At 72.1% G+C, this 55,263-nt stretch carries 54 protein-coding genes, 1 pseudogene and 1 riboswitch (1 of these 56 only partly in view); of the genes and pseudogenes, 29 read left to right on the forward strand and 26 right to left on the reverse strand.

Annotation, left to right across the window (positions count from 1 at the left end; translation table 11 throughout):
* Positions 1 to 95: pseudogene (locus tag ACZ6WH_RS33540) on the forward strand (ectoine/hydroxyectoine ABC transporter ATP-binding protein EhuA); the annotation flags it as partial.
* A 21-nt stretch (positions 96 to 116) separates the two neighbouring features.
* Here ACZ6WH_RS33540 and ACZ6WH_RS33545 read toward each other — a convergent pair.
* Positions 117 to 878: a class I SAM-dependent methyltransferase gene (locus ACZ6WH_RS33545; protein WP_469733246.1), complete on the reverse strand. Its 762-nt coding sequence runs from the start codon at positions 876 to 878 to the stop codon at positions 117 to 119.
* Between the two features lie 90 nt (positions 879 to 968).
* Between ACZ6WH_RS33545 and ACZ6WH_RS33550 the strand changes: the two genes are divergently transcribed.
* Positions 969 to 1,559 (forward strand): CGNR zinc finger domain-containing protein, encoded by a 591-nt coding sequence (locus ACZ6WH_RS33550; protein ID WP_469733248.1) that lies wholly within the window; start codon positions 969 to 971, stop codon positions 1,557 to 1,559.
* A 79-nt stretch (positions 1,560 to 1,638) separates the two neighbouring features.
* Here ACZ6WH_RS33550 and sodX read toward each other — a convergent pair whose 3' ends face one another.
* Positions 1,639 to 2,097 carry a nickel-type superoxide dismutase maturation protease gene (sodX, locus tag ACZ6WH_RS33555; RefSeq protein ID WP_432858709.1) on the reverse strand — a complete coding sequence of 153 codons (459 nt, stop codon included), beginning with the start codon at positions 2,095 to 2,097 and terminating at the stop codon, positions 1,639 to 1,641.
* A 141-nt stretch (positions 2,098 to 2,238) separates the two neighbouring features.
* Between sodX and sodN the strand changes: the two genes are divergently transcribed.
* Both sodN and ACZ6WH_RS33565 read left to right on the forward strand, forming a co-directional pair.
* Positions 2,239 to 2,634, forward strand: a complete 396-nt coding sequence (sodN, locus tag ACZ6WH_RS33560; RefSeq protein ID WP_363258116.1) for a superoxide dismutase, Ni — start codon at positions 2,239 to 2,241, stop codon at positions 2,632 to 2,634.
* A 257-nt stretch (positions 2,635 to 2,891) separates the two neighbouring features.
* Positions 2,892 to 3,632, forward strand: a complete 741-nt coding sequence (locus tag ACZ6WH_RS33565) for a GAF and ANTAR domain-containing protein (protein WP_469733250.1) — start codon at positions 2,892 to 2,894, stop codon at positions 3,630 to 3,632.
* Positions 3,633 to 3,654: 22 nt separating this feature from the next.
* Here ACZ6WH_RS33565 and ACZ6WH_RS33570 read toward each other — a convergent pair whose 3' ends face one another.
* Both ACZ6WH_RS33570 and ACZ6WH_RS33575 read right to left on the reverse strand, forming a co-directional pair.
* Positions 3,655 to 4,398 (reverse strand): GAF and ANTAR domain-containing protein, encoded by a 744-nt coding sequence (locus ACZ6WH_RS33570; RefSeq protein ID WP_469733252.1) that lies wholly within the window; start codon positions 4,396 to 4,398, stop codon positions 3,655 to 3,657.
* The gene (locus ACZ6WH_RS33575; RefSeq protein ID WP_469733254.1) at positions 4,398 to 5,135 is read right to left on the reverse strand and encodes a GAF and ANTAR domain-containing protein; all 738 of its coding nucleotides are present in this window, start codon (positions 5,133 to 5,135) and stop codon (positions 4,398 to 4,400) included. The genes ACZ6WH_RS33570 and ACZ6WH_RS33575 overlap by 1 nt, the downstream gene beginning before the upstream one ends.
* 386 nt (positions 5,136 to 5,521) lie before the next feature.
* Here ACZ6WH_RS33575 and ACZ6WH_RS33580 point away from each other — a divergent pair, with 386 nt between their 5' ends.
* Positions 5,522 to 5,953 carry a hypothetical protein gene (locus ACZ6WH_RS33580; protein WP_469733465.1) on the forward strand — a complete coding sequence of 144 codons (432 nt, stop codon included), beginning with the start codon at positions 5,522 to 5,524 and terminating at the stop codon, positions 5,951 to 5,953.
* A 20-nt stretch (positions 5,954 to 5,973) separates the two neighbouring features.
* Here ACZ6WH_RS33580 and ACZ6WH_RS33585 read toward each other — a convergent pair whose 3' ends face one another.
* From ACZ6WH_RS33585 to ACZ6WH_RS33595, 3 genes are all read right to left on the reverse strand, one after another.
* On the reverse strand, positions 5,974 to 7,227 hold the full coding sequence (locus ACZ6WH_RS33585; protein WP_469733256.1) for an RNA polymerase sigma factor: 1,254 nt from the start codon (positions 7,225 to 7,227) through the stop codon (positions 5,974 to 5,976).
* Positions 7,228 to 7,240: 13 nt separating this feature from the next.
* A complete protein-coding gene (locus ACZ6WH_RS33590) occupies positions 7,241 to 7,645 on the reverse strand; it encodes a YciI family protein (RefSeq protein WP_432864692.1) in 405 nt (134 codons plus the stop codon).
* 233 nt (positions 7,646 to 7,878) lie between these two features.
* Positions 7,879 to 8,826 (reverse strand): LysR family transcriptional regulator, encoded by a 948-nt coding sequence (locus ACZ6WH_RS33595; RefSeq protein ID WP_469733258.1) that lies wholly within the window; start codon positions 8,824 to 8,826, stop codon positions 7,879 to 7,881.
* Between the two features lie 227 nt (positions 8,827 to 9,053).
* Between ACZ6WH_RS33595 and snpA the strand changes: the two genes are divergently transcribed.
* The 4 genes from snpA (at position 9,054) to ACZ6WH_RS33615 (ending at position 13,202) form a co-directional block, all read left to right on the forward strand.
* On the forward strand, positions 9,054 to 9,710 hold the full coding sequence (snpA, locus tag ACZ6WH_RS33600; protein ID WP_469733259.1) for a snapalysin: 657 nt from the start codon (positions 9,054 to 9,056) through the stop codon (positions 9,708 to 9,710).
* Positions 9,711 to 10,085: 375 nt separating this feature from the next.
* Positions 10,086 to 10,778, forward strand: coding sequence for a FadR/GntR family transcriptional regulator (locus ACZ6WH_RS33605; protein ID WP_469733261.1), 693 nt, complete (start codon positions 10,086 to 10,088; stop codon positions 10,776 to 10,778).
* On the forward strand, positions 10,775 to 12,046 hold the full coding sequence (locus ACZ6WH_RS33610) for a CynX/NimT family MFS transporter (protein WP_469733262.1): 1,272 nt from the start codon (positions 10,775 to 10,777) through the stop codon (positions 12,044 to 12,046). The genes ACZ6WH_RS33605 and ACZ6WH_RS33610 overlap by 4 nt, the downstream gene beginning before the upstream one ends.
* A 67-nt stretch (positions 12,047 to 12,113) precedes the next feature.
* Positions 12,114 to 13,202 (forward strand): magnesium and cobalt transport protein CorA, encoded by a 1,089-nt coding sequence (locus tag ACZ6WH_RS33615; protein ID WP_469733466.1) that lies wholly within the window; start codon positions 12,114 to 12,116, stop codon positions 13,200 to 13,202.
* Positions 13,203 to 13,263: 61 nt separating this feature from the next.
* Here ACZ6WH_RS33615 and ACZ6WH_RS33620 read toward each other — a convergent pair whose 3' ends face one another.
* A complete protein-coding gene (locus tag ACZ6WH_RS33620) occupies positions 13,264 to 14,274 on the reverse strand; it encodes an NAD-dependent epimerase/dehydratase family protein (RefSeq protein ID WP_469733264.1) in 1,011 nt (336 codons plus the stop codon).
* A 189-nt stretch (positions 14,275 to 14,463) separates the two neighbouring features.
* Here ACZ6WH_RS33620 and ACZ6WH_RS33625 point away from each other — a divergent pair, with 189 nt between their 5' ends.
* Positions 14,464 to 15,402, forward strand: a complete 939-nt coding sequence (locus ACZ6WH_RS33625; RefSeq protein WP_432858690.1) for a beta-ketoacyl-ACP synthase III — start codon at positions 14,464 to 14,466, stop codon at positions 15,400 to 15,402.
* Between the two features lie 93 nt (positions 15,403 to 15,495).
* Positions 15,496 to 15,939 (forward strand): VOC family protein, encoded by a 444-nt coding sequence (locus ACZ6WH_RS33630; protein ID WP_469733266.1) that lies wholly within the window; start codon positions 15,496 to 15,498, stop codon positions 15,937 to 15,939.
* A 41-nt stretch (positions 15,940 to 15,980) separates the two neighbouring features.
* Here ACZ6WH_RS33630 and ACZ6WH_RS33635 read toward each other — a convergent pair whose 3' ends face one another.
* Complete coding sequence (locus ACZ6WH_RS33635; RefSeq protein ID WP_361564027.1) at positions 15,981 to 16,892, reverse strand: glutaminase; 912 nt, start codon at positions 16,890 to 16,892, stop codon at positions 15,981 to 15,983.
* Positions 16,893 to 16,902: 10 nt separating this feature from the next.
* Complete coding sequence (locus ACZ6WH_RS33640; protein ID WP_432858686.1) at positions 16,903 to 17,598, reverse strand: helix-turn-helix transcriptional regulator; 696 nt, start codon at positions 17,596 to 17,598, stop codon at positions 16,903 to 16,905.
* Positions 17,599 to 17,723: 125 nt separating this feature from the next.
* Here ACZ6WH_RS33640 and ACZ6WH_RS33645 point away from each other — a divergent pair, with 125 nt between their 5' ends.
* The 3 genes from ACZ6WH_RS33645 (at position 17,724) to ACZ6WH_RS33655 (ending at position 19,887) form a co-directional block, all read left to right on the forward strand.
* Positions 17,724 to 17,957 carry a hypothetical protein gene (locus tag ACZ6WH_RS33645; RefSeq protein WP_361564022.1) on the forward strand — a complete coding sequence of 78 codons (234 nt, stop codon included), beginning with the start codon at positions 17,724 to 17,726 and terminating at the stop codon, positions 17,955 to 17,957.
* A 242-nt stretch (positions 17,958 to 18,199) separates the two neighbouring features.
* The gene (locus ACZ6WH_RS33650) at positions 18,200 to 18,790 is read left to right on the forward strand and encodes an N-acetylmuramoyl-L-alanine amidase (RefSeq protein ID WP_469733269.1); all 591 of its coding nucleotides are present in this window, start codon (positions 18,200 to 18,202) and stop codon (positions 18,788 to 18,790) included.
* 179 nt (positions 18,791 to 18,969) lie between these two features.
* On the forward strand, positions 18,970 to 19,887 hold the full coding sequence (locus ACZ6WH_RS33655) for a 1-aminocyclopropane-1-carboxylate deaminase/D-cysteine desulfhydrase (protein WP_469733271.1): 918 nt from the start codon (positions 18,970 to 18,972) through the stop codon (positions 19,885 to 19,887).
* A gap of 41 nt (positions 19,888 to 19,928) precedes the next feature.
* On the opposite strand, the gene ACZ6WH_RS33660 is transcribed toward ACZ6WH_RS33655, so the two are convergent.
* The gene (locus ACZ6WH_RS33660) at positions 19,929 to 21,536 is read right to left on the reverse strand and encodes a Na+/H+ antiporter (RefSeq protein ID WP_469733273.1); all 1,608 of its coding nucleotides are present in this window, start codon (positions 21,534 to 21,536) and stop codon (positions 19,929 to 19,931) included.
* Positions 21,537 to 21,576: 40 nt separating this feature from the next.
* Here ACZ6WH_RS33660 and ACZ6WH_RS33665 point away from each other — a divergent pair, with 40 nt between their 5' ends.
* From ACZ6WH_RS33665 to ACZ6WH_RS33680, 4 genes are all read left to right on the forward strand, one after another.
* Positions 21,577 to 21,837 (forward strand): UBP-type zinc finger domain-containing protein, encoded by a 261-nt coding sequence (locus ACZ6WH_RS33665; RefSeq protein ID WP_361564015.1) that lies wholly within the window; start codon positions 21,577 to 21,579, stop codon positions 21,835 to 21,837.
* Between the two features lie 49 nt (positions 21,838 to 21,886).
* Complete coding sequence (locus ACZ6WH_RS33670; protein ID WP_432858675.1) at positions 21,887 to 22,375, forward strand: GNAT family N-acetyltransferase; 489 nt, start codon at positions 21,887 to 21,889, stop codon at positions 22,373 to 22,375.
* A 266-nt stretch (positions 22,376 to 22,641) separates the two neighbouring features.
* On the forward strand, positions 22,642 to 23,055 hold the full coding sequence (locus tag ACZ6WH_RS33675) for an ATP-binding protein (protein ID WP_361564011.1): 414 nt from the start codon (positions 22,642 to 22,644) through the stop codon (positions 23,053 to 23,055).
* 43 nt (positions 23,056 to 23,098) lie between these two features.
* Complete coding sequence (locus ACZ6WH_RS33680) at positions 23,099 to 24,031, forward strand: RNA polymerase sigma factor SigF (RefSeq protein ID WP_052867834.1); 933 nt, start codon at positions 23,099 to 23,101, stop codon at positions 24,029 to 24,031.
* A 368-nt stretch (positions 24,032 to 24,399) separates the two neighbouring features.
* On the opposite strand, the gene ACZ6WH_RS33685 is transcribed toward ACZ6WH_RS33680, so the two are convergent.
* On the reverse strand, positions 24,400 to 24,855 hold the full coding sequence (locus ACZ6WH_RS33685; RefSeq protein WP_469733276.1) for a hypothetical protein: 456 nt from the start codon (positions 24,853 to 24,855) through the stop codon (positions 24,400 to 24,402).
* Between the two features lie 82 nt (positions 24,856 to 24,937).
* On the opposite strand from ACZ6WH_RS33685, the gene ACZ6WH_RS33690 reads away from it, so the two are divergent.
* Both ACZ6WH_RS33690 and ACZ6WH_RS33695 read left to right on the forward strand, forming a co-directional pair.
* On the forward strand, positions 24,938 to 25,921 hold the full coding sequence (locus ACZ6WH_RS33690) for a diacylglycerol/lipid kinase family protein (protein WP_432858671.1): 984 nt from the start codon (positions 24,938 to 24,940) through the stop codon (positions 25,919 to 25,921).
* 318 nt (positions 25,922 to 26,239) lie between these two features.
* Positions 26,240 to 26,497, forward strand: coding sequence for a WhiB family transcriptional regulator (locus tag ACZ6WH_RS33695; RefSeq protein WP_003983230.1), 258 nt, complete (start codon positions 26,240 to 26,242; stop codon positions 26,495 to 26,497).
* A gap of 273 nt (positions 26,498 to 26,770) precedes the next feature.
* Here the strand turns inward: ACZ6WH_RS33695 and ACZ6WH_RS33700 are convergent, their stop codons facing one another.
* The 6 genes from ACZ6WH_RS33700 to ACZ6WH_RS33725 all read right to left on the reverse strand — a co-directional run bounded on the left by ACZ6WH_RS33700 (position 26,771) and on the right by ACZ6WH_RS33725 (position 34,820).
* Complete coding sequence (locus tag ACZ6WH_RS33700) at positions 26,771 to 28,240, reverse strand: sensor histidine kinase (protein ID WP_432858668.1); 1,470 nt, start codon at positions 28,238 to 28,240, stop codon at positions 26,771 to 26,773.
* 504 nt (positions 28,241 to 28,744) lie between these two features.
* Positions 28,745 to 29,815 carry an SIS domain-containing protein gene (locus ACZ6WH_RS33705; protein ID WP_432858666.1) on the reverse strand — a complete coding sequence of 357 codons (1,071 nt, stop codon included), beginning with the start codon at positions 29,813 to 29,815 and terminating at the stop codon, positions 28,745 to 28,747.
* Positions 29,816 to 29,865: 50 nt separating this feature from the next.
* Positions 29,866 to 31,461: a glycoside hydrolase family 3 protein gene (locus ACZ6WH_RS33710; protein ID WP_469733279.1), complete on the reverse strand. Its 1,596-nt coding sequence runs from the start codon at positions 31,459 to 31,461 to the stop codon at positions 29,866 to 29,868.
* Positions 31,462 to 31,678: 217 nt separating this feature from the next.
* A complete protein-coding gene (locus tag ACZ6WH_RS33715) occupies positions 31,679 to 32,509 on the reverse strand; it encodes a carbohydrate ABC transporter permease (RefSeq protein WP_432858662.1) in 831 nt (276 codons plus the stop codon).
* Positions 32,506 to 33,492, reverse strand: a complete 987-nt coding sequence (locus ACZ6WH_RS33720) for a carbohydrate ABC transporter permease (protein WP_469733282.1) — start codon at positions 33,490 to 33,492, stop codon at positions 32,506 to 32,508. Before ACZ6WH_RS33720 ends, ACZ6WH_RS33715 begins: the two co-directional genes overlap by 4 nt.
* A 74-nt stretch (positions 33,493 to 33,566) precedes the next feature.
* Positions 33,567 to 34,820 (reverse strand): extracellular solute-binding protein, encoded by a 1,254-nt coding sequence (locus ACZ6WH_RS33725; protein WP_432858658.1) that lies wholly within the window; start codon positions 34,818 to 34,820, stop codon positions 33,567 to 33,569.
* A gap of 242 nt (positions 34,821 to 35,062) precedes the next feature.
* Between ACZ6WH_RS33725 and ACZ6WH_RS33730 the strand changes: the two genes are divergently transcribed.
* The 9 genes from ACZ6WH_RS33730 (at position 35,063) to ACZ6WH_RS33770 (ending at position 47,473) form a co-directional block, all read left to right on the forward strand.
* Positions 35,063 to 35,824: a GntR family transcriptional regulator gene (locus ACZ6WH_RS33730; RefSeq protein WP_469733467.1), complete on the forward strand. Its 762-nt coding sequence runs from the start codon at positions 35,063 to 35,065 to the stop codon at positions 35,822 to 35,824.
* A 191-nt stretch (positions 35,825 to 36,015) separates the two neighbouring features.
* A complete protein-coding gene (locus ACZ6WH_RS33735; protein ID WP_469733284.1) occupies positions 36,016 to 38,202 on the forward strand; it encodes a carbon starvation CstA family protein in 2,187 nt (728 codons plus the stop codon).
* Between the two features lie 116 nt (positions 38,203 to 38,318).
* Positions 38,319 to 38,564, forward strand: a complete 246-nt coding sequence (locus tag ACZ6WH_RS33740) for a YbdD/YjiX family protein (RefSeq protein WP_469733286.1) — start codon at positions 38,319 to 38,321, stop codon at positions 38,562 to 38,564.
* Between the two features lie 296 nt (positions 38,565 to 38,860).
* On the forward strand, positions 38,861 to 39,121 hold the full coding sequence (locus ACZ6WH_RS33745) for a DUF3311 domain-containing protein (RefSeq protein ID WP_432858652.1): 261 nt from the start codon (positions 38,861 to 38,863) through the stop codon (positions 39,119 to 39,121).
* A 113-nt stretch (positions 39,122 to 39,234) separates the two neighbouring features.
* Positions 39,235 to 40,851, forward strand: coding sequence for a monocarboxylate uptake permease MctP (gene mctP, locus ACZ6WH_RS33750; protein ID WP_469733468.1), 1,617 nt, complete (start codon positions 39,235 to 39,237; stop codon positions 40,849 to 40,851).
* A gap of 81 nt (positions 40,852 to 40,932) precedes the next feature.
* Positions 40,933 to 41,445: a GNAT family N-acetyltransferase gene (locus ACZ6WH_RS33755; RefSeq protein ID WP_469733288.1), complete on the forward strand. Its 513-nt coding sequence runs from the start codon at positions 40,933 to 40,935 to the stop codon at positions 41,443 to 41,445.
* A gap of 164 nt (positions 41,446 to 41,609) precedes the next feature.
* Positions 41,610 to 41,742, forward strand: a riboswitch (cobalamin riboswitch).
* Positions 41,743 to 41,895: 153 nt separating this feature from the next.
* Positions 41,896 to 44,316, forward strand: coding sequence for a ribonucleoside-diphosphate reductase subunit alpha (locus ACZ6WH_RS33760; protein ID WP_469733290.1), 2,421 nt, complete (start codon positions 41,896 to 41,898; stop codon positions 44,314 to 44,316).
* Between the two features lie 89 nt (positions 44,317 to 44,405).
* Entirely contained in the window at positions 44,406 to 45,362 is a 957-nt protein-coding gene (locus ACZ6WH_RS33765) for a ribonucleotide-diphosphate reductase subunit beta (RefSeq protein WP_469733469.1), read from the forward strand.
* Between the two features lie 185 nt (positions 45,363 to 45,547).
* Positions 45,548 to 47,473 (forward strand): transglycosylase domain-containing protein, encoded by a 1,926-nt coding sequence (locus ACZ6WH_RS33770; RefSeq protein ID WP_469733292.1) that lies wholly within the window; start codon positions 45,548 to 45,550, stop codon positions 47,471 to 47,473.
* A 39-nt stretch (positions 47,474 to 47,512) separates the two neighbouring features.
* Here ACZ6WH_RS33770 and def read toward each other — a convergent pair whose 3' ends face one another.
* The 8 genes from def to ACZ6WH_RS33810 form a co-directional block, all read right to left on the reverse strand.
* Positions 47,513 to 48,157, reverse strand: a complete 645-nt coding sequence (gene def, locus ACZ6WH_RS33775) for a peptide deformylase (RefSeq protein ID WP_469733294.1) — start codon at positions 48,155 to 48,157, stop codon at positions 47,513 to 47,515.
* Between the two features lie 95 nt (positions 48,158 to 48,252).
* Entirely contained in the window at positions 48,253 to 49,239 is a 987-nt protein-coding gene (locus ACZ6WH_RS33780) for a tetratricopeptide repeat protein (protein ID WP_361563971.1), read from the reverse strand.
* 287 nt (positions 49,240 to 49,526) lie between these two features.
* The gene (locus tag ACZ6WH_RS33785; RefSeq protein ID WP_469733471.1) at positions 49,527 to 50,747 is read right to left on the reverse strand and encodes an HD-GYP domain-containing protein; all 1,221 of its coding nucleotides are present in this window, start codon (positions 50,745 to 50,747) and stop codon (positions 49,527 to 49,529) included.
* 110 nt (positions 50,748 to 50,857) lie between these two features.
* Positions 50,858 to 52,324 carry an HD-GYP domain-containing protein gene (locus tag ACZ6WH_RS33790; protein ID WP_469733296.1) on the reverse strand — a complete coding sequence of 489 codons (1,467 nt, stop codon included), beginning with the start codon at positions 52,322 to 52,324 and terminating at the stop codon, positions 50,858 to 50,860.
* A gap of 126 nt (positions 52,325 to 52,450) precedes the next feature.
* Positions 52,451 to 52,831, reverse strand: coding sequence for a mycothiol system anti-sigma-R factor (gene rsrA / locus ACZ6WH_RS33795; protein ID WP_469733298.1), 381 nt, complete (start codon positions 52,829 to 52,831; stop codon positions 52,451 to 52,453).
* Positions 52,828 to 53,547 (reverse strand): sigma-70 family RNA polymerase sigma factor, encoded by a 720-nt coding sequence (locus tag ACZ6WH_RS33800; protein WP_361564091.1) that lies wholly within the window; start codon positions 53,545 to 53,547, stop codon positions 52,828 to 52,830. The genes rsrA and ACZ6WH_RS33800 overlap by 4 nt, the downstream gene beginning before the upstream one ends.
* Positions 53,548 to 53,827: 280 nt before the next feature.
* Positions 53,828 to 54,463 (reverse strand): alpha/beta hydrolase family protein, encoded by a 636-nt coding sequence (locus ACZ6WH_RS33805; protein ID WP_432858636.1) that lies wholly within the window; start codon positions 54,461 to 54,463, stop codon positions 53,828 to 53,830.
* A 45-nt stretch (positions 54,464 to 54,508) separates the two neighbouring features.
* Positions 54,509 to 55,263, reverse strand: the 3' portion of a protein-coding gene (locus ACZ6WH_RS33810) for an SOS response-associated peptidase (protein WP_469733301.1). It continues 64 nt past the right edge of the window; 755 of the gene's 819 nt are visible here — the last part of the coding sequence; the start codon falls outside the window, past its right edge; its stop codon occupies positions 54,509 to 54,511.

Genomic DNA, 55,263 nt, shown 5'->3' on the forward strand with positions numbered 1-55,263 from the left:
TCCAGCGCTTCAACCTCTTCCCGCACCTGACCGCCGCGGAGAACATCATGGAGGCGCCGGTCCAGGTCAAGGGCGAGTCCAAGGCCTCGGCCCGCACCGCCCCCTCGTCGTTCCGGCTACTTCAGCCCCAGCACCATCGCGTCCGACGGCGAGGCCCAGACCGTACGGGCCTCGCCGAAGCCCGCCTCCCGGAGGGTGCGCGCGTGCCACTCGGGCGAGGGCGTGTCACCGTCCGCGTGCTCGCCGTAGATCTCGAACCGCTCGGCGGTCGGTCCGGCCAGCACCGGGTCGGCGGCGGCCAGCTGCCACCACTCCTTCCAGTCCACCGCGCCGTTCGCCTTCGCCGCGTCCATCCGCGCGTGCCGCTGGGCGCGGTCGGCGGCGTTCAGCCGGGGCGTCGCCGGGTCCGGCATGTGGTCGGCGTTGAGGAAGACCCCGCCCTCCCGGACCAGGCCGGCCAGCTGCCCGTACAGCACGGCCAAATCGTCGCTGTGCAGCCAGTGCAGGGCGGTGGCGGTCAGCACGGCGTCGTAGGAGTCGTACGGCAGCTTCGCCGTCCACCGCGGGTCCTTGAGGTCGGCGCGGACGAACCGCACCCGGTCCTCCCCCGCGAAGTACCCTTCGGCGATGGCGAGCAGCGCCGGGTCGAGGTCGACGCCCGTACTCACGGCCCCCGGCAGCCGCTTGAGCAGCCGGTCCGTGATGCTGCCCGTGCCGCAGGCCAGGTCCAGGACGCGCGGCTCGGGGCCCGCCACCGCCTCGACCATGTCCACCATCACCCGGAACCGCTCCTCGCGGTCCGGCAGGTACCACTCCTGCTGCCGGTCCCAACTCTCCTGCCACGCCTGCCAGTCCGCCTGAGCAATGGCCTCGGCCACCGGAACCCCTCCCACTGTAATACCCTCGAACAGACAACGCCCATTACGGGCTCTGCACGCAGACTAGCCCGCGCCCGGTAAGGACTACAAGTGGAACTGGCCTATTACTCGGACTACGCCGTGCGACTGGTCAACAGCGAGCAGCCGGAGCGCGGCGGCGACACCCTCACCTCGGTCGAGGCCGTACGCGCGCTCTTCGGCGTGGCCCAGCAGAGCGCGCGCCGGGCCACCGACGCCGACGTGACGCGCCTGCGCGCCGTACGGGGCCGGCTGCGCGCCGTCTTCGAGGCGGCCGACTCCGGGGACGAGACGCTCGCCGTCGACCTGCTCAACGCCCTGCTGATGGAGTTCCCGGTCAGCCCCCAGATCTCCGGGCACGAGACCCGGGACGCCGACGGCCGCCCCGACTGGCACCTGCACATCGCCGACCACGCCGCCAACGCCACCGCCGGCTACACGGCCACCGCCTGCATGGGACTGGCCGTCCACCTCACCGAACTGGGCGTGGACCGGCTCGGCATCTGCCGGGCGGCCCCGTGCCGCAACGCCTACCTCGACACCTCCACCAACCGCTCCCGGCGCTACTGCTCCGACCGCTGCGCCACCCGCGCCAACGTCGCGGCCTACCGCGCACGCAAGCGCCAGGAGGCCGCCGGCGGACCGGAGCAGGCGGAGAGCTAGACCCGCCCTGCCGGGGCCCGACCCGTGCATCGGGCCCCGGCGCCGGGTGCCGCGTGCCGGGCCGGCGCCGGGTGCCGGGCTAGCGCCGGGTGCCGCGTGCCGGGCGCAGGGGCCGGACCGGCCGGACCGCCGACAGCGCCCAGGACAGCACCCCGGGGACCGAACGCCGTACCTCCCGCGGCGGGCGCACCCGCAGCCATGCCCTGGCCACTACCAGCTCGTCGGGCACGGTGCCGAACTCGCGGCTGTCGTTCGCCACGTAGGGGTTGTCCCCCTGGACCCACCAGCCTCCGTCGCGCCGCTCCACCGCCCGTTTGACGATGAGCAGATCCTGCCGGAAGGGGTGCTTCAGCACGATCACGTCCCCGGGCCGCACCACCGCGCCGTACTTGACGACCAGCTGGTCGCCGGGGTGCAAGGTGGGCACCATCGAGGGGTTGTACACCTCGGCCAGGCCGATCGTCCGGAGCGGCCCCCTGCCCTCCCGGCCCTGCCCCTGCCCCTGATCGGGCCAGCGCTCATGCACCTGCTCCGGCATCCGGCACCTCCCGGTCCGTTCCTCCACCAGTCCCAGCCTGACACTGGACTTTTGCCCTAAGACCCCCGGGGCACCCGAGAAAAGGCTTCCCGTACCGAGTAATCTCGCACCTGAGAAGACGATCACGAGGAAGGACTGAACATGCTTTCCCGCCTGTTCGCCCCCAAGGTGAAGGTCAGCGCCCACTGCGACCTGCCCTGCGGTGTCTACGACCCGGCCCAGGCCCGCATCGAGGCCGAGTCGGTCAAGGCCGTCCAGGAGAAGTACCAGGCCAACGAGGATGCGGACTTCCGCACCCGCGCTGTCGCCATCAAGGAGCAGCGCGCGGAGCTGGCCAAGCACCACGTTTCGGTGCTGTGGAGCGACTACTTCAAGCCCCCGCACTTCGAGAAGTACCCGGAGCTGCACCAGCTGGTCAACGACACCCTGAAGGCCCTCTCGGCCGCCAAGGGCTCGAACGACCCGGCCACCGGCCAGAAGGCGCTGGACTACATCGCCCAGATCGACAAGATCTTCTGGGAGACCAAGAAGGCCTGACCCGGGCCCCGGCCTCCGGTCCGCGCTCGCGCAGCCGGTGGCCGACTCGACCGCACCCGGTCCGCAGACCGCCGCACGCGGTGGTCATGGCGGGCCGGGTGCGGTCGTTGCACGAGGGGGAACACGGCCACCGCACCCCCGGCAGACGCGTGGCGTCACCGGGGTTTGCCCTGGTCTCCGCTGGGTTACTCGTCGGGGTACGCCGTTCATACGCCGTTCATACGCCGTCCACGCGGACCAACGAGGCAAGTGATCGCATGAGAGAGCCGCCCACCGCGGCGGAGCAGGTACTGACCGCTGCCACCGAAGCGGACCCGCGCGAACTCCCGGAGGTGCTCTGCGCCACCCTGTGCCGGTCCTTGAAGGTGGACGGGGTGACTCTCTCCCTGCTCACCGACACGCCCGACCGGCAGCTCCTGCACGCGAGCGGGACGGCGGCACTGCGGCTGGAACAGGTGCAGTTCGAGATGGGCGAGGGGCCGTGCGTGACGGCCGCGGCGACCGGCAATCCGGTGATCGTGGCCGATCTGCACGGCCGGCTGACGCAGTGGCCGCTCTTCGGCCCGGCGGCCCGCGAGCGGCTGCCGGAGATCGGTGCGGTCTACGCCTTCCCGATGACCGACGGCGACGGCGGACATCCCGTCGGCTCGGTGGACCTGCTGCGGCTGGAGCCGTGGGACCCGGACGAGGCGACCCTGCGGGAATGGGCCGCTGCGACGCGCGCCGTGGGGCTGGCGCTGCTGACGTCGCCGGCCGTCCTGCCGTGGGACCCGACGCCGACGATGGAGGCCCACTGGGGCCGCACGCACCGCGCGGCCGGCGTGCTCTCCCAGCGGATGGGCGTACCCGTCGACGAGGCGCTCGCCCGGCTCCGCGCCGACGCCTTCGGCAGCGGGCGGCCGCTGCCCGACATCGCCGAGGAGACGCTGGCCCGGCTGCTCGGCGGGGCCGGGGACGGGGCAGCCGGGGACGGGCACGGCCCGCGGGGCTCCGCCTGAGGCGGTCCGCCCGCCGGGAGCGTCAGGACCGGCCGGCCGGGCGGAGGGCCGCCGGGTCGAGCGTGCCGTCGAGGACCTTGCGGGCCAGGCCGGCGAGGCGCTCGTGGTGCGTCCTGGCGTAACCGCGGAGCGCGTCGAACGCCTCGTCCACGCCGGTCCCCCAGTGTTCGGCCAGGACCCCCTTGGCCTGCTCGATGACGGTACGGCTGACGAGGGCCGCCTGCACCTGCGCCCGCTCGACGTTGCCCCGCTCCGCGGTGTGCTGCTGGAGGATGGCGATGGTCGCCACGTCCGCGAGCGTCTGGCCCAGGCGTACGTCCGAGGGGCCGAGCGTGTGCGGCCCCGTGTGCAGCAGCCCGATCGCCCCGATGGGCCGCTGCCGCAGTCGCAGCGGCAGCGCGTGGGCGGTGGTGTACCCGGCCTGCCGGGCGCGTTCGGCGAAGGCCGGGGGCAGGCCGGTGCCGGCGCCCGCCGCGAGGCCGACGTTCACCCGGGGCTCGCCGGAGCGGTGGCTCTCCGCGCACGGGCCGCCGTGGGCCTGCAGCGCGAACAGCTCCAGCAGCCGGGTGTGTTCCTCGGAGACGGCGAGCACCTGGAGGTCGTCGTGCGGATCGGCGAGCATGATGCCGACCGCGGTGACGTCGAGGAGTTCGACGCCCCGCGCGCACAGCCGGTGCAGGGCGTCGATCAGGTCGAAGTCGTCGATCAACGTGCCGACCGCTTCGCCGAACGCCTGCAGCACCCTTTCCTGCGGAGCCACCGCCATCATCTCCTCTTCCGACCGGACTCGTCCGGCTCGGGTCCATCATTTCGGAAGTCCAGGCGCCTGGCGACCACGTCCTCCGCGACCTCCAGAATGGGCCGCCCGTACCGGTAGGCGTAAGCGCGCAGCCGGAGCAGCGCCTGGGACAGCGGGATCTCCGCCTGCACACTGATCATGCCGGTCGCCTGGTGGACGGCCGCACGGTAGAGGTCGGACGGGCGTTCGGCGGCCATGAGCGCGTCGCTCGCGGCGCCGCCGTCCAGGAGCACGGCGGTCAGCGCTCCGGTCAGTATGAGCGCGTCGTCCATGCCGGCGTCGGACAGCGGTCCCGCCTCCTGCCGCTGGAGGGTCAGCACGCCCAGGCAGACGCGGCCGACCAGCAGCGGGAAACAGAACACCGCGCCGACCCGGAGCGACGCCAGTTCGGGCAGCAGCAGGGGCCAGCGGTCGGCGGGCAGCCGGGCCAGGTCCGGTTCGAGCACCACGGCGCCGCGCGCCACCGCGTCGACGCCCGGTCCCTCGCCCAGCGTGAACTGGAGGTCCTCCAGCGGGCCGCTCACGCCGTTCTGCGAGACCCAGACCAGCTCGGACGCCTGGTCGCTGCTCAGCAGGGACAGGGCCACCCCGTCCACGCCGAGCGCACGGGCACAGATCTCCGGGTCACTGCCGATCAGCCCCCGGTCGCCGCGGACGGGGTGCAAGGTCTGCAGCACGGCGGCCATCCGTGCGCTCGTGCCCACCGGCGTTCACCCGCTCTCCCGTACTCGCCGTGACGGCGGCTCCTGCCCATTCGCAGCGGGCCCTCTCCCAGCCTATCCGCTGGTTCCGTACGCGCAGCGACGTGCGGCCGACCCCACCGGAATCTCCCCCTCCGCACCGCGCACGGACGCTGTCGGAGGGCCGCGGGCGGGGTGCGGACCGGAGCGGGTTCCGGGCTGATTTCCCGGTGCATTCCGCCCAGGAATTGTTTTGGGTGCGTATCGCGGACGGGCGTAACGCGGCAGGGGCACCCGGCGCAGACGGAGATGCGGATGCCGAGCGCAGCCGCGGAATTCCCCGGCCGGCGGCGCGCACCGCCGGCCGTGACCGTTTTCCTGTCGCCGAGGCGTGCCGCGCCGGATTGGACATTCCCGTGAACCGTCCCCACGACTCCGTGCCGGCGCCCGGCCCGCACCCCCCGCAGGGCCCCTACGACGCCGGGTACGCCCCGTACGACCGGGGACAGCCGCAGCCCGCCCACGACGACCGTCCCCGCGAGCGCTACCGGCGCCCCCGCGACGGCGCGGGCACTGCCCGGACGGCACTCATCGTCCACACGATCGCCGACATCGCCGCGGCGTTCCTCGTGCTGTGGATCGCGCTGTACCTGCTCGGCGCGAACCGGGCGAACGTCTTCGTCGACTTCGTGGAGAGCGTCGCGGGCGGGCTCGCGTGGTGGTCGCAGGACATCTTCACCATGGACACCGAGGGCCTCCGGGTGGTGCTCAACCACGGCCTGCCGGCCGTCATCTACCTCCTCGTCGGGCACGGCATCGCCGCGCGGATACGCCGGCTCTGACCGCGGTTCACCCGTCGCGGTCAGCCGGCCGCCTCCCGCAGCCGCGCCGCCCGGGTCTGCAGGTAGCGCTTCTCCGGCAGGCTGAGGGCCCGCTCGGCGGCGCGTGCGTACGCAGCGCGGGCCTCCGCGGTCTCCCCGGCCCGTTCCAGCAGGTGCGCACGGACCACTTCGAGGCGGTGGTGGCCCGCCAGGTGCGGGTCGCCGGAGAGGGTCGCGAGGAGGTCCAGGCCGGCTCGCGGGCCGCTGACCATGGCGAGCGCGACCGCCTCGTTGAGGGTGACCATCGGGCTCGGGGCGATCCGGGCCAGCAGCCGGTACAGGCCGAGGATCTCCCGCCAGTCGGTGTCCTCGGGGCTCGCGGCCTCGTCGTGCACGGCGGCGATCGCGGCCTGGAGCTGGTACGGCCCGAGCGCCGTGCGGCGGAGCGCGTCGCTGACCAGGGCCACGCCCTCGGTGATCGCCGCCCGGTCCCAGGCGCCGCGGTCCTGTTCGGCGAGCGGGACGAGCGATCCGTCGGGCGCCGTGCGCGCGGCGCGCCGGGCGTCGGTCAGCAGCATCAGGGCGAGCAGCCCGGCGACCTCGCCGTCCTCCGGGAGCAGCGCGTGCAGCGCCCGGGTGAGCCGGATCGCCTCGTGGGCCAGCTCGACGCGTTGCAGGCGGCTGCCGGAGGTCGCGGCGTACCCCTCGTTGAAGATCAGGTAGAGGATCTGCAGGACCGCGGCGAGCCGGGCCGCGCGCTCCTCGGGGGCCGGCTGCCGGAAGTGCCCGCCGGCGTCCCTGACCCGCCGCTTGGCGCGGCTGACGCGCTGCGCCATCGTGGCCTCGGGCACGAAATAGGCGCGGGCGATCTCGGGGGTGGTCAGGCCGCCGACCGCGCGCAGTGTCAGCGCGGTCTGGGCGGCCGGGGTCAGCGCGGGGTGGCAGCACAGGAAGAGCAGTGTGAGGGTGTCGTCCTCGTCGGGGGCGCGGCTCTCGCCGGGTGCCGGGGCGTGGAACTCGTCGCGCGGCGTCAGCGCGTACGCCGTCTCCTCCCGCCGCCGGCGCGCCTCCTCACTGCGCAGCAGGTCGGTCAGCCGGCGCGCGCCGACCCTGATCAGCCAGCCACGCGGGTTGTCCGGACGGCCGTCGGCGGGCCACTGGACGGCGGCGGCCAGCAGCGCTTCCTGGACGGCGTCCTCGGCGAGGTCGAAGTGCCCGTACCGGCGGACGAGCGCGCCGAGGACCTGCGGCGCCAGGCGGCGCAGCAGGTCCTCGGTGCGTTCCGGTGCGCCCACGGCACGCGGCCGCTCAGGCGTCGCAGGGCGCGCTGTCGGGGATGGACCGGATGGTGACGGGGCTTTCCCCGGCGCCTTCGGGGGCCGGGCACTGGAGGATGCGCTTCGCGATCTCGGTGGCACGGTCCAGGGAAGCGCACTCCAGCAGCCAGTAGCCGCAGAGCACCTCCTTGGTCTCGCCGTACGGCCCGTCCACGACGGCCGGTACGCCGTCCTCGCCCAGGGTCACGACGCGGGCCTGCGCGGGCTCGCTCAGGCCCTGCCCGTCGAGCATTTCGCCGTTCTCGGCGAGCTCGTTGTTCAGGTCCTCCATAAACTGGAACATCGCCTTCAGGTCGGCCTCGGTCCACCGGACCGCGCCCGAGTCCTTGCCGTTCATGGCGTCGTAGTGGGCCTGGCTCGCCTGGATCATCAGCATGTACTTCACGTCGCTCACTCCTTCGGGAGCTTCCGGCGTCCCCGCTGGGCGCCTCTCATGGGAGACGTCGGAGCCGGCGGCCGGTCCTCGACAGGGGCCGGGAAATTTCCCGAAGAATCTTTCCGGGCGGCCTTACGCACCGCCGCGCACGAGCCTCCGCCAAGAATTCTCCTCGCCCCGGATGTCCGCCGCACGGCATACGGGACGATGCGTCGCACGTGTCTCCAAAGGGCCTATGACCCCACCGGCAGCAGGCGCTCGTTGCGCACCAGCCACTTGCGGTACGCCGTGCTCGACCAGGCCACTTCCATGTACGCGGCCCGCAGGTCGGCGAAGAGCGCGTCGACCCACTCGGTGTCCCGGCCACCGCCCCGGTACGCCAGGAACAGGCGTACGGCCAGCGGGTCGCCGCGCAGCGGGCGGACCACCATCCCGTGGCGGGGGCGGGAGGTCGGCTGGCAGGGCGTGACGACCTCGCCCGCCGCGACCAGGTCGGCCGCCGCGAGGTAGTCGCCGTGCACCACGCGCGGGTCCATCCCGGCCGCGGTGAAGATCCGCCGCAGCCCGGCCCACTCGCCGTCCACCGACGGGTCGACCATCCACTGGTCGTCGGCGAGGTCGGCCAGCGTGACGCACTCCAGCCCGGCAGCCGGGTGCGTGGCCGGAAGGGCCATGAACTGCGGCTCACGGGCGAGGAGTTCCCGTTCGACCAGGCCGTCGGGGACGCGCAGCGGCGTGCCCTCGACCTCGTGCACGAAGGCCGCGTCGAGCTGGCCGGCCGCGACCATCTGGAGCAGGGTGTTGCCGGAGAGGTCGATGCGGATGGTGGTGTCGGTCTCGGGCAGCCGGTCCCGCAGCCGGCGCAGCCAGCCGGCCACCGCGCGGCTTCCCGTACTGCCCACCCGCAGTCGGGTGCCGTGCTCGCGCACCACCGCCGACCGTGTCTCGTCGACCAGCGCGGTCATCTCTGCGACTATCGGCCGGGCACGGTGCAGGACGGTGTGGCCCAGCGGGGTCGGCCGGCTGCCGGAACGCTCGCGGAAGAAGAGCTGACCGCCCAGGGCGTTCTCGATGCGCCGCAGCTGCGTGGTCAAGGAGGGCTGGGTCATGCCCAGTTGCCGGGCGGCCTTGCGTACGCTGCCGGTGTCGGCGATGGCGCACAGCGCGCGTAGGTGCCTCACCTCAAGCTCCACGCGCGGAGCATAACGACGTCCTTACGCGTCGCACCAGCCACCCAAACCCCGCGAACCACGCATTCCCCATGGGTTATTGGATTGTCCTATCGCCACATGAAATCTCCGCGGCCGTGAATATCTCGCGCAGACTCAGCGGCACCACAGTTCATCCGCGGGCCCCGGCCGTTGCCCCACACCTCGGCCGGGCCCCCGGACACTAAGGAGCCCCCCACATGAGATCTCCGAAGTCGACGCTGTCCGCCGCCCTTGGTCTGGGCCTGGCCGCGACCCTCGCCGCCGCGATGCCCGCCGTGGCCACCCCCTCGCACGCCCCGACGGACCACCGGGTCACCGCGGCGCAGTACGTCGGTTCGGCCGCCGAGAAGGCCGACACCAAGCGCTTCTTCGAGGCCGTGCTGAAGTCGGCGCTCGCCAAGCAGAAGAAGACCGGCGCCGCCTCGGTGACGGTGACGTACGACGCGAGCGGCGCGCCCACCTTCGCGCAGCAGATATCCGCGAGCGCACAGATCTGGAACAGCGCCGTCTCCAACGTCAAGCTCCAGGCGGGCAGCGGCGGCGCGGACTTCTCGTACCGGGAGGGCAACGACCCGCGCGGCTCCTACGCCAGCACCGACGGCCACGGCAGCGGCTACATCTTCCTGGACTACGCGCAGAACCAGGAGTACGACTCCACCCGCGTGACCGCGCACGAGACCGGCCACGTCCTCGGCCTGCCGGACCACTACGAGGGTCCGTGCAGCGAGCTGATGTCCGGCGGCGGCCCCGGCCCGTCCTGCACCAACTCCCAGCCGGACGCCAACGAGCGCGCGAAGGTCGACCAGCTCTGGGCGAACGGCCTGAAGGGCGTCCAGCTGAACAAGGCGTCCTGACCCACCGGGACTGTCGGCCGTCGGCCGACTGCCGATGACCATGGGCCGACGGCCGGCCACCACGGGCCGGCACTGAAACGCGCGGCGGGGTCCACGAGCCCCGCCGCGTGCATCCCCCCACAGCGCGCGCCCTCCCGGGCCGCGCGTTCCACCCCCCGCCACGTGCGGTGGCCTCCCCCACCGCGGCACCCCTCCGCGCGTTTCAGTGCAGCTCCCCGCGCTCCGCCCGGCTCCTCGTACCGCCCCCGCCCCGGCCCGTAGCGGTCCGGGGTTTTTTGACACGTCCAAACATGGGATGTTCCTATCATCGGTGCACTCGCGTCACATCGATCCCGGCCCCTCGGCGGTCCGGACACCGAGAGGGGACGGCAGCCGATGCCGTTGCGCAGCACCACCCGCACCAGCCTGGTGGACCTGGTCATCGACCAGATGGAGGGCCTGATAGCCGCCGGCGAGTGGGCGGTCGGCACGAAGATCCCGGCGGAGCCGGTGCTCGTCGAGCAGCTCGACGTCGGCCGCAACACCGTCCGCGAGGCGGTCCGCGCCCTCGTGCACACCGGCATGCTGGAGCCGCGCCAGGGCGACGGCACGTATGTGCGCGCCAGCAGCGACTTCGGGGCCGCCGTGCAGCGCAGGCTGCGCCGCTCCTGCGAGCTGGAGGCCTACGAGGTCCGCGCTTCCCTGGAGCGGGACGCCGCCCGGTACGCGGCGCTACGCCGCACCGAGGAGGACGTCACCGCGCTCCGCGCCGCTCTCACCGACCGCGACGCCGCCTGGCGCGCGGGCGACACCGCGGCCTTCATCGAGGCCGACATCGCCTTCCACCGCACCGTCGCCGCCGCCGCGCACAACAGCGTCCTGGCCGATCTCTACGGGCACCTCACCGACGCGCTGCGCGCCACGCTGCGGTCGGTCGTCGCGGCGCCCGTGCCCGACGCGGTACGCCACCAGTTCGACGCGCACGCCGCGATCGTCGACGCCATCGAGGCCGGGGACGCGGACGCCGCGGAACGGGCCGCGCTGACGCACCTCGACGAGGCGGCCACGGCCCTTCGGGAGCAGGCATGACAGCACAAGAGAGCGGGACGGCGATACGCACCGAAGGGGCCGCGACCGCCACCCCTGTGGGAGAGCCCGCGCCCGTCCCCCCGAGTACCGCGCGCGGCACGCTCTATCTGGCGGCGGGCGTCGTCCTGCTCGCCCTGAACCTGCGCCCGGCGCTGGTCGCCGTCTCCCCGCTGGCCGACACCATCCGCGAGGACAGCGGCATGTCGGCCGCCGCCACCAGCCTGCTGACCGCCCTCCCGCTGCTCTGCTTCGGCCTGCTCGCGCCCGTCGCGCCGCGGCTGGGCCGGCGCTTCGGGCTGGAGCGGTCGCTGCTCGGCACCATGGTGCTGATCTGCGTCGGCACCGCGCTGCGACTGGCCGACCAGGTGGCCGCGCTGTTCGCCGGCACCGTCGTCATCGGCGCCGGCATCGCCGTGGCCAACGTGCTGCTCCCCGGCCTGATCAAGCGGGACTTCCCCACCAGGACCGGGCTGATGACCGGGCTGTACTCCATGTCGCTCTTCGGCGGCGCCGCCCTCGCCGCGGGAGTGACGGTGCCGCTGCGGTCCGCCACGGGCCTCGGCTGGCAGGCCACGCTGGCCTGCTGGGGCTCGCTCGCGGTGCTCGCACTGCTGGTCTGGCTGCCGCAGCTGCGGTCCCGTACGCGAGTGCCGGCAGACGCCGCGCGGCAGGCGGCGCATCCGGTGCGCGGCCTGTGGCGGTCCCCGCTGGCCTGGCAGGTCACCGGCTACATGGGCCTGCAGTCGCTCAGCTACTACGCGGCGACCGCCTGGCTGCCGACCATGCTCACGGACGCCGGGACGAGCGCGGGCGACGCGGGCTGGATGCTGTCCTTCTCCTCGCTGCTGGGCATCGCGGGCTCCTTCCTGGCACCCGTGATCGCGGGCCGCAGGCTGCGCACGGGCCACCTGGCCGCGCTGGGCGCGGTGCTGTGCGCCGCGGGTCTGGCCGGGGTGCTGGCGGCGCCGGTGTCCGGGGCCTACGTCTGGATGACCCTGCTCGGCCTGGGCCAGGGTGCCGCGATCAGTCTCGCGCTGCTCTTCATCGTGCAGCGCGCGCCGGACACGAGGCACGCGTCCCAGCTGTCCAGCATGGCGCAGTGCTTCGGGTACGTCCTGGCCGCGACCGGCCCGGCCGTCCTGGGCGCCGTGCACGACGCCTCCGGCACCTGGACGGTCCCGGTCGTCGTCCTGCTCGCCCTGCTCGTCCCGCAGGTCCTCACGGGCCTCGGGGCCGCCCGGGACCGGCACGTCGCGGGCGAGGGGTGAACCGGAAGGCCGTGATCGGCATACTGGGCGGCGCCCGACCGTAGTCGCCCCGGAGCCGCCCATGTCCATGATCCGCCACCTCCGCAGAGCCGTACGCCTGCCCCAGCAGCGCAGCCACGGGGTCGACCTGGCCCACCCGGCGCGCTCACCGCTCGGTACCGCGGTCGTCAACTGCGCGGTGTACGCGGACGGGGTGCGGCTGGCCGGCGACCACCCGGTCGAGGAGGCGGTGCGCAAGGTCCGCGCCTCGGGGGACGGCTTCGTGTGGATCGGACTGCACGAGCCCTCCGAAGCGGAGTTCGCCGACATCGTGGAGCTGTTCGGACTGCACCCGCTGGCCGTGGAGGACGCGGTCCTCGCGCACCAGCGCCCCAAGCTGGAGCAGTACGACACCAACCTCTTCACCGTCTTCAAGACCGCCTGCTACGTCGAGCACGACCGGCTCACCGCGACCAGCGAGGTGGTGGACACCGGCGAGATCATGGTCTTCACCGGCGAGGACTTCGTGATCACCGTCCGGCACGGCGGCCACGGCTCGCTCGGCCCGCTGCGCGAGTCCCTGGAGGCCCTGCCCGAGCAGCTCGCGCTCGGCCCCTCCGCCGTCCTGCACGCCATCGCCGACCTGGTCGTCGACGACTACCTGGAGGCCACGGCGGCCGTCCAGGACGACATCGACGAGGTGGAGAGCGCGGTCTTCGCCGAGAACGGGCGGAACGCCGACGCCGGCCGGATCTACCAGCTCAAGCGCGAACTGCTGGAGCTGAAGCGGGCCGTGGCCCCGCTGGACCGCCCGCTGGACCGGCTCTCCACCGAGCCGCTGGCGCAGGTCGACCCGCGGATACGGACCTACTTCCGGGACGTCGCCGACCACCTGGCGCGGGTCAACGAGCGCATCACGGCCTTCGACGAGCTGCTGAACTCCATACTCCAGGCACACCTCGCGCAGGTCACCATCGCGCAGAACGAGGACATGCGCCGCATCAGCGCATGGGTCGCGATCCTGGCCGTGCCCACGATGGTGTGCGGCGTGTACGGCATGAACTTCGAGCACCTGTGGGGCAAGGACTCGGTCTACGGATATCCGGTGGTCATGCTCGTGATCGTGGCGGCCTGCGCGGTGATCCACCGGGGCTTCAAGCGCAACGGCTGGCTGTAGCGGCGCACGGAGGGCGCCGCGAGCGGGCCGTACCGGTGCGGGGCGGCACGGCCCGCGGCGCTCAGCGCCCGGCGATGCCCAGCGCCTTCGCCTCCTTCTCCGGAGGCACGCCCTTCTGCGGACGGTCCGGCCGCTGCGGCACCTGTCCGCCCAGGGACCGCATCCAGTCCCAGGTGTCCGCCACCGTCTCCGCCACCGGCCGGCAGCGCAGCCCCGCGGCGTGGGCCTTCTCCACCCCCGTGCGGTGCAGGGAGTCGTAGTACCCCGCGTACTCCGGACCCCCCGGCGGCACCCACACCGGCAGCTCCGTCCACGGCTCGATGCCGGCCGCGAGCACGTCCTCGGGCGCGGTCCAGCGCAGCTCGGCGTCCGACCCCGTGACCTCGGCGCAGACCTCCAGCAGGCTGCCCATGGTGGCGTGCCCGCTCCTGCTGACCAGGTTGTGCGGGCCGGCCAGCCCCGACTCGACGGCATGCAGGATCCAGTCGGCGAGGTCGCGGACGTCGATGTACTGGAGCGGGAGGCCGGACGGCCCCGGCGCCAGAACGGGGCCGCCGCGGGCGATCCGGGTCAGCCACCACGGCAGCCGCCCGACGTTCTCGTACGGGCCCATGATCAGCCCGGCCCGTGCGAGCAGCGCCCCACCGTCGCCGAAGGACTCCGTGGCCGCCAGCTCACCGCCCCGTTTGGCCTCCTCGTACGGCACGTCGCCCGCGTCCGGCGCGCCCGCCACCAGCGGGGCCTCCTCGCCCAGCCCCGCCGCCTTCGGGAACGCGTACACCGAACCGCTCGACACGTAGGCGTAGCGTCCCGCCCGGCCCGCCAGCAGCCGGGCCGCTTCGCGCACCGCCGTGGGCGCCCAGGCCCAGGTGTCCACGACCGCGTCCCACTCCCCCGTGCGCAGCGCGGCGAGCCCTTCAGGGGCGGTGCGGTCCCCGTGCAGTACCGCCGCGCCCCGCGGTGCCTCGTGCCGGCCCCGGTGGAACACCGTGACCTGCCATCCCTTCGCGAGGGCCGCCTCGGTGACGGCCCGCCCGACGAACTCCGTACCACCCAGAATCAGCAGTCTCATGGTGGCGACTCTGCCCGCACGGCAGTTCGGGCGCACCACGCCTCGCTCACAGCGGAATCGCCGGGTGACGGTCGGAAGTCTCCAGATCCGCGCGCCGAAGACTGTACGGACTCGCACCCTGTGACGCGCGCGTACCACCAACACTTGTGAGGTCGATATTCCGCTTCCGTTCGCCCTCAGGGGGAGAAGATGACCGGGTCGCGCGTCCTGGCGCTGGGCCACTACCAGCCGGCCAAGGTGCTCACCAACGACGACCTGGCCGAGCTCGTCGACACCGACGACGCCTGGATCACCAGCCGGGTCGGCATCCGTACGCGCCACGTCGCGGCGCCCGACGAGACCGTGGACGCGATGGCGGCGGCGGCCGGGGCGAAGGCCCTGGCGGCGAGCGGCCTGGCCCCCGCCGACATCGACCTGGTGCTCGTCGCCACCTGCACGGCGACGGACCGGTCCCCGAACACGGCCGCCCGGGTGGCCGCCCGGCTCGGGCTGGCGGCGCCCGCCGCGATGGACGTCAACGTGGTGTGCGCGGGCTTCACCCACGCCCTGGCCACCGCCGACCACGCCGTCAAGGCCGGCTCGGCGCGCTCCGCGCTGGTGATCGGCGCGGAGAAGTTCACCGACGTCGTGGACTGGTCGGACCGCTCGACCTGCGTCCTCGTGGGCGACGGCGCGGGCGCCGCGGTGGTGACGGCCGCGGCGGAACCGGAGATCGGCCCCGTGCTGTGGGGCTCGGTACCCGAGATGGGCGACGCGGTGCGCATCGAGGGCGAGCCCGCGCGCTTCTCCCAGGAGGGCCAGACGGTCTACCGCTGGGCCACCACCCAGCTGCCGGCCATCGCCCGGCAGGTGTGCGAGCGCTCCGGCGTACGACCCGAGGAGCTGGCCGGCGTGGTCCTGCACCAGGCCAACCTGCGGATCATCGAACCGGTCGCGGAGCGCATCGGGGCGGTCAACGCGGTGATCGCCCGGGACGTCGTGGAGTCCGGCAACACCTCGGCGGCATCCGTGCCGCTGGCCTTCTCGAAGCTGGTCGAACGGCGCGAGATCCCCTCGGGCGCGCCGGTCCTGCTCTTCGGGTTCGGCGGCAACCTCTCCTACGCGGGGCAGATCGTCCGCTGCCCCTAGAGGCGGCGCAGTACGGGGCCCGTACGGGTGCACGGCGCGGGGACGTCCGATTCGTTCAAGACGGCCGCCCCCACGCGTTCGTACGCTCGGCCCATGACTGAGCGACACACCACCCCGAACACCGCCGGCGCCGCCGCGCAGGCCGCCCCGGCACCCCGCTTCGCCGCGATCGGCCTGGCAGCCGCCGACATGGCCGCCTCGTTCGCCTTCTACCGGCGCCTCGGCCTGGACATCCCGGCGGAGGCCGACTCAGCCCCGCACGCGGAGGCGCAGCTGCCGGGCGGGCTGCGGCTGATGTGGGACAGCCACGAGACGCTGCGCTCCATCGATCCGGACTGGACGCCGTCCCCCGGGGCCACCCCGCACCTCGCCTTCGAGTGCGCGGGCCCGGAGGCCGTCGACGCCCTCTACGCGGAGCTGGTCGCTGCCGGACACCGCGGCGAGAAGAAGCCGTGGGACGCCGTCTGGGGCCAGCGGTACGCGGTCGTCCTGGACCCGGACGGCCACGGCGTCGACCTCTTCGCGCCGCTGGCCTGACGGGCAGGGCTCGACCGGCCGGGCGCCGGATCCGCACCGCCTCAGAACACCGACCACCCGGTGAGCGTCGTGAAGTGGTCCAGGGCCGCCGCGCCGGCGACCGAGTTGCCGCGCGCGTCCAGCCCCGGGCTCCAGACGCACAGCGTGCAGCGCCCGGGGACGATCGCCACGATGCCGCCGCCGACCCCGCTCTTGGCGGGCAGCCCCACCCGGTACGCGAACTCACCGGCGGCGTCGTACGTACCGCAGGTCAGCATCACCGCGTTGATCCGCTTGGCGTCCCGCGCCGCCAGCAGCCGGGACCCGTCGGCGCGCAGCCCGTGGCGCGCGAGGAAGCCGCCGGCGGTGGCCAGGTCCCGGCAGCTCATCTCGATCGAACACTGCCAGAAGTAGTGCTCGATGACGCTGGGCACCGGGTTCTCCAGGTTGCCGAAGCTCGCCATGAAGTGGGCCAGCGCGGCGTTCCGGTCGCCGTGGTCGGCCTCGGAGCCGGCGACCGCCCGGTCGAAGGCGATGTCCGGGTTACCGCTCTCCTCCCGCAGGAAGTCCAGCATCGCCGTGCTGGCGTCCCCGGTGAGGGTCTGCAGCCGGTCGGTGACGACCAGCGCCCCGGCGTTGATGAAGGGGTTCCGCGGGATGCCGTGCTCCCACTCCAGCTGCACCAGGGAGTTGAACGGCGTACCCGAGGGCTCGCGGCCCACCCGCTCCCAGATGCTCTGGTCCCCCTGTGCCAGAACGAGGGCGAGGGAGAAGGCCTTCGAGACGGACTGCACGGAGAACGGGACCTCCCAGTCCCCGACCCCGTACACGTCCCCGTGGATGTCGGCCAGCGCGATCCCGAAGCGGTCCGGCGAGACGCACTCCAACGCGGGGATGTAGTCGGCGACCTTCCCCTGCCGTACGAGCGGCTTCGCCTGTGCCGCCACCTCCTCCAGAACGCCCTGGTAGTCCATGGTCCACACGCTATCCCGGCGCGATGACCGCCCCCAGCGGAGCACCTGCCAGCGCCTTCACCTCGCGCGCCAGGTGGGCCTGGTCGGCATACCCGGCGACCGCGGCGACCTGCGCGTACGGCATGCCGGAGCGGGCCAGGTCCAGGGCGCGCACCAGGCGCAGCACCCGGCCGAGGGTCTTCGGGCCGTACCCGAAGGCGGCCAGGCAGCGGCGGTGCAGCTGGCGCTCGCCCACGCCCACCGCGTCGGCCAGCTCGCCGACCGGGGTGCCCCGGGCCGCCGCCCGCGCGATGAGGGCGCCCGCCGGGTCGGGCGCGGCCCCGGCCCGGAGCCGGCCGGCGGCCACCCCCTCCAGAAGCCGGCCGGGCTCGCCCGCCCCGGCCAGCCGGTCGGCAAGCTGCCGCACCCGGCCCGCCGGCCACAGGTCGGCGAGGGGAACGCGCAGGTCGCGGAGTTCGTGCGCGGGCACCCCGAAGACGGCGGGGCCCTGCCCCGGAGCGAAGCGCAGGCCGACGACGGGCGACTCCGGGGCGCGCTCGGCGGGCTGCGGCAGGTGGGCACGGGTGTCCGGGCCCGCGACCAGGAGCCGGCCGTCGTACCAGATCAGGTCCGTGCAGCCGTCGGGCAGCACGGGGCGCGGCGCCGGGTCGGGGGACTTGGTCCACACGACCGCACCGGGCAACTCGGACGGCCGTTCCTGGTACACGTCTCCAGCCTGGCACGGGAACCGCCGCCGCGCCCCGCCCGTTGATCGGGTACGGCACGCACCGGGCCGGCTCAGGCGGGCGCCGGTGTCTGCGCAACCGAAGGACCGACGCGGAGGGCAGCACGATGGCGGGATTCCTGGACCGTGCCAAGGAGCAGGCGCAGCGCGGCCTGGCACAGGGCAAGCAGAAGGTGGACGAGGTGCAGCAGCAGCGCGCGGGTTCCGACCTGCTGAAGCGGCTGGGCGCCGCGTACTACGCGGAGCGGCGCGGCAGCGGCTCCCCGGAGGCCACGGCGGCGGCCGTGCAGGCTCTGGAGGCGCACATCGCCGTGCACGGGGACGGCTTCCTGCGCGGCTGACGGCGGCGGGCGCCGGTCGTGCGCCACCGCGGACGCCGGCGTGCGCAGCGCGGCGGAGTTCCCTGGGTGCCCTCGCGCGAAACCCGGCCCGCGGGGACATATGTCCAGCGTATGCCCCGTAAGCGGCCGGTTCGCCTCGCATTGGCCGCGAACTGCTGACCCCGAACCTCCCGTTCCAGTACAAGCGATTTACGAGGCGGTACGCGATCGGCGGCCGTCGTCCACCTGGAACGGAGGCGCCCATGGCCTCACCCATGTCGGCGGACAGATTCCTCGAAGCGCTGCGGGACGAAGGGCTGCGCGTCGTCGAGGTCGGCGACTGGCGTACCCACAACCGCAACCACAAGGGCCCCTGGGGCGGGGTGCACGGCGTGATGGTCCACCACACCGTGACCTCGGGTGCCGAGGAGACCGTGCAGCTCTGCTACGACGGCCACCCGGAGCTGCCGGGCCCGCTGTGCCACGGCGTGATCACCAAGGACGGCACGGTCCACCTGGTCGGCCACGGCCGCGCCAACCACGCGGGGCTCGGCGACGGCGACGTCCTGCAGGCGGTGATCGCCGAGAAGCGGCTGCCGCCGGACAACGAGGCCGACACCGACGGCAACCGCGTCTTCTACGGCTTCGAGTGCGAGAACCTCGGCGACGGTGCGGACCCGTGGCCGGACGTGCAGATGGAGGCCATCGAGAAGGCGACGGCCGCGTTGTGCCGGGTGCACGGCTGGAACGAGCGCTCGGTCATCGGCCACCTGGAATGGCAGCCGGGCAAGGTCGACCCGCGCGGCTTCACGATGGACGCGCTGCGGGAGCGCATCGGAAAGCGGCTGCGCTGACCCGTACGGGAGCGCGGCCGCCGTGGCCTCCGGCCGACCCGGCCCACTGCCGGGCGGGCCGGGCGCCCGGCGGTCTGCGGTCTGCGGTCTGCGGTCTGCGGTCTGCGGTCTGCGGTCTGCGGTCTGCGGTTCCGTACACCGATTCGGTCCGCGGGGGCTGTCGCGCCGACAATGGGGGCGTGACCGGCACCGTCCCCGACCCGACGACGCTGCGGCCGCGCCTGCCCTCCCCGGTCCAGGAGATCGAGGACGACCGGTTCGCGCGCCGCGGCGTTCGCCTGCTGCTCAAGCGGGACGACCTGATCCACCCGGACCTGCCGGGCAACAAGTGGCGGAAGCTGGAGCCCAACCTCCGCGCCGCCGCGGCGGCCGGCGACCGCACGCTCCTCACGTTCGGCGGCGCGTACTCCAACCATCTGCGCGCCACGGCGGCGGCGGGCCGCCTGCTGGGCCTGGCGACCATAGGCGTCGTGCGGGGCGAGGAGCTGGCGGACCGGCCGCTGAACGGTTCCCTGGCCCGCTGCGCCGCCGACGGCATGCGGCTGCACTTCATCGACCGGGCCCGCTACCGCCGCAAGGACGACCCCGAGGTGCTCGACGCGCTCCGCGCGCGCTTCGGGCCGTACCGGCTGGTCCCCGAAGGCGGCAGCAACGCGCTCGCCGCCCGCGGCTGCGCCGCACTGGGCCAGGAGCTGGCCGGGTCCGCCGACGTCGTGGCCGTGGCCTGCGGCACCGGCGGCACCCTCGCGGGGCTGGCCGCCGGGCTCGCCCCGGGGCAGCGGGCCCTCGGCTTCCCCGTCCTGAAGGGGGGCCCGGGGCCCGGCCACTTCCTGGCCGCTGACGTGCTGCGCCTCCAGGAGGCGGCCTTCGGGGGCCGGCGCGGCGACTGGCGGCTGGACCCGGATTTCCACTGCGGCGGATACGCCCGCACCACGCCCGCGCTGGAGGAGTTCGCCGCGGACTTCGAGGCGCGGCACGGCCTGCCCCTGGAGCGGATATACGTGGCGAAGCTGCTGCTGGGCCTCGTGACGCGCGCCGAGGAGGGCGCCTTCGCGCCGGGCACCACCGTGGCCGCGGTGATCACCGGCACGCCCTGACGCGGCGCGTCCCGTGGGTGGCGGGCGGCGCGTCCGCAGCGCTACTCCGGGCTCACCGTCTCCCGGTAGGCCGCCGCCTCCTCCAGGTCCAGCCGGCGCAGCAGGGTCCGCAGCATCTCGTCGTCGATCCGCCGCGCGTCCCGCAGCTGTACGAAGACCTCGCGTTCCGCGCCGATCATCTCCCGGGCGAGCCGCAGGTAGGTCGCCTCCACCGACTCCCCCGTCTCCGCGTTCGGCGGCCCCAGCCGCTCCCACACGGCGTTGCGGCGCCGCTCCAGGACCGTGCGCAGCCGGTCCTCCAGGGGCCCCGGCAGCTTGTTGCGCGGATCCTCCAGGAGCGTGCGCAGCCGCTCCTCCGCCGCGTCCGACGCGTCGTTCTGTGCCTGCGCCTCGGCGAGCGTCTCGGCCCGCGGGTCCGGACGGGGCAGCTTCAGGAGCCGGATCAGCGGCGGCAGCGTCAGCCCCTGGATCACGAGGGTGCCGATGACGGTGCTGAAGGTGAGGAAGAGCACCAGGTTGCGCGCGGGGAACGGCTCCCCGTCGTGCAGCGTCACCGGGATGGAGAAGGCGATCGCCAGCGAGACCACGCCGCGCATCCCGGCCCATCCGACGATCACCGGCGCCGCCCGGGTCACCCCGGGCTCGCGCTCCCGGATGCGCGGCGACAGCCACCGGGGCAGATAGGTCGCGGGGAAGACCCACACGAAGCGCGCGAGCACGACCACCACGAAGACCACCGCGGCGTACGTGAGGGCCTGCGCGGCACTGAACTCCCCCAGCCCCCGCAGCACGACCGGGAGCTGGAGCCCGATGAGCGCGAAGACCGCGGACTCCAGCACGAAGGAGACCATCGACCACACCGCGGCCTCCTGGAGCCGCGTCTCGAAGTTCACCTGCCACGAGCGGTGCCCGAGGTAGAGCCCGACCACCACGACGGCGAGCACTCCGGAGGCCCCCACCTGCTCCGCCGCCGCGTACGCCACGAACGGGATGAGCAGCGACAGGGTGTTCTCCAGCAGCGCCGAGTCCCGCAGCTTGCAGCGCAGCCAGTGCAGCGGCCCCATGAGGACCAGCCCGATCCCGACACCGCCGACCGCCGCGATCGCGAACTCCTTCAGGCCGCCCGCCCAGGTCGCGCCCTCCCCGACGGCGGCGGCCAGCGCCACCTTGTAGGCGGTGATCGCGGTGGCGTCGTTGACCAGCGACTCGCCCTGCAGGATGGTCGTGATCCGGCCGGGCAGCCGCAGCCGGCGCGCGATGGCGGTGGCCGCCACCGCGTCCGGAGGCGCGACGACCGCACCCAGTACGAGGGCCGCGGTCAGCGGCAGGTCCGGGATCACGAGGTACGCGGCGTACCCGACGACGACCGTCGCGAAGAGCACGTAGCCGATCGACAGCAGCGCCACGGGGCGCAGATTGGCCCGCAGGTCCAGGTACGAGCTCTCCAGCGCCGCCGTGTGCAGCAGCGGAGGCAGCAGCAGGGGCAGCACGATGTGCGGGTCGAGCGGATACTCGGGGACGCCGGGCAGATATCCGGCGCCCAGCCCGGCGGCGACCAGCAGCAGGGGCGCGGGCACCGGGGTGCGCCGCGCGAGCCCCGCGACCGCCGCACTCCCGGCGACCAGCAGCAGCAGTGGCATCACGTCCATGGCACGACCCCGTCCCCGCGTTCCGGCTAACCTGGCAATCATGAGCGAGTGCACGCACGTTCTCGAACTGCCGCGCCCCGAACCGGCCGCACTGAGCGACACCTGCCCCGAGTGCCTCGCCGTCGGCAGCCACCCCGTGCAGCTGCGGCTCTGTCTGGTCTGCGGCCACGTCGGCTGTTGCGACTCCTCGCCGTACCGGCACGCCACCGAACACTTCGAGACGACCGGGCACCCGGTGATGCGCTCCTTCGGCGCCGGCGAGGACTGGCGCTGGTGCTTCGCCGACAAGTCCCTGGTCTGAACACGGGACGCGCGGCCGGTTGTCAGTGGTGCCCGCTAGCCTTCACGGCATGATCCGCACCGCGACACCCGCCGATGTCCCCGCCGTCCATGCCATGATCCGCGAGCTCGCGGAGTACGAGCGCGAGCCGGAGTCCGCGAAAGCGACCGAAGAGCAGCTGCGCGACGCGCTGTTCGGTGACCATCCGGCGGTCTTCGGACTGATCGCGGAGGAGTCCGGCACCCCCGTGGGCTTTGCCCTGTGGTTCCGGAACTTCTCCACCTGGACGGGCACGCACGGTGTCTACCTGGAAGACCTGTACGTCCGCCCCGAGCACCGCGGCGGAGGACACGGCAAGGCGCTCCTGGCCACCCTGGCGCAGATCTGCGTCAGCCGCGGATACGGACGTTTTGAATGGTCAGTCCTGGATTGGAATGAACCGTCCATCGGTATATACAAGTCGATCGGTGCACAGCCCATGGACGAATGGACCGTCTTCCGGCTCACTGGAGAGGCACTGCACGACCTCGCGGCGACTGCAGATGTCAACGCAGCGTAACCGGAGCCGATTTGACAGTGCAGACCCCTAGCCACTGTCCGTACCCGTAGGCTTACAATGAGTGACACTCGTAGGTTTGCGGGACACTGCGAGTCCCACCGTCGTGCCAGGTCGGCAGCCACGCCGATCCCGGGCGACATCGCACCGCAGATCGCGATAGCGTCACACAGCGCATGCGCTGTGCCGGGTGGCCGTTCCTTCCGCCGGGAGGATCCGGTCCGGCATGAATATCAGCTCAAACAGCTTGTGTCACCTTGGAGGTGAGGGTGTCCCAGATCGCAGGCGAGCCCGGGAATCAGGACTTCGTGGAAGTCCGGCTGCCCGCTGCGGGTGCCTACCTTTCGGTGCTGCGTACGGCCACGGCCGGACTGGCAGCCCGTTTGGACTTCACCCTCGACGAGATCGAGGATCTGCGCATCGCCGTCGACGAGGCGTGCGCGATCCTCCTGCAGCAAGCCGTCCCCGGCAGTGTGCTGAGCTGCGTCTTCCGCCTGATCGACGACGCGCTGCAGGTGACCGTGTCGGCTCCCACCACCGACGGCCGCGCTCCGGAGCGCGACACCTTCGCCTGGACGGTGCTCTCCGCACTGGCCGGCAAGGTCGACTCCACCGTCGCGGAGGACCGGACGGTCAGCATCAGTCTGTACAAGGAGCGCGGCGCCGGTCCCGGACCGTCATGACCGAAGAGGGGGCCCTGTGAAGGATCTGGAGCGCGGCGCGCGGATGGAGCCGAGACTGGCCATCCCCGAGCAGCAGGCCCGGCCGCACCCGATGGGCACGGACGACCTCAGCGGCCGGTTGAACGCGGCGGAGCAGGCAGAGCGGGCGGACCACATGGACCACAGCGAGCAGCAGCGGCAGCAGCAGGATCCGCAGCATCACCCCCACGATGCGCACGATCCGCAGGACCGCAGCGGTGCCCGCGCGATGTTCTACGAGCTGCGCAAGCTTCCGGAGGGCTCCGACGAGCGCGCGGAGCTGCGCAACACCCTGGTCCGGATGCACCTCCCCCTGGTGGAGCATCTCGCCCGGCGCTTCCGCAACCGCGGCGAGCCGCTGGACGACCTGACCCAGGTCGCCACGATCGGTCTGATCAAGTCGGTGGACCGGTTCGACCCGGAGCGCGGCGTGGAGTTCTCCACGTACGCCACCCCGACCGTGGTCGGCGAGATCAAGCGGCACTTCCGCGACAAGGGCTGGGCGGTCCGCGTGCCGCGCCGGCTGCAGGAGCTCCGGCTGTCGCTGACCACGGCAACCGCGGAGCTCTCCCAGCGGCACGGCCGTGCGCCCACGGTGCACGAGCTGGCAGAGCATCTGCGGATCTCCGAGGAGGAGGTGCTGGAGGGGCTGGAATCGGCCAATGCCTACAGCACCCTCTCGCTGGACGTTCCCGACACCGACGACGAGTCCCCCGCGGTCGCCGACACCCTGGGCGCCGAGGACGAGGCGCTGGAGGGCGTGGAGTACCGCGAATCCCTCAAGCCGCTGCTGGAGGACCTGCCGCCGCGCGAGAAGAAGATCCTGCTGCTGCGCTTCTTCGGCAACATGACCCAGTCGCAGATCGCCCAGGAGGTCGGCATCTCGCAGATGCACGTCTCCCGGCTGCTGGCCCGCACCCTGGCCCAGCTCCGCGACAAGTTGCTGGTCGAGGAGTAGCCGACTCCGGCGGGGCGGGAGACCGCCGGGCCCGCACGCTTCCGGCCGCGACACCCACGGGCGCGGGCCGCACCGATCCGCCGTACGGGCTCCTGCGGGAGCCTCCGGCCCCGGTGCGGCCCGCGCCCGTCGCCGTACGTCCGTACAGACCCGGCGCACGGCCTCCCCGCTTCTCCGCGTCCGCCGGCGCGCAACCGATGGGCGCGCCCCCTGTCACGCCCGCGCGGACCCGGCGCATGACGGCGGCCCACACCGAGGTCAGCGGAAGGGGCCGGGCGCGTACGCGGGCGCAGCCGGCTTCGTCACCTGAGCCGCCGCTCCGACGCCAGGGCCCGGCCGTGTCGTCGGACACCCCGGGCCGACGGCCGCTACGCGTCCTCGCGCGGCCCGATGCCCAGGGCTTCGGTGGCTGTCGGGTTGACCAGCAGGCCGAGGACGACGAGGGCCACCACGCCCAGCACCACGCCGCCCGCGAGCAGCGCGCCGCCGCCGTTGATCAGCGTCCACGCCACCGGCAGCGCCACGATCTGGGTGATCAGCGAGGGCCCGCGGCTCCAGCGCCGCCGCAGCCACAGCCCGCGCGCGGCGATCAACGGCAGCAGCGCCAGCACGATCATGGTGATGCCGCCCATCTCGGCCTGGCGCGGGCTGTCCGGCGAGCCGGTGAGCCCGTCGACCAGCATGTAGACGCCCAGCGCCGCCAGCGCGAGGCCCTCCAGGCCGGTGAGCACCGCCGCCGCGGTCAGCCGGCGCGGCCGCGGACCGGCCGGTTCGGGGGCGGGCGCGGGGGCGGCTGCGGTGCGGTTCTGCTTGCTGCTGCTCACCCCTGCAGGGTACTGCCGGGGCCCGGTCCACCTGACGGGCAGGGCTGGGCCCCCGTACCAGCAGGTAGGTACCCTGCATCCCATGCGTGCACTTCTTGTGGTCAACCCCGCGGCAACCACCACCAGCGCGCGCACCCGTGACGTACTGGCCCACGCGCTGGCCAGCGACCTGAAGCTGGAGGTCGCGCAGACCGAGTACCGCGGACACGCGCGCGACCTGGCCCGCCGGGCCGCGGAGAGCGGCGAGACGGAGCTGGTGGTCGCGCTCGGCGGCGACGGCACGGTCAACGAGGTCGTCAACGGTCTGCTGACGCACGGCCCCGATCCGGAGGGCCTGCCGCGTCTCGCCGTGGTCCCCGGCGGCTCCACCAACGTCTTCGCCCGCGCCCTCGGCCTGCCGAACGACGCCGTGGAGGCCACCGGCGCCCTGCTGGACGCGCTGCGGGACGGAAGCGAACGGACGGTGGGACTGGGTTTGGCCGCCGGCACAGCGGACACCCAGGACGAAATGATTCCCGAGCGCTGGTTCACCTTCTGCGCGGGATTCGGCTTCGACGCCGGTGTCGTGGGCCGAGTCGAACAGCAGCGGGAACGCGGCAAGCGTTCGACGCATGCGCTGTACGTGCGGCAGGTCATGCGCCAGTTCATGGGCGACCCGCATCGCCGGCACGGCACGATCACGCTGGAGCACCCGGGCGCCGAACCAGGCACGACGGAGGTGATCGAAGATCTCGTCCTCTCCATAATCTGCAACACCGCACCCTGGACCTACCTGGGCAATCGCCCCGTGTACCCGGCACCGCTGGCGTCCTTCGACACCGCTCTGGACGTCTTCGCGCTGACCAGATTGTCCACGCCGGCGGTCGCGCGGTACGCCACCCAGCTGCTGGCGTCAACCCCGGATCGCGGGCCGCAGGGAAAGCACGCCGTATCGCTTCATGATCAGACGGACTTCACCTTGCATTCACAGGTTCCACTGCCCTTTCAGATGGACGGCGACCACCTGGGACTGCGTTCCAGCGTGACGTTCACAGGCGTACGCCGTGCACTGCGTGTGATTGTGTGAGCAGTAGGGCCCAAAGTCCTTTCAGTCGAACGTTTAGGCTGACTTCCACCCCCTAGAAGTACGGCTGTGACCTAGGCGACACCAAGGAATCAAAAAAAAGTTTCCGGAAGGGGTTGTATCCGTCGCCGAGGTTTGCGAGTCTCTTCATGGCGATCGGGACGGCCGCTCTACCGGCCCCCTTGAGAGCCCGAATCCCCTCCTCTTTTCCAGGACCGCACCAGCCCCTTGCGGGCGTTCGGCCCTTCCCTTGCGGAGGGATTCGTGAAAGCGTTCACATTCACAAGCAACTTTCCCGTAATACGAGGAGATGGAGCAGCCATGGACTGGCGTCACCGCGCCGTTTGCCGCGAGGAAGACCCCGAGCTCTTCTTCCCCATCGGCAACACCGGTCCTGCGCTGCTGCAGATCGAGGAAGCCAAGGCCGTCTGCCGCCGCTGCCCCGTCATGGAGCAGTGCCTGCAGTGGGCGCTCGAGTCCGGTCAGGACTCCGGCGTCTGGGGTGGTCTGAGCGAGGACGAGCGCCGCGCAATGAAGCGCCGTGCGGCTCGTAACCGGGCGCGCAACGCCAGCGCCTGAACCAGACGCCCCGTGGCATCCGAGCCGCAGCGCGCAGTACCCCCGATGCGCCCCCAGCCTGATGGGCATGGGCGGTACCCCACAGCAATGTGAGCTTTGAGCCCCGGACCGGAACTCGGTCCGGGGCCTACTGCTGTTCGGGGCTGGGGCCACACACCCGTACGCATACCCGTACGGCCGACGCGCGCCGGGAGCGCGCGGAGGTGCGTACGGAGTGAACGCGCCGACCGGCGCGCGGCCGAGCGCCGGCCGCGCGCCGCAGTGCTTGTCGGTTCAGTGCTTGTCGGTCCCGACCGGCAGGTCCAGCACCACCTGCGTGCCGCGCCCGGGCGCCGGCAGCATGTCGAACGTGCCGCCCATCTCGCCCTCGACCAGCGTCCGCACGATCTGGAGGCCGAGGTTGCCCGCGCGCTGCGGGTCGAAGCCCTCGGGCAGCCCGCGGCCGTCGTCCTGGACGGTGACCCGCAGCCGCGGTTCGGCGGGGCTGCCGCCGCGTACCGCGCCCACCTCGACCGTGCCCAGCTCCCCCGGCGCGAAGGCGTGCTCCAGGGCGTTCTGCAGGATCTCGGTGAGCACCATCGACAGCGGCGTCGCGACCTCGGCGTCCAGGATCCCGAAGCGGCCGGTGCGCCGTCCGGTGACCTTCCCCGGCGAGATCTCCGCCACCATGGCCAGCACCCGGTCGGCGATCTCGTCGAACTCCACTCGCTCGTCCAGCGTCTGGGACAGCGTCTCGTGGACGATGGCGATCGAACCGACTCTGCGGACCGCCTCGTTGAGCGCCTCGCGTCCCTGGGGCGAATCCATCCGCCGGGCCTGCAGCCGCAAGAGGGCGGCCACGGTCTGCAAGTTGTTCTTCACCCGGTGGTGGATTTCCCGGATGGTCGCGTCCTTCGTAATCAATTCGCGCTCTCGGCGTCGCAATTCGGTGACGTCGCGCAGCAGCACGAGTGAACCGATGTGCGTGCCCTTCGGTTTGAGCGGGATGGCGCGCAGTTGAATGACGCCGTCGTTCCCCTCCACCTCGAATTCGCGCGGTGCCCAGCCGCTGGCGAGCTTCACCAGTGCCTCGTCGACGGGGCCGCGGGCGGGCGCCAGCTCGGCGGTGGCCCGGCCGAGGTGGTGGCCCACGAGGTCGGCGGCGAGCCCGAGGCGGTGGTAAGCGGAGAGCGCGTTCGGGCTGGCGTACTGGACGACGCCGTCGGCGTCGAGCCGGATGAGCCCGTCGCCGGCCCGCGGCGAGGCGTCCATGTCGACCTGCTGGCCCGGGAAGGGAAACGATCCTGCGGCGATCATCTGAGCCAGGTCGGACGCGCTCTGCAGATAGGTGAGCTCCAGCCGGCTGGGGGTCCGTACGGTCAGCAGGTTGGTGTTCCGCGCGATGACGCCCAGCACCCGGCCCTCGCGGCGCACGGGGATGGACTCCACCCGTACCGGCACCTCCTCGCGCCACTCGGGGTCGCCCTCGCGCACGATGCGGCCCTCGTCCAGCGCGGAGTCGAGCATCGGGCGGCGCCCGCGCGGCACCAGATGGCCGACCATGTCGTCCTGGTACGAGGTGGGCCCGGTGTTCGGACGCATCTGCGCGACCGAGACGTACCGGGTGCCGTCCAGGGTGGGGACCCACAGGACGAGGTCGGCGAAGGACAGGTCGGAGAGCAGCTGCCATTCGGAGACCAGCGTGTGGAGCCATTCGAGGTCGGAGTCGCTCAGAGCGGTGTGCTGGCGGACGAGATCGTTCATGGAGGGCACGTATGCGAGCCTACCGGCGTACGGTGTAGGCGTTGACCGTGCACAGGCATGGACTGATGAGCCTGGTCTAGTCCACAATGAATCAGTAAAGGCCTCCGCCTTCCCCGCACAGGAAGGCGGATAGAGGACCGAGGCGCTCTCTGCCCTGACTGCGCCACGGCCTCCGATCGGCCGGACCGGGCGCCGCGAGGAACCGCACACCTCACGGCGTGCACCGGCCGATGTCAGCTCCGGGCTGCGGTGCCGGACAGGTTGAGGGTCCTGTCCCGGCGCCGCGGCCCGCGGGTGTTTTCAGGGCTCTTCGCACGGCTCCTCCCCTGTTCCCGGCTGCCGGCCGCTCCCCCGTGCGAGTGATCGCGTGGCTGCTTCCGGGGGAAACCGGCGCGGCCCCCGCTCCCGGAGGAGCAGGGGCCGCACACACGAGTGAGGGAGGGGCGCCGGCCGGACGGGGCCGGCGTGGACCGCCGGGGAGGCTGGGGCCCGCCCCTCCCCCGGTCAGCGGGTCTCGGTGACCTTGGCGAGGGAGCGGGGCGCGTCCGGGTCCTGGCCGCGGGCGATGGTCACCTCGTACGCGAGCATCTGCAGGGGCAGGATCTCCAGGATCGGCTGGACCTCCTCGGCGACGCCGTCGGTGGGCAGTGCGAAGCCCGCCGCTGCCTTGTCGACCTCGGCCCGGCTGCCGACGACGACCAGGTCGGCGCCGCGGCCGCGCAGCCGCTCCAGCACCGGCTGGAGGGCCTCGCCGCCCTTGCCCTCGGTGACGATCGCGATGACCGGCGAGATGTTGTCGACCATGGCCAGCGGGCCGTGCAGCAGGTCGGCGCCGGAGTAGGACAGCGCCGGGATGTAGCTGGTCTCCATCAGCTTCAGCGCGGCCTCCTTCGCGGTCGGGTAGCCGTAGCCGCGGGAGGTGAGGACCATCCGCTCCGCGAAGCGGTAGCGGGCGGCGAGCGCCTTGACCTCCTCCTGGCGGGCCAGGACGGACTCGGCCAGGTCGGGCAGGGCCTTGGCGGCCGCGCCGTCGCCGCCGCGCAGCCCCTCGACGAAGAGGTACAGGGCCAGCAGCTCGGCGGTGTACGTCTTCGTGGCCGGCAGGGCCTTCTCCGGGCCGGCGAGCACGTCGATGTGGAACTCGCTGACCTCGGCGAGCGGGGAGCCGGCGTTGTTGGTCACCGCGAGGGTGATGGCCCCGGCGGCGCGGGCGGCCTTGGTGGAGGCGACCAGGTCGGGCGAGCCGCCGGACTGGCTGACGGTGATGACCAGGCAGTCGGTGAGGTCGGGCTGGGCACCGTAGGCGGTGGTGGTGGACATGGAGGTGAGGCCGCAGGGCTTGCCGAGCTGCACTTCGAGCAGGTACTTGGCGTACAGCGCCGCGTTGTCGGAGGTGCCGCGGGCGGTGAGCAGGACGAAGCGCGGGTTGCGCGCGGCGATCCGCTCGGCGACCTCACGGATCTTGGGAGCACCCTCGGTGAGGATGCGGCGCAGCACGGCGGGCTGTTCGGCCATCTCACCGGACATGATCCGGCCCGGCTGCTCGCTGTGCTGGGCCGGCGTCGTGGCGGACATGCTGGGTGCCTCCAGGTGGCAGTTCTGTGCGGTTCGTGTGCCCGCGGGCGTCAGCGGCCGGCGTCGTCGCCGGTGATGACCTCCGCGGCGGCCCGTCCGCAGACGCGGGCGGCACCGTGAGTCGCGATGTGCAGCGCTCCCGTGGGCGACGCCTGCGGGACTCCCATCTCGACCACGACGGTGTCGGGCCGGGCGGCGATGAGAGCGGCGAGGGCGTCGGCCATCCAGGGGTGCCGGTGAACGTCGCGTACCACTGCGACGATCCTACGATCCGCCGCCTCGCGGAGCACATTTGAGATCATTGCGGGCGTACCGGTCTCGGCGGCCCGCGCCGCGCTGAAGGAGCCGGTGTCGGTCCCCGGGAGCAGCCGCGCGAGCTCGGCGGCCACGCCCCAGGGGGTCTCGTCGCCCACGGCGATGTTGGCGACCGGCGTGAAGGCCGCGACGTACGCCGGGGTACGCAGCGGCTCGTACGGGGTGCTGCCCGCCGTGAGCCGGAGTGCCCGGCGGGCGGCGCGCAGGCCGACCTCGGGGTCGGCGGCGGTGCCGGACGCCGTCGCCGCGGCCGTCCGGTACGGCGCTGCCGCGGCCTCTCCCGGGGTCCGGATCCACTGGGCGGTGTCCCGGGTCCACTGCGACAGGGCGCGGACGCGGGCTGCGGCGTCGGCGAGGCGCTCTTCGGAGAGGGCGCCGGAGCGTACGGCGTCGACGAGCGCGTCGCGGAGGCGGAGGACGGTGTGCTCGTCGGCGAGGCCGCCGCCGACGCAGATGGCGTCGGCGCCCGCGGCGACGGCGAGCACGCTGCCGCGTTCGATGCCGTAAGTGGCGGCGATGGCCTGCATCTCGACGGCGTCGGTGACGATCAGGCCGTCGAAGCCGAGGCCGCCGGCCGCGACGGGGGCGCGCAGCAGGCCGTGCAGGGCGGCCGGGCTGAGGGTGGCGGGCAGGTCGTCGTCGAGGGCCGGTACGAGGATGTGGGCGCTCATGACGGCCTTCGTGCCGGCGTCCACGGCGGCCTTGAAGGGGACGAGTTCGCGGGCCTGCAGGGTGTCGAGACCGGCGTCGATGCGGGGCATGTCGTGGTGCGAGTCGACGGCGGTGTCGCCGTGGCCGGGGAAGTGCTTGGTGCAGGCGGCGACGCCGGCGGACTGCATGCCCCGGACGTAGGCGGCGGTGTGCCGGGCGACGAGGGCGGGGTCGGGGCCGAAGGACCGTACGCCGATGACGGGGTTGCCGGGGTTGGAGTTGACGTCGGCGCTGGGGGCCCAGTTGAGGTTGACGCCGCAGTCGGCGAGGCGGCGGCCGAGTTCGCGGGCGACGGCCTGCGTGAGGCCGGGGTCGTCGACGGCGCCGAGGGCGAGGTTGCCGGGGAAGGAGGATCCGCCGCGCACTTCGAGGCGGGTGACGTCGCCGCCTTCTTCGTCGATGGCGATGAGGATGCCGTCGGTCTCGGCGCGGAGGCGGGTGTTGAGGGCGGCGAGCTGTTCGGGGCTGTGGACGTTGCGTCCGAACAGGCCGACGGAGGTGAGGCCCTCGCCGAGGCGGCGCAGCAGCCAGTCCGGTGCCTCGGTTCCGGTGAAGCCGGGCTGGAGCACGGCCAGCGCGTCGCGGGTGAGGGTGTCGGCGGAGCGGGCGAGCGTCGTCATGGAGCGGCGTGTCCCTTCACTGCGCTGGGGCGAGCAGGCGGGCGGGCGGCGGTACGGCCGGGAGCGGTCCGTACGGGGCCGGGGGCGGCCTTCATCAGACCGCATCCGGGCGGGCGCCGGCCGGAGGCGGACGGTGGCGGGCCGCACCACGCCGACGACGGCGTACCCGGGAGGGCCGCCTTCGTCGGTGTGCCGCGGTGCGGCGGGTTCGTTGCCCTCACCCCTTCACCGCGCCCGCGGTCAGTCCGCCGACCGCCTTGCGCTGGAGGAAGAGGAAGAGGATCAGGATGGGGAGGGCGAAGAGGGAGGCGGCGGCCATGGTGGCACCCCAGTCGTCGCCGAAGTTCGTCTGGAAGCCGGAGAGCCAGAGGGGCAGGGTCTGCGCTTCGGTCTGCTTGTTGAGGATGAGGACGAGGGGGAACTCGTTCCAGGCGGTGATGAAGCCGAAGAGCGAGGTCGCCATCAGTCCGGGCGCGAGCAGCGGCAGGATGATCTTCACGAAGGCCTGGGCGCGTGAGCACCCGTCGACCATGGCGGACTCCTCCAGCTCCTTGGGGACGGCCGCGATGTAGCCGCGGAGCGTGAGGATCGTGAAGGGCAGCACCATCACCATGTAGAAGACGGTGAGCGGGACCAGGCTGTTCAGCAGGGCGGCGTCCCGGACGATCATGTAGATCGCGATCACCATTACCTCCCAGGGGGCCATCTGGGCGATCATGAAGGTGACGATCACGCCGCGGCGTCCCTTGAACCGCATCCGGGCGATCGCGAACGACGCGAGCAGGGCGATGACGAGGGACATCCCGACGGCGAGGACGGTCACGGTGACGGAGTTGCCGACGTACGTCCAGAAGTGGGGCGCGGTGACGGCGGTGCGGAAGTGTTCGAGGGTCGGGGTGAGCGGGAACCACACGGGGTCCTCGCTGATGATGTCGCCGGTGGGCTTCAGCGCCGTACTGAACATCCAGTAGACGGGGAAGACGAAGCCGGCGGTCAGGAGCAGGGCCGTGGCGTTGGGCCAGATGCGGCCGAAGAGGGTGCGCTTCATCGCTCGTCCTCCTCTTGTCGGAGCACGATGCGGAGGTAGTTCGAGGTGAGCGCGAGCAGGATGACGATGGTCAGCAGGGAGATCGCCGCGCCCATGCCGTAGTGCTGGTTGCCCATGCCCTCGATGAAGGCGTAGACGGGGAGGATCTCGGTGAGCCGGTCGGGGCCGCCCTCGTTGATGGCGAAGACCTGGGTGAAGGCTTTGAAGACCCAGATGACTTCGAGGAACGTCGTCGCGTAGAGGAACGGCCTGATGAAGGGCAGGGTGACCGAGGTGAAGCTCTTCCAGGTGCCGGCGCCGTCGAGGGCGGCCGCTTCGTAGAGCTCCTTGGGGATCGTCGTGGTCGCGGCGTAGAGGTTGATCGCGACGAACGGCACGGACTGCCAGACGATCAGGACGATGATGACGAAGAAGGTGGAGAACTGGCTGCCGGTCCAGTTGAAGTCCGCCATGGAGTGCCAGCCGAGCTTGTCCAGCACCCAGTTGACGACGCCGAAGCGCTGCGCGAAGAGCCACTGGTAGACGGTGGTGGCGGCGATGGGCGGCATGGCCCAGGCGAGGACGAGGCCGAAGAGGAGCGTGAGCCGCATCCGGGGGCCGAGCCGGGCGAGCAGCAGGCCGGTGAGGGTGCCGACGACCATGATGAGGACGACGTTGGCGCCGGTGAAGAGGATCGAGCGTACGGTGACCCGCCAGAATTCGGCGTTGCCGAGGATCTGGCGGTAGTTGTCGACGCCGTTCCACTCCGTGACGTGCTGGATGAGCTGTCCCATGTTGAGGTTCTGGAAGGACAGCACACCGTTGGTGATCATCGGATAGCCGAGGAGGACCACGGTGACGGCGAGGGCGGGGAGCAGCAGGAGGTACGGCGCGCGGCCGGCCGCCCACGCGCGGCTCCGCCGCGGCGGCCGGGACGAGCCGCCGGCCTTCTCCTTGCGGACGGTGCCGGGCGGTTCCCCGGTCCGTCTGCTCTGTACTGACATGGCTGCCATCTCGTTCGCGCCCTCCCCGGCGGTACACCTGCCGGGCGCGATACGCGCCCGGCAGGTGTCGGTGCTTACTGCTGCTGGCTGAGCCGCTTGTTGAATTCGCCCTCGACCTGCTGCGCGGCGGCCGCGGGGCTCTTGCCGTTGAGGACGGCGGTCATGTACGTCTTGATCGGGTTGGGCGGGTTCTCGACCGCGCCCCATTCGGGGATGAGCGGGGTGGTGCCGCCGCCCTCGACGGCGGGGGCCGCCGCCTCGCCCGCGAGGTTGCCCTTCAGCGCGGTCTGCAGCGACTCCTTGTTGGGGATGACGCCGCCTTCCTTGGCGAGCTGTCCCTCGAACTTGTCGGAGAGCGCGATCTTCAGGAACTCCTTGGCGAGGTCCTGCTTCTGGCTGCCGGCGGCGACGGCGAGGTTGGAGCCGCCGAGGAAGACGCCTTCGGGCTTGCCGGCCGTCTCACCGGGGATGGTGAAGTAGCCGATGTCCTTCTCGATCTTCGGGTTGGCCTTGATCGCGATGGCGGACTCCCAGCCCATGCCGATGAACGCGCCGGTCCTGCCCTTGGCGAAGACCTCGCCCTGCTGCGGGGTGGCCTCGTCCTTGTCCTTGGGGGCCTTGCTGAAGGACTGGTACTGCTTGTAGATGTCCATGGCCTTGGCGACCTTGGGGTCGGCCAGGTTGGAGACCCACTTGCCGCCCTGCTTCTTCACCAGGTCGGCCTCGGTGCCGATGGTCAGGCCGTCGAAGAAGTACCAGTTCTGGCCGGGCAGGTAGATCGGCTCGGCGTCGGTCTTCTTCTCGATCTGCGCCAGGTCCTTGAAGAACTCGGTACGGGTCTTCGGCGTGTCCTTGATGCCGGCGTCGGCCCAGACCTTCTTGTTGTAGATCACGACGCGGTTGGCCACGAACCAGGGGGCGGCGTACTGCTTGCCCTGGTAGACGGCCGACTTGTTGATGGACGGCGTCCAGTCGGCGCCGATGTCCTTCTTCAGGTCGTCCAGTTCCGCGAGGCCCTGGGTCTTGGCGTAGGCGGCGGTCTGGGTGTTGCCGACCTCGATGACGTCGGGCGGGTTCTCCTCGGACAGCGCGGTGGTGATCTTCTGCTGAATACCGTTCCACTTCTGGATCTCGATCTTCAGCTTCGCGCCGGTCTTCTTCTCGAAGGCCGCCTTGACGTCCTTCGTCCACCCGGCCGGCGTGGAGCCGTCCATGGCCCATACGGTGAGTGTCTTGTCGTCCACCCCCGCCGACTCGCCGGACCCGCAGGCCGCGACACTTACCAGCATTCCCGCGACAGCTGTCGCCGCGATCAGCCCACGCTTCACAGCACACTCCCCTAATGGCTGGGTGTGGTCTTTAATGGTTTAGACCAGTGCCCGCAGCTTGGCCTAGACCTTTAGGGGTGTCAAGAGGTGTATAAGAGTCGCAGTCGGCTCCGTTACCGGACCGACATCCGGCAGGCGCGGACCTGCGAGGGAGCATCGGCACCCCACCCGTGCCACCATGTGAGCCGCTACGTACGGAGGAGCCGGTGACGACAGCACGAGTGGAGTCGGAAGGGCGGGGCATGGAGACCGACGGGGCCGGAGCGGAGTCCGGCAGCGGAGCCGCGCGTACCGCCCGGGTGCCCAAGTACTACCGGCTCAAGCGGCACTTGCTGGAGATCACCGAGACCCTGCCCCCGGGCACGCCGGTACCGCCCGAGCGCACCCTCGCCGCGGAGTTCGACACCTCGCGGACGACCGTACGGCAGGCCCTGCAGGAACTGGTCGTCGAAGGGCGGCTGGAACGCATCCAGGGCAAGGGCACCTTCGTCGCCAAGCCCAAGGTCTCCCAGGCCCTGCAACTGACCTCCTACACCGAGGACATGCGGGCCCAGGGCCTGGAGCCCACCTCGCAGCTCCTGGACATCGGGTACGTCACCGCCGACGACCGGCTGGCCGGGCTGCTGGACATAGCGGCCGGCGGCCGGGTGCTGCGCATCGAACGGCTGCGGCTGGCCAGCGGCGAACCGATGGCCATCGAGACCACCCATCTGTCGGCCAAGCGCTTCCCGGCGCTCCGCCGCAACCTGGTCAAGTACACCTCCCTCTACACCGCGCTCGCCGAGGTCTACGACGTCCGCCCGGCGGAGGCCGAGGAGACCATCGAGACCTCGCTCGCCACCCCGCGCGAGGCCGGGCTGCTGGGCACGGACGTCGGCCTGCCGATGCTGCTGCTGTCCCGGCACTCCCTGGACCACGACGGCAGCCCGGTGGAGTGGGTGCGCTCGGTCTACCGCGGCGACCGGTACAAGTTCGTCGCCCGACTCCAGCGGCCCACCGACTAGGGGCACGGGCCAAGGCCAAGGCCGGGGCCGGGGCCGGGGCCGCGGTCACGGTCACGGCCCGCGGTGCGGGGAATTCGGCGGGCGAAACGGAACCGCATATCCCCGTCACCCGGGTTTTCCACAGGGTGTAGCGCACGTCACACGCCCTGCCCTACGGTCCTTCCGTCACCGTCAGGACGGAAGGACGGCCAGTGCGTACGACATCACCCCGAACGATCGTCATCTGGACAGCCGTTGCGCTGATCGGCGCGGCCGGCTGGACCCTCCTCGCACTGAGCCGCGGCGAGGAGGTGTCGGCGGCCTGGATGGTCGCCGCCGCGCTCGGCACGTACGCCATCGCCTACCGCTTCTACTCCCGCTTCATCGCCACGCGCGTCCTGCGGGTCGACAAGACCCGCGCGACCCCGGCCGAGCGGCTGAACAACGGCATCGACTTCCACCCCACCGACCGCCGCGTCCTGCTCGGCCACCACTTCGCGGCCATCGCGGGCGCCGGACCACTGGTCGGGCCGGTGCTCGCCGCGCAGATGGGCTACCTCCCCGGCACGATCTGGATCATCGTCGGAGTCGTCTTCGCCGGCGCCGTGCAGGACATGGTGGTCCTCTTCTTCTCCACCCGGCGGGACGGGAAGTCGCTGGGCCAGATGGCGCGCGAGGAGATCGGCCCGTTCGGCGGCGCCGCGGCACTGCTCGCCGCCTTCGCCATCATGATCATCCTGCTGGGCGTGCTGGCCCTGGTGATCGTCAACGCGCTGGCCGCCTCCCCCTGGGGCACGTTCTCCATCGGCATGACGATCCCCATCGCCCTGCTCATGGGCGTCTACCTGCGCTTCCTCCGCCCCGGCCGGATCACCGAGGTCTCCCTGATCGGCATCGCCCTGCTGCTCCTCGCCCTCGTGGGCGGCCGCTGGGTCGCGGAGTCCTCGTGGGCCGACACCTTCACCCTCCAGCCGAAGACCCTGGTGATCTGGCTGGTGGCGTACGGCTTCATCGCCTCCGTGCTCCCCGTCTGGACCCTGCTCGCGCCCCGCGACTACCTCTCCACCTTCATGAAGATCGGCACCATCGGCCTGCTGGCGCTGGGGGTGGTGATCGCCCTGCCGACGCTGAAGATGGACGCGGTGACGGACTTCGCGAGCCGCGGTGACGGCCCGGTGTTCGCCGGTTCCCTCTTCCCCTTCGCCTTCATCACCATCGCCTGTGGCGCCCTGTCCGGATTCCACGCCCTGATCTCCTCGGGCACCACACCGAAGATGGTGCAGAAGGAGACCCAGATCCGGATGATCGGGTACGGCTCGATGCTCATGGAGTCGTTCGTCGCGGTGATGGCACTGGTGGCCGCCTCCATCATCGACCCCGGCCTGTACTTCGCGATGAACGCGCCGGCCGGCGTCATCGGCGACACGGTCCAGTCCGCCTCCCAGGCGGTCGCCCAGTTCGGCTACGCGATCTCCCCCGACCAGCTGGCCGCCGCGGCCAAGGCGGTCGAGGAGCAGACGCTGCTGTCCCGGACGGGCGGCGCGCCGACGCTCGCGGTCGGCGTCTCCGAGATCTTCTCCCAGGTGGTGGGCGGCGCCGGGATGAAGGCGTTCTGGTACCACTTCGCGATCATGTTCGAAGCGCTGTTCATCCTGACGGCGCTGGACGCGGGCACCCGGGTCGGCCGGTTCATGCTCCAGGACATGCTGGGCAACGCCTACAAACCGTTCCGCGACATCAGCTGGAAGCCGGGGCTGCTGCTGAGCAGCGCGGCGGTGGTCGGCCTGTGGGGCTACTTCCTGTGGGTGGGCGTCCACGAGCCGCTGGGCGGCATCAACCAGCTCTTCCCGATCTTCGGCATCTCCAACCAGCTGCTGGCGGCGGTCGCGCTGGCGGTGTGCACGACGCTGCTGGTGAAGTCCGGCCGGGTGAAGTGGGCCTGGATCACGGGCATACCGCTGGCCTGGGACGCGGTGGTCACACTGACCGCGAGCTGGCAGAAGGTGTTCTCCGGCGACCCGAAGGTGGGGTTCTTCACGCAGCGCGGCATCTACCAGGACGCGATCGACGCGGGGAAGGTGCTGCCGCCCGCGAAGTCGATGGACGACATGCACACGGTCGTCACCAACTCCACGGTGGACGGCGTGCTGTCGGCGGTGCTGGCCCTGCTGATCGTGATCGTCATCGCCGACGCGGCCCGTATGTGCATACGCCACCTCCGCACTCCGGACGCGGCCCCGCTGCACGAGGCCCCGTACGTCGCCTCACGCATCGTGGCCCCCGCCGGCCTGATCACCACACGGGAGGAAAAGGCCGAACTGCTGGCGGCAGCGGGCACCGGGGCGGGGGCCGGGCACGAGGGTGGGCCGGGCGCCGGAACAGGCCCTGGGGCCGGGTGAGGTCCTGGGCCGGGTGAGGTCCTGGGGCCGAGCCGGGGAACGGTGACGAGGGCGGCGGGGAACGGCGGCGAGGGCAGGGGCGACGGGACGAGGGCCTGGGAGGCAGGAGGCGGACGATGGGGGCGACGCAGGCGGGGCAGACCTCGCGCGGCGGCGCGCGATGGACGGCCGTGGTGGCGCGATGGGGCCGTGGCGTCCGGTGGTACGTACGGGAGTTGACCGGCGAGTCGGCGTACGAACGGTACGTCGGGCATCTCCGCCGGCACGACCCGGATGCCCCGGTGCCCACGCGCCGTGAGTTCGAGCGCCGCCGCACGGACGCCCAGGAGGGAGACCCCCGGTCGGGCTTCCGCTGCTGCTGAGGGGGGCTTGCCGGGGGCTGAGGGGGCGGGTGGAGGAGGTGGGGGGTGGGGAGGGGGCGGGGGGGGAGGCCCCCGAAGCGCTCGCCCACCCCGAGCCCCATCTCGATCCGCCCCACTCCCTCCGCCCCGTCAGCCCCACCCCACCCCCGATCCCCCACCTCGATCCGCCCCCACCCGCCCCTCCCCCACCCCAAACCGTGTCCGTACCGATATGCGGACAGTGGGTGACGTCTACTGCTCCTGAGGCTTAGATTTCCGGCCATTACACGGAGATCGCCAGGGATGGAGCAGCGGATATGACAGAGCCAGCCGAAACACCCCGTTCCGGGCCGATCGTCACGCCCACGCGCGTGGTGGCCGGCCTGTGCCTGTTCGCTCCGTTCGTGGCCATGCTCTGGGTGAGTTCGTACGCGAAGGTCGAACCGACCCTGATCGGCATCCCGTTCTTCTACTGGTACCAGATGCTGTGGGTGCTGATCTCGACGGCGCTGACGATGACCGCGTACAAGCTCGTGCAGCGTGAGCAGCGTGCCCGTAAGGGCGGTGCAGCCAAGTGACGACCCTGGCAACGAACGCAACGAACGCCCTGACACCGCACGTCCTGGCAACGAACACCCCGGCACCGGACGCCTTGGCACCGCACACCCTCGCGGCGGACGCGACCGGTGGCGTGAACGGCATCGCGCTCGCCGTCTTCGTCTTCTTCTTCGTCGCCGTGACGGTCATGGGCTTCATGGCCGCGCGCTGGCGCAAGGCCGAGCAGTCCGACAACCTCGACGAGTGGGGTCTGGGCGGCCGCAGCTTCGGTACGTGGGTGACGTGGTTCCTGCTCGGCGGTGACCTGTACACCGCGTACACCTTCGTCGCCGTGCCCGCGGCGATCTACGCGGCGGGGGCCGCCGGCTTCTTCGCCGTGCCGTACACGATCCTCGTCTACCCGTTGATCTTCACCTTCCTGCCGCGGCTGTGGTCGGTGTCGCACAAGCACGGGTACGTCACCACCTCGGACTTCGTGCGCGGCCGCTTCGGCTCCAAGGCCCTGTCGCTGGCCGTGGCGCTCACCGGCATCCTCGCCACGATGCCGTACATCGCGCTCCAGCTCGTCGGCATCCAGGCCGTGCTGGACGTGATGGGCGTCGGTGGCGGCGAGAGCACGAACTGGTTCATCAAGGACCTGCCGCTGCTGATCGCCTTCGGCGTGCTGGCCGCGTACACCTACTCCTCCGGCCTGCGCGCGCCCGCGCTGATCGCGTTCGTCAAGGACGGCCTGATCTACATCGTCATCGCGGTGGCGATCATCTACATTCCGATCAAGCTGGGCGGCTTCGAGCACATCTTCCACACGGCGGGCGACGCCTTCGCGCAGACGAATCCGGCGACGGGCAAGCCGCGCGGCGAGCTGGCGAGCGGGCCGAACGCGCAGTGGGCGTACGGGACGCTGGCGCTCGGTTCGGCGCTGGCGCTGTTCATGTATCCGCACTCGATCACGGCGACGCTGTCCTCGCGGAGCCGCAACGTGATCCGCCGCAACACCACGATCCTGCCGCTGTACTCGCTGATGCTGGGCCTGCTCGCGCTGCTGGGCTTCATGGCGATCGCGGCCGGGATCAAGGTGCAGAACGGGCAGCTGGCGATTCCGCAGCTGTTCGAGAACATGTTCCCCGACTGGTTCACGGGCGTGGCGTTCGCCGCCATCGGCATCGGCGCGCTGGTGCCGGCGGCGATCATGTCGATCGCCGCGGCGAACCTCTTCACCCGCAACATCTACAAGGACTTCCTCAAGCCCGGTGCCACGCCCGCGCAGGAGCACAAGGTCGCCAAGCTGGTGTCGCTGCTGGTGAAGGTGGGCGCGCTGGCGTTCGTCCTGACGATGGACAAGACGGTGGCGATCAACTTCCAGCTGCTGGGCGGTATCTGGATCCTCCAGACCATGCCGGCGCTGGTGGGCGGCCTGTTCACGCGCTGGTTCCACCGCTGGGCGCTGCTCGCGGGCTGGGCGGTCGGCATGGTGTACGGCACGGTCGCGGCGTACGGCGTGGCCAGCCCGACGCAGAAGCACTTCGGCGGCTCGAACGCGGAGATTCCCGGCATCGGCGAGATCGGCTACATCGGCCTGACCGCGTTCGTGCTGAACGTCCTGGTCACACTCGTGCTGACGATCGTACTGCGGGCCGCGAAGGCGCCGGCCGGCATCGACGAGACCTCGCCGGAGGACTACACGGCGGACGCGGGCGACAAGGGCGTCCAGGTGGATCTGCCGCCGGCCACGGCGGGTTCCGCGCACTGATTCCGCCGCATTCGTGAGGCCGACGGGCCGCCGGTGAAAACCGGCGGCCCGTTGTCGTGCCCCTGGTGCACACTGACGGCCATGGACTTCGTGATCAGGGGGATACGGGCGGCGGAGCACGCGCGACTGGGTGAGATCACGGCGCAGGCGTACCTCGGGGACGGGCTGCTCGACTTCGGGGAGGACGACGCGTACCTGCCCGTGCTGCGGGACGTGGCGCGCCGGGCGGCCGAGGCGGAGGTGCTGGTGGCCGTGGCGGAGGGCGAGGTGCTGGGCGGGGTGACGTTCGTGGCGGCGGGCGGGCCGTGGGCGGACATCGCGGGGCCGGGCGAGGCGGAGTTCAGGATGCTGGCGGTGGCGAAGGAGGCGCGTGGCCGGGGCGTGGGCGAGGCGCTGGTACGGGCATGTCTGGACCGTGCGCGGGACACGCCGGGCTGTGGGCGGCTGGTGCTGTCCACGCAGCGTGCGATGCACGGCGCCCACCGCCTCTACGGGCGACTGGGGTTCACCCGGACGCCGGAGCGCGACTGGTCGCCGGTGCCGGGTCTCGGCACCCTGCTGACGTACGCCCGGGATCTGACAACCGAGCGCTGACACGCCGGAGCTGACGTCCGGGGGCCGGGTCTCCGCAGGCGCCGCGCGGCCGCGCTGCCGCCTGCCCGCGCGGCCGACAGCGGGCCGTGACCATCCGTGCGTACCGCGGTACGCACAGCAGCGCAGCGACACAAGATGTAGGGATGGCCGCGAGGGGCGGCACAAGATGTATGCTCGTCCTCGCTGTCGCCGCAGGGGAATCCGGTGCGAATCCGGAACTGTCCCGCAACGGTGTGTCGAGTGGGTATTTTCCGCCCGCTCGCGAGTCCGATGACCTGCCGACGGTACGCCCGCAGCCGTCCCGGCACGGGCGTCGAGACGTCCGGGCTCCGCGGGTTGGGCCGGTGGACGCTGCGTGGTGTGTCCGCGTGCCCGGCATGGCGTCCGGCGCGGCTGCCCGTACGCCTCCTCCGCTCTTCCCCGGCCCCAGCCGAGTGAGGAGAGCACAAGGTGACCATCGCGCCAGCGGAGTCAGCACAAGAGGCGCAAGCGGCACAGGAGGCACAGGCCCCTCGGACGGTGGCCGAGCGGCCCGATGACGCTCCCGGTACGGCCCTGCTGCGCACCCTGACCGACCTCACCGCCGACCTGCCGGCCACCGACCCGGGCAAGGTCGCGGCGGCCGCGCTGCGCGGCCGGCACGCCGGTTCGGACGAGGCGGAGCTGCGGGAGCTGGCGATGGAGGCCGCCGCGGGGCTGATCGGCGACGAGCCGCAGTACTCCAAGCTGGCCGCCCGGCTGCTCACGGCCGCGATCGCCGAGGAGGCCGCGAGCCAGGGCGCGACGGGCTTCGCCGCTTCGGTCGCCACGGGTCACCGCGAGGGGCTGATCGCCGACTCCACGGCCGAGTTCGTCACCGCGCACGCCGCCGCGCTGGACGCACTGGTCGACCGGGCGCTCACGGACGGCGCCGACGACCGTTTCGGCTACTTCGGCCTGCGCACGGTGTACTCCCGCTATCTGCTGCGGCACCCGCTCACCCGCAAGGTCATCGAGACGCCGCAGCACTTCCTGCTGCGGGTGGCGTGCGGCCTGGCCGAGGACCACTCCGAGCGGGCGCTCGCGGACGTCGCCGAGCTGTACGCGCTGACCAGCACGCTCTCCTACCTGCCCTCCTCCCCCACGCTCTTCAACTCCGGCACCCGCCACCCGCAGATGTCCTCCTGCTATCTGCTGGACTCGCCGCTGGACGAGCTGGACTCGATCTACGACCGGTACCACCAGGTCGCGCGCCTCTCGAAGCACGCGGGCGGCATCGGTCTGTCGTACTCCCGGGTGCGCGCCCGCGGTTCGCTGATCCGCGGCACCAACGGGCACTCCAACGGCATCGTGCCGTTCCTGCGCACGCTGGACGCCTCGGTCGCGGCCGTGAACCAGGGCGGCCGCCGCAAGGGCGCGGCCTGTGTGTACCTGGAGACCTGGCACGCGGACATCGAGGAGTTCCTGGAGCTGCGGGACAACACGGGTGAGGAGGCGCGGCGTACGCACAATCTGAACCTCGCGCACTGGATCCCGGACGAGTTCATGCGCCGGGTGGAGGCGGACCGGGACTGGTCGCTGTTCTCGCCGGTGGACGCGCCGGAGCTGGTGGATCTGTACGGCGCGGAGTTCGACGCCGCGTACCGGAAGGCGGAGGCCGAGGGGAAGGCCGTCAAGGCGGTGCCGGCCCGCACGCTGTACGCGCGGATGATGCGGACGCTGGCGCAGACCGGCAATGGCTGGATGACCTTCAAGGACGCCGCGAACCGGACCGCGAACCAGACGGCGGAGCCGGGCCGGGTCGTGCACTCCTCGAACCTGTGCACGGAGATCCTGGAGGTCACGGACGACGGCGAGACGGCCGTGTGCAACCTCGGGTCCGTGAACCTGGCGGCGCACCTGGGCGCCGACGGCGAGATGGACTGGGCGAAGCTGGACACCACGGTCCGTACGGCCGTGACCTTCCTCGACCGTGTCGTGGACATCAACTTCTACCCGACCGAGCAGGCCGGTGCGTCCAACTCGCGCTGGCGTCCGGTGGGCCTCGGGCTGATGGGGCTGCAGGACGTCTTCTTCCGGCTGCGGCTGCCGTTCGACTCGCCGGAGGCGCGTGAGCTGTCCACCCGGATCTCCGAGCGGATCATGCTCGCGGCGTACGAGGCGTCCGCCGGCCTGGCGGAGCGGCACGGGCCGCACCCGAACTGGTCGGCGACGCGTACGGCGCGCGGTGTGCTGCACCCGGACCACTACCCGAACGCCGAGCCGCGCTGGGCGGACCGGTGGGCCGCGCTGCGCTCCCGTATCGCGCGGACCGGGATGCGGAACTCGCTCCTGCTGGCGATCGCGCCGACCGCGACCATCGCGTCGATCGCGGGCGTGTACGAGTGCATCGAGCCGCAGGTCTCCAACCTCTTCAAGCGCGAGACGCTGAGCGGGGAGTTCCTGCAGGTCAACGCCTACCTGGTGGAGGACCTGAAGAAGGCGGGCAGCTGGGACGCGCGGACCCGTGAGGCGCTGCGCGAGGGCAACGGCTCGGTGCAGGACGTGCCGTGGATTCCCGAGGAGATCCGCGCGCTGTACCGCACCGCCTGGGAGGTCCCGCAGCGTGCGCTGATCGACATGGCCGCCGACCGCACGCCGTACCTGGACCAGAGCCAGTCCCTGAACCTCTTCATGGCGGCGCCGACCATCGGCAAGCTCAGCTCGATGTACGCGTACGCCTGGAAACGCGGCATCAAGACCACGTACTACCTGCGGTCGCGTCCTGCCACCCGGATCGCACAGTCAGCGCGTGCGGCGACCGCCGCCGCTCCCGTCCCCCAGCAGGCGACCGACCCCGAGGCGATCGCCTGCTCCCTGGAAAACCCCGAATCCTGCGAGGCCTGCCAGTGACCACCGCCGCCGAGAAGACCACCGTGAACACGGCCGCCGGAGCCGTGAAGAACCTGCTCGACCCGGGCTTCGAGCTGACGCTGCGGCCGATGCGGTACCCGGACTTCTACGACCGCTACCGTGACGCGATCAAGAACACCTGGACCGTGGAGGAGGTCGATCTCCACTCCGACGTGGCCGACCTCGCCAAGCTCTCCCCGGGTGAGCAGCACATGATCGGCCGGCTGGTCGCCTTCTTCGCGACCGGCGACTCGATCGTGGCGAACAACCTCGTGCTGACGCTCTACAAGCACATCAACTCCCCCGAGGCGCGGCTGTACTTGAGCCGTCAGCTCTTCGAGGAGGCCGTGCACGTCCAGTTCTATCTGACGCTGCTGGACACCTACCTGCCCGACCCGGACGACCGCGCCGCCGCGTTCGCCGCGGTGGAGAACATCCCCTCCATCCGGGAGAAGGCGGAGTTCTGCTTCAAGTGGATGGACTCGGTCGAGTCCATCGACCGGCTGGAGACGAAGGCCGACCGGCGCCGCTTCCTGCTGAACCTGATCTGCTTCGCGGCGTGCATCGAGGGACTGTTCTTCTACGGCGCGTTCGCGTACGTGTACTGGTTCCGGTCGCGCGGTCTGCTGCACGGCCTGGCCACGGGCACCAACTGGGTGTTCCGTGACGAGACCATGCACATGAACTTCGCGTTCTCCGTGGTGGACACCGTCCGCGAGGAGGAGCCCGACCTGTTCGACGCGGAGCTGGAGCAGCAGGTCACCGACATGCTCAAGGAGGCGGTGGACGCGGAGCTGCAGTTCGGCCGCGACCTGTGCGGGGACGGCCTGCCGGGCATGAACACCGAGTCGATGCGCGAGTACCTCCAGTGCGTCGCGGACCAGCGGCTCCAGCGGCTCGGCTTCGCGCCGGTGTACGGCTCGGAGAACCCGTTCTCCTTCATGGAGCTGCAGAACGTCCAGGAGCTGACCAACTTCTTCGAGCGGCGCGCGTCGGCTTACCAGGTCGCCGTGGAGGGCTCGGTCTCCTTCGACGACGAGTTCTGATCCGGCACCGTCCGCTTCTTCGTGGCCGTCTTCTTCGTGGCCGTCTTCTTCATGGCCGGCGGATCCGGTTCTTTATGTCCGGCGAATCGGACCGGATTTGATGAGTCGATGAGCCTCAGTTGATGAGTCGATGACAGCGTGCGGCGGCCGGAAACCCGGCCGCCGTCCGTCGGCTCTCCCCTGGCATGAAGGGCAGCGAGCAGACAAGGAAACGGTTCATCGACTATCCGCGCCGGGGCCGGGGCGGCCTGCGCCGCTGGCTGCCGTCCTGGAGACAGCAGCTCGGCGCCACGGCCGTCGGCGCGGCCGGCCTCGCCGGGCTCTTCGCCTTCGGGTACGCACAGGTCGGCATTCCGGACGAGAACGACGACGCGCGTCAGGAAGCCACCGTCTATTACTGGGCGGACGGCAGCCAGATGGTGAGCGAGGGCGCCGTCAACCGGCAGAACGTCACCCTCGCCCAGGTGCCCGACTCCGTCGAACACGCCGTCATCGCCGCCGAGAACGCGAGTTTCTACTCCGATTCCGGGGTCTCGTTCTCGGGAATCGCCCGGGCCGCGGTGAACATGGTCAAGGGCCAGGACGCCCAGGGCGGTTCCACCATCACCCAGCAGTACGTGAAGAACACGTACCTCTCGCAGGACCGTACCCTCAAGCGCAAGGTGAAGGAGTTCTTCATCGCGCTGAAGCTGGACAACCGCAAGACCAAGCAGGAAATCCTGCAGGGCTATCTCAACACCAGCTTTTTCGGGCGGCATTCGTTCGGCATCCAGGCCGCCGCGAACGCGTATTACGGCATGCCGGCCGAGCGTCTCGACCCCGGCCGGGGGGCGGCGCTGGCCGCGCTGCTCAAGGGCGCCGAGCAGTACGATCCGGCGCTGGGCGAGGCCAACCGCCGGCGCACCGTGGCGCGCTGGAAGTGGATTCTGGACCGTGAGGTGGAGACCGGTCTGATGAGCCGGGAGGAGCGCGCCCGCTACACGAAGTATCCGGAGCCGCGCAGGCCCACCACCCCGACCAGCCAGAAGGGGCAGACCGGTTATCTCGTCGACGCCGCGAAGAAATACCTCCGCAGCCGTACGGGGCTGACCGACCGCGATCTCGCCCGCGGCGGCTACCGCATTCACACCACCTTCGAGAAGGACAAGGTGGCGCTGCTGGAAAAGGCGGTGGCGGACGAGCGCCGCCGCAGCATCGACCCGAAGAAGCGCGCCGCCGACGCGCACGTGGAATTCGGTGCCGCGTCCGTACGGCCCAGGGACGGCGCGATCGTCGCGCTCTACGGCGGCGCGGACGCGACGAAGCACTTCGCGAACAACGCGGACACCGCGGGGGTCCCGGCCGGCTCCGCCTTCAAGCCGTTCGTGCTCGCCGCCGCTCTCCGCGACGGCGGCGCCCCGGCCGGGCCGGACGTCGCCGTGCGCTTCCCCCACCCGCCCGGGCCCCACCCGTCCGAGTCCTCTCCGGCCGAGGTGGTGGACCCCGCGCTGCCGGACCTGTACGAGGGCCTGGTGTCCTCGGCCCATCAGCCGTTCGTCGCCGCCGGCCGGCGCCTGGGCCTGAAGGCCGTACGGGACCTGGCCGTCGAGGCCGGTCTGCGCAAGGAGAGCCTGGCCCGCCCGGAACCGACGTTCCCCCTCGGCACCTCCACGCCCAGCGCGATCCGGCTGGCCGGCGCGTACTCGCTGTTCGGCAACGACGGCCGCCGGACCGAGCCGTACTCCGTGACGAAGGTGGTGCGCGACGGCGAGCCGCTGCCGGGCCTCACGCCGCCGGAGCCGCGCCGGGTACTGGCCCCGGAGGCGGCCCGCGGCATCAACGGGGCGCTGGGCGCGTTCGCCCGGAAGACGCTGCCCCGGGAGATCACCGCGAAGCTGCCGGACGGCGTCACGGCGGGCGGCACCGGCCCGCGGGACCGCATGCGGTCGTGCTGGTTCATCGGCAACGACGGCGCGCCCGGCGGCGGGCTGACCACCGCCGTCACCGTCTTCCGCACCGAGCCGGGGACGCCGCAGCTGCTGCCCATGAAGGGCGTGGGCGGCGACCACCGGTTCGGCACCGGCATACCTCCCCGGATCTGGGGCGCGTACGCCACCGGCGCGAGGAAGTGAGCGGGCGGCGCGGTGCGGCCGGGCGGGTGCCGGGCCGCGTCAGTCGTTGGCGACGACGGGGTAGCGCGGCTCGCGCTCGGCCATCTGCCTCAGGGCGTCCTTGCGGTCGCGCTTGGAGAGACGGTCGATGTAGAGGTAGCCGTAGAGGTGGTCGGTCTCGTGCTGGAGGCAGCGCGCGAAGTAGCCGGTCCCCTCGACGGCGATCGGGTTGCCCTGCACGTCCCGGCCGCGGACCACGGCGTAGTCGGGGCGGGCCAGCTCGGCGTAGGCGCCGGGGACCGACAGGCAGCCCTCGTTGGAGTCGTCCAGCACCCGGCGGCCGGCGGGCAGCTCGTCCAGCACCGGGTTGCAGACCACGCCGACGTGGCGTACGCCCTGGTCGTCCATGCAGTCGTAGACGAAGACCTTCAGGTCCACGCCGATCTGGTTGGCGGCCAGGCCCACGCCCTCGGCGGTGCGCTGGGAGGCGAACATGTCGTCGACCAGCTTCGCCAGCTCGTCGTCGAACTCGGTGACGTCCTTGCACTCCTTGTGCAGCACCGGATTGCCGACCACGGTGATCGGGCGGGAGGTGCCGCGCTCGCGGTAGGCCGTCTCGCGCGCGTCCGCGTCGGTCACGTCGTCGATGAACTCGTCGTCCACCTGCTGCTCGCCGTCTTGATCAAACACCTGCTGCTGCGCCATGTCCGCCGCACGCCTTCCGCGATTCCGCAAAAATTCTTCTTAGCTGCCCGTACAGGGTACGGGGACCGGCCGGGCGCCCGCCGACGGAACCGCGCTCAGCAGACCTCTTCGAGGTCCCGCCACTCGCGGGTGTCCGGGCTGTCGGCCACCCAGCCGTCCAGCAGCCCCCGCACCAGCCCGGCGGGCGCGGCGATGCCGCACTCCCGTTCCGGTACCCACAGGGAGCCGGAACCGGCCGTGCGGTGTCCCAGCGGGCCCGGGTGGCCGGGCTCGCTGTGGTCGTGCGGGTCCAGGTGCGCGCCGTCGCCCTCGTCGCTGGGCATCCGGCTCTCGGAGCACGTACGGCACAGCAGGCGGACGGAGGAGGACCAGTCCTCGGCGGCGTACCCGGCGTCCGCCGCCAGCCGCTCCAGGGCGTCCCGGTCGGCCTCGCCCGCGGCCTCCAGCAGGACGACCCAGGTGGGCACCGGGGAGGGCGCCCACAGCTCGATCTCGTCGAAGACGGGGTAGGAGGGCCCGGCGGTGGTGGTGCGCTCGCCGTGCGGGACGCCGTCGTGCAGGACGACCTCGCCCCAGCGGCGCCCGGAGGACGGCAGCGGGATGGAGAGCACCTCGATGCGGGCCGGGTCCAGCCGGCGGCCCCAGACGACCTCGGCCTCGCCCTCGGGCGAGAGGCGGACCGCGGCGCTGCCCAGCTGCATGCCGCGCGGCTCCCCGGAGGGCGCGCCGTCGCCGGGCACGTGGAGGCCGTACGCCTGCCAGGCGCGGCGGGCCAGCGGCCAGTCCTGGAGGGCGGTGGCCGCGATGCCCACGTTCCACCAGTCGGGCGCCCCGGACTCGCGCTCCAGCAGGGCCACGGCGCGCAGCCCGGCGGTGCGGGCCTGCTCCCAGTCGTGCCGGAATTTGTGCAGCAGGGCGAGGTTGAACCACGACTCCGAGAGCCACGGCTCCATGTCGGCGGCGCGGGTGAGCAGGGCGCCCGCGTCCTCGTAACGGCCGTCGCCGATCAGCGTGAAAGCGCGGTCGGTCGCCTGCCGCCACGAGGCGGAGGGCCGGTGCCGTACCTTGCCGAAGATCCTCACGATTCCCGCCTGCCGATTGGTTCCTTGGTGCCGTCCGGCGGACGGCCGAGGGGCCTACTCGACAACCTGCCACAGTTTGCCGCCGGGCTCAGCCCGATGGCCGGTGCCCCCTGCTGCTCCTTGCCTTGCGCAGCCCCCCTGAACCCCGTTTTTCGGGGCTCTCTTCGCATCCAACCATGCCCATATCCGGGGCCGCTCATTACCCATCGGTTGTCCGACCTTGAACCGGTACCCCAATACCCGACAGCTACCCCGGGCGGCACCCGGCACTCGGGTGGCGCGGCCGGTCAGAGGGCCCCGAGGGGCCGGGCGAGGACGCGGGCGAGGGCCTCCACCACCCGGGGTTCAAAGTCCTGCGCGGTCGACAGGCGGAGCCGCTCCAGGGCGCGCAGCGTGCCACCGGGCCCGCCGTCGCCGCCCGCGAGGTCGTCGTAGGCGTTCACGGTGCGCACGATACGGGCGGGCAGCGGCTGGTCCCGGAAGGGGTCGGCCTGCCGTTCGACGATCACCGCGACCTCGGCGGGCACCCCGGTCTGGCGGACGACGGCCCCGCCGAGCAGGGCGATCCTGCGCTGTTCGGCGGACGGCAGGCCGGCGGTGGCGCCGCCGGTGACGGGGTCCACCAGGGAGAGCTGGCCGATGTCGTGCATCAGCGCCGCGTACTCCAGGACGCTCAATTCGGCCTCACCCAGTCCCAGTTCCCGGCCGACGGCGCGGCTGAGGACGGCGACCCGGCGGGCGTGCCCCTGCGGGGTGTAGCCGGCGATCTCGGTGGCGCGGGCGAGGGAGGCGATGGTCTGCCGGTAGGTGGCACGCACTGCGGCGTAGCGGCGGAAGGAGAACTGGGTGAGGAGGAGCGGCAGACAGAAGACGGGCAGCGCCCAGAGCCCGGCGACGGCAGTGGCCAGCGCGATGACCAGGCCCGTCGCGCAGATCGCGGAGCCGATGCCGAGCAGGGAGCGCAGCTCGTCGCGGAGCAGGGGGCCGTACGGCCAGCCGGTGCGGGCCTTGGCCAGTGCCGCGGCGAGCACGGCGTCGCACAGGGCGGTGAGCGCGAGCAGGCCGAGGAGGTAGCAGGTGTAGTACGTGCCGTCGCCGATCCAGGCGGCCAGCCGGCCGGTGTTGTAGAGCGGCTGGAAGCAGGTGGCGGCGAAGCCGACGGTCAGGACGCGGCGGGCGATGTGGTCCAGCGCCGGGCCGCGGCCGAGCGCCACGTGGGGCACGAGGCCGACGAGGCCGGCCGCGACGACGACGGCGACGGCCTGCAGGACGCCGTGCGAGGTGGCGCGGCCGCCGACCTCGCCGAGCAGCGCGTAGGCCAGGGCCCCGGCGACGCCGAGCGGGGCGCTCTCGCGGTCGCCGGGCAGCGGCCCCGTGCCGCCCCGCGCGGGCGGGCCGGCACCCCAGCGGGCCAGCTCGCCGACCGCTATGAGGGCGCCGAAGGCGAGGGCGATGCCGGGGTCGGCGAGGCCGCGCCAGAGGGTGTGGCCCAGCGCGAAGCAGGCCAGGGCGCCGGCGGCGGCGTAGACGAGGACGACGGCACGGGGGGTGCCGGTGCGGTACGGGACGGCGAACGGGTCGCCCGGCCCGTCGGCCGTGGCCCACGATGCCGCGCCGCTCACCGCTCACCGCCCGAGGGCCCGGTGCGCGGTCCCGTCGCGGTGCCGGGCAGGGCGGCCGTACCGGGCGGGGGCCCGGCCTCCGGCGCCGCGGTGCGCCTGCGGAGCGGGACGCGCGGCGGGCCGGACGGCGGCACGGCGGGACCGTCGGGGCCCGCGGTGACGACGTCGGGCTGCCAGCCGTGCCGCGCCAGCGCGGCGACCAGGGCGCGGACCATGCGCGGGTCGAACTGGGCGCCGGCACTGCGGCGCAGCTCGGTGACGGCGGCGGCGACCGGGCGTGCGCGGCGGTAGGAACGGGTGGAGGTCATCGCGTCGAAGGCGTCGGCGACCGCGACCACCCGGGCGAATTCGGGGATCTCGCGCCCCCGGAGGCCGTAGGGGTAGCCCTTGCCGTCCATGCGTTCGTGGTGGTGCAGGATCGCGGCCCTGGCCTCGCCGAGGAAGCCGATGCCGCGGACGATCTCGTGGCCGTACTCCGGGTGCAGTTCGATGACGCGGCGTTCCTCGGGGGTGAGCGGGCCGTCCTTGCGCAGCAGCCGGGTGGGCACGCCGAGCTTGCCGACGTCGTGCAGGATGCCGGCGAAGCGGATCACGTCGAGGCGGTCCTCGGACATGCCGAGTTCGCCGGCGATCATCACGGAGGCGCGGCCGACGCGTTCGCTGTGACCGCGGGTGTAGCGGTCCTTGAGGTCGACGGCCTGGACGAGGGCGCGGATGGTGGCCTGGTGGGCCGCGCGCTCGCGGTGGTACTGCGCGAACACCCAGCAGGAGATGTACATGGGCAGCAGCACCAGCAGGGCGGCGGGCGGCCCGTACGAGCTGCGCCACAGGACGGCCATCATCAGCCCGGCCAGGCCGTGCACCAGGTGCGGGGCGAGGGAGCGGAGCAGCAGGCCGCGCCAGGCCGTGCGCGGCGGGTGCCGTTCGGCGGCGACCAGGACGCCGCCGTCCAGCACGGCCAGCACGGTGCAGAAGACGGTGGTGGCGGCCGCCGCGGGCAGCAGCGCGTACGGGAATTCGGGGGTCAGGACGGCGCGGCTGCCGCCGGCGCCGAAGACCTCGGCGGCGGCCCGGGCGGCCAGCGCCAGTTCGGCGGCGTGCCAGACGCGGCGGGCGGTGGCCGAGCGCTCCTCGGTACGGGAGAGCAGCGCGCCGGGGAGGGCGACCAGCGCCGCCGCGGCGGGCGGCAGCAGGAAGACCCCGGCGAGCAGCACGGGGCAGCCCCACCGGGGCGGCATGGCCTCGGCCCGGCCCGGGGCGCCGCCGGAGCGGGCGCTGCGGGCCAGTGCCCGGGTCAGCGGGCAGCTGCGGATGCGCTCGCAGGCGGCGTAGAGCACGGCGAGCAGGCCCACGGTGGGCCAGGGGGTGCCGGCCTGGGGCAGGGCGGCGGGGACGGCACAGGCGGCCGCCGCCAGCACGGCACAGCCGATGTACGCGTACGCGGCCACGGGCAGCTGCCGCATGGCGCCTCCTCCCCCACGGCTCCCGGATCCGGTGAGCTTAGAAGGCGTCGGCGGCGCGTGCGGGCGCATCGGCGGATTGGGCGGGGCTCGCGCGCCCGCCCTCACCCGTTGGAGTGATCCCGCGCGCTATTCGGCGCGGGCGGCCTCGGTGGGTGCATCGGCGTCCGTCGGGCCGGCCTGGTGGCCGGGGCCCTCGGTACCGGCGGACTCCTGTTGTGCCTGCTCCAGCACGCTCTTCTCGGGCACGGTCTCGCCGGCCCGGATCAGCTCGATCCGCCCCATGACCTTCGACCGCAGGTCGGTGGGGACGTCGTCGTGCCCGCAGCAGCGCTTCACGAGCTTCTTGACGGCCTGTTCGAGGCCGTACTTCTCCAGGCAGGGCGAGCACTCGTCGAAGTGCTCCTCGAACTTGGTGCATTCCCCGGCCGGCATCTCACGGTCGAGATACTCGTACAGGTGGTCGAGAACCTCGGAGCAATCCGTCTCGTGCGGGTCACCGCAGCTCATGATGAAGAGCCTTTCCGATCGTGCGGCTGCTTCGTCGAAGCCGCAGCGCCCGCGCCGGCCGGGACCAGCCCGCGGTCCCGGGCGTAGTCCTCCAGCATGCCGCGCAGCTGTCGGCGGCCACGATGCAGGCGGGACATCACCGTGCCGATGGGGGTTCCCATGATGTCGGCGATCTCCTTGTACGCAAAGCCCTCCACGTCCGCGAGGTAGACCGCTATCCGGAATTCCTCGGGGATCGCCTGCAGGGCCTCCTTCACGTCCGAGTCCGGCAGGTGGTCCAGCGCCTGCGACTCCGCGGAGCGCAGCCCCGTGGACATGTGCGACTCGGCGCGTGCCAGCTGCCAGTCCTCGATCTCCTCCGCCGCGCTGCGCTGCGGCTCCCGCTGCTTCTTGCGGTAGGAGTTGATGAAGGTGTTGGTCAGGATGCGGTACAGCCAGGCCTTGAGGTTGGTGCCCTCCCGGAACTGATGGAAGGACGCGTACGCCTTGGCGTACGTCTCCTGCACCAGGTCCTCCGCGTCCGCCGGATTGCGCGTCATGCGCAGCGCGGCGGAGTACATCTGGTCCAGGAAGGTCAGCGCGTCGCGCTCGAAGCGCTGATTGCGCTCGGCCTCCGACTCACCCGTCGCCTGCGTGCGGGCAGCGTCCGCCTGGTCCTCGTTACGTGCTCGTGCCGTCCCGTCGGTCCCTGCGTCGGTACCGGTGACCGGACCCACCTCCTCCAACACCGTGCCGGATCCGGATGCGGATCCGCTCGAATCGGAGAATAGACGACGATCCGGTACCACCGCCGCTCCAGCCGTGACGTGGTGTCCCGCCTGGACCTGTGCCTGCGGCGGCACTGACCAGCCGGTGCCCTGCGGTCGGGCCGGGCATGCGATCCCCATGCGGTGGACTCCCATTCCTCGTGCGTACCAGTACGTGGCTGCTGCCTACGCCACGCACAACAGAGCGGGGCCGCCACGCATTCCCGGAGCCCGGGGCGGGGCCCGCGGGTCAGTCGGGCAGCCCGACCAGCCACTCGGCGGCGGCCTCGACGATGAGCATCAGCGCCTCGTCCTGGCCGATGGGGGCCTTCTTCGGTACGGCGAAGCCGTGGTCGGCGTGCGGCACCTCGACGATCTCGGTCCCGTCGGGGAACTCCTCGGGGCGCCCGAAGGGGTCACGGCCACCCTGGATCACCAGGGTGGGCACGCCGGCACCGGTGAGTTCGGTCACGCGGGACTTCTCGGGCCTGCCCGGCGGGTGCAGCGGGAAGCTCAGGGCGAGGACGGCGTGCGCACCGAGCTCCCGCGCCGTACGGCAGGCCACCCGCGCCCCGGCACTGCGCCCGCCCGCGACCACCGGCAGGCCGGGCTTCCGCAGCGCGGGCCAGAGCGCCGTCCAGGCGGCGTCGAGGGTCTTCGGGGCGGGCGCCAGCTTCTTGCCCGCCACCCGCCAGGGCTGTTCCACGAGGGCGACGGTGACGCCGCGCTCCGGGAGCGCCGCGGCCAGCGCCGCCAGGTCCCGTGCCTCGATGCCGCCGCCCGCTCCGTGGCTCACGGCGAGCACGGTACGGGCCGTGCCCTGCGCCTCGTGCCAGGTGATCCGGGCGTCGCCCGCCGGTGTGCCGACCGTCTCGCTCTCGCTCATGGCCCCATCCTGCCCGGCGGGCCCCCGGCGAGGGCGGCCGGCCGGTCAGAACAGCGTTTCCTCCTCCGGCGCCGCCAGCTCCTTCACCAGTTCGGGGCTGTTGTTGCGGACGTTGCTGACCTCCGTGGAGACGGGGTAGGCGCGCATCGTCCCGGCGGGCGGCGGCGCGAGCAGCTCGCGCAGCCGGTCCAGGTCGGTGGTGGCCGGGTCCAGCCAGGCGTCCCAGCGGTCCGCCGGGAGCACCAGCGGCATCCGGGGGTGGATGTCGGCGAGGGACTGCGGGCCCGCTTCGCCGGACGCGCCGGCCAGCGGCGTGGTCTCGGCGGCGGTGGTGACCACGGAGCAGGTCGCCCACCAGGCCTGCGGGTGGTCGGGGGGCAGCGTCGGGTCGCGCCAGAACTCGTACAGCCCGGCCATCGCCATCACGGCGCCGTCGGCCGGGGTGACGAAGTACGGCTGCTTACGGGCCCGCTTCTTGCGGCCCTGCTCCTCCAGCTGCCGCTCCCCCACGCCGGTCACCCACTCGAAATAGCCGTCGCCGGGCAGCAGGCAGCGGCGGGCCGCGAAGGGCTTGCGGAAGGACGGCTTCTCGTGGACCGTCTCCGCCCTGGCGTTGATCATCTTCACGCCGACGTCGGGTGATTTGGCCCACGACGGCACCAGTCCCCACTTCAGAGGCCGCAGCTGGCGAACCGGACGACGGTCTTCAGCGTCTTTGACGGGGCGTTCGAGCACCGCGTAGACGTTCTTGGTGGGTGCGACATTCCAGTCGGGAGCGAGGGTCTCCTCGGGTTCCCACT

This window comes from Streptomyces sp. NPDC050806 (assembly GCF_055586425.1).

Excerpts from the sequence above, each read along its gene's own strand:
- sodX (WP_432858709.1), bottom strand. The coding sequence starts at position 2,097 with ATGCCGGAGCAGGTGCATGAGCGCTGGCCCGATCAGGGGCAGGGGCAG.
- sodN (WP_363258116.1), top strand. The coding sequence starts at position 2,239 with ATGCTTTCCCGCCTGTTCGCCCCCAAGGTGAAGGTCAGCGCCCACTGC.
- ACZ6WH_RS33565 (WP_469733250.1), top strand. The coding sequence starts at position 2,892 with ATGAGAGAGCCGCCCACCGCGGCGGAGCAGGTACTGACCGCTGCCACC.
- ACZ6WH_RS33570 (WP_469733252.1), bottom strand. The coding sequence starts at position 4,398 with ATGGCGGTGGCTCCGCAGGAAAGGGTGCTGCAGGCGTTCGGCGAAGCG.
- ACZ6WH_RS33590 (WP_432864692.1), bottom strand. The coding sequence starts at position 7,645 with ATGCTGATGATCCAGGCGAGCCAGGCCCACTACGACGCCATGAACGGC.
- snpA (WP_469733259.1), top strand. The coding sequence starts at position 9,054 with ATGAGATCTCCGAAGTCGACGCTGTCCGCCGCCCTTGGTCTGGGCCTG.
- ACZ6WH_RS33605 (WP_469733261.1), top strand. The coding sequence starts at position 10,086 with ATGCCGTTGCGCAGCACCACCCGCACCAGCCTGGTGGACCTGGTCATC.
- ACZ6WH_RS33610 (WP_469733262.1), top strand. The coding sequence starts at position 10,775 with ATGACAGCACAAGAGAGCGGGACGGCGATACGCACCGAAGGGGCCGCG.
- ACZ6WH_RS33615 (WP_469733466.1), top strand. The coding sequence starts at position 12,114 with ATGATCCGCCACCTCCGCAGAGCCGTACGCCTGCCCCAGCAGCGCAGC.
- ACZ6WH_RS33620 (WP_469733264.1), bottom strand. The coding sequence starts at position 14,274 with ATGAGACTGCTGATTCTGGGTGGTACGGAGTTCGTCGGGCGGGCCGTC.
- ACZ6WH_RS33625 (WP_432858690.1), top strand. The coding sequence starts at position 14,464 with ATGACCGGGTCGCGCGTCCTGGCGCTGGGCCACTACCAGCCGGCCAAG.
- ACZ6WH_RS33630 (WP_469733266.1), top strand. The coding sequence starts at position 15,496 with ATGACTGAGCGACACACCACCCCGAACACCGCCGGCGCCGCCGCGCAG.
- ACZ6WH_RS33635 (WP_361564027.1), bottom strand. The coding sequence starts at position 16,892 with ATGGACTACCAGGGCGTTCTGGAGGAGGTGGCGGCACAGGCGAAGCCG.
- ACZ6WH_RS33645 (WP_361564022.1), top strand. The coding sequence starts at position 17,724 with ATGGCGGGATTCCTGGACCGTGCCAAGGAGCAGGCGCAGCGCGGCCTG.
- ACZ6WH_RS33650 (WP_469733269.1), top strand. The coding sequence starts at position 18,200 with ATGGCCTCACCCATGTCGGCGGACAGATTCCTCGAAGCGCTGCGGGAC.
- ACZ6WH_RS33660 (WP_469733273.1), bottom strand. The coding sequence starts at position 21,536 with ATGGACGTGATGCCACTGCTGCTGCTGGTCGCCGGGAGTGCGGCGGTC.
- ACZ6WH_RS33665 (WP_361564015.1), top strand. The coding sequence starts at position 21,577 with ATGAGCGAGTGCACGCACGTTCTCGAACTGCCGCGCCCCGAACCGGCC.
- ACZ6WH_RS33670 (WP_432858675.1), top strand. The coding sequence starts at position 21,887 with ATGATCCGCACCGCGACACCCGCCGATGTCCCCGCCGTCCATGCCATG.
- ACZ6WH_RS33680 (WP_052867834.1), top strand. The coding sequence starts at position 23,099 with ATGGAGCCGAGACTGGCCATCCCCGAGCAGCAGGCCCGGCCGCACCCG.
- ACZ6WH_RS33690 (WP_432858671.1), top strand. The coding sequence starts at position 24,938 with ATGCGTGCACTTCTTGTGGTCAACCCCGCGGCAACCACCACCAGCGCG.
- ACZ6WH_RS33695 (WP_003983230.1), top strand. The coding sequence starts at position 26,240 with ATGGACTGGCGTCACCGCGCCGTTTGCCGCGAGGAAGACCCCGAGCTC.
- ACZ6WH_RS33700 (WP_432858668.1), bottom strand. The coding sequence starts at position 28,240 with ATGAACGATCTCGTCCGCCAGCACACCGCTCTGAGCGACTCCGACCTC.
- ACZ6WH_RS33705 (WP_432858666.1), bottom strand. The coding sequence starts at position 29,815 with ATGTCCGCCACGACGCCGGCCCAGCACAGCGAGCAGCCGGGCCGGATC.
- ACZ6WH_RS33710 (WP_469733279.1), bottom strand. The coding sequence starts at position 31,461 with ATGACGACGCTCGCCCGCTCCGCCGACACCCTCACCCGCGACGCGCTG.
- ACZ6WH_RS33715 (WP_432858662.1), bottom strand. The coding sequence starts at position 32,509 with ATGAAGCGCACCCTCTTCGGCCGCATCTGGCCCAACGCCACGGCCCTG.
- ACZ6WH_RS33720 (WP_469733282.1), bottom strand. The coding sequence starts at position 33,492 with ATGTCAGTACAGAGCAGACGGACCGGGGAACCGCCCGGCACCGTCCGC.
- ACZ6WH_RS33730 (WP_469733467.1), top strand. The coding sequence starts at position 35,063 with ATGGAGACCGACGGGGCCGGAGCGGAGTCCGGCAGCGGAGCCGCGCGT.
- ACZ6WH_RS33740 (WP_469733286.1), top strand. The coding sequence starts at position 38,319 with ATGGGGGCGACGCAGGCGGGGCAGACCTCGCGCGGCGGCGCGCGATGG.
- ACZ6WH_RS33745 (WP_432858652.1), top strand. The coding sequence starts at position 38,861 with ATGACAGAGCCAGCCGAAACACCCCGTTCCGGGCCGATCGTCACGCCC.
- ACZ6WH_RS33755 (WP_469733288.1), top strand. The coding sequence starts at position 40,933 with ATGGACTTCGTGATCAGGGGGATACGGGCGGCGGAGCACGCGCGACTG.
- ACZ6WH_RS33765 (WP_469733469.1), top strand. The coding sequence starts at position 44,406 with ATGCGGTACCCGGACTTCTACGACCGCTACCGTGACGCGATCAAGAAC.
- ACZ6WH_RS33770 (WP_469733292.1), top strand. The coding sequence starts at position 45,548 with ATGAAGGGCAGCGAGCAGACAAGGAAACGGTTCATCGACTATCCGCGC.
- def (WP_469733294.1), bottom strand. The coding sequence starts at position 48,157 with ATGGCGCAGCAGCAGGTGTTTGATCAAGACGGCGAGCAGCAGGTGGAC.
- ACZ6WH_RS33790 (WP_469733296.1), bottom strand. The coding sequence starts at position 52,324 with ATGCGGCAGCTGCCCGTGGCCGCGTACGCGTACATCGGCTGTGCCGTG.
- rsrA (WP_469733298.1), bottom strand. The coding sequence starts at position 52,831 with ATGAGCTGCGGTGACCCGCACGAGACGGATTGCTCCGAGGTTCTCGAC.
- ACZ6WH_RS33805 (WP_432858636.1), bottom strand. The coding sequence starts at position 54,463 with ATGAGCGAGAGCGAGACGGTCGGCACACCGGCGGGCGACGCCCGGATC.